Annotated in this window: 56 protein-coding genes, 3 tRNA genes and 1 riboswitch (1 of these 60 running past the window's edge); of the genes, 25 read left to right on the top strand and 34 right to left on the bottom strand. The window is 64.3% G+C overall.

What is annotated here, in order from left to right; translation table 11 throughout:
• Positions 1-76: 76 nt before the first annotated feature.
• The 5 genes from ACIGJC_RS11570 to ACIGJC_RS11550 all read right to left on the bottom strand — a co-directional run bounded on the left by ACIGJC_RS11570 (position 77) and on the right by ACIGJC_RS11550 (position 6,349).
• Positions 77-400 (bottom strand): rhodanese-like domain-containing protein, encoded by a 324-nt coding sequence (locus ACIGJC_RS11570; RefSeq protein WP_483708944.1) that lies wholly within the window; start codon positions 398-400, stop codon positions 77-79.
• A 13-nt stretch (positions 401-413) separates the two neighbouring features.
• The gene (locus tag ACIGJC_RS11565) at positions 414-1,067 is read right to left on the bottom strand and encodes a protein-L-isoaspartate O-methyltransferase family protein (RefSeq protein ID WP_483708943.1); all 654 of its coding nucleotides are present in this window, start codon (positions 1,065-1,067) and stop codon (positions 414-416) included.
• A gap of 117 nt (positions 1,068-1,184) precedes the next feature.
• Complete coding sequence (locus ACIGJC_RS11560) at positions 1,185-4,400, bottom strand: efflux RND transporter permease subunit (RefSeq protein ID WP_483708942.1); 3,216 nt, start codon at positions 4,398-4,400, stop codon at positions 1,185-1,187.
• A 12-nt stretch (positions 4,401-4,412) separates the two neighbouring features.
• On the bottom strand, positions 4,413-5,531 hold the full coding sequence (locus tag ACIGJC_RS11555) for an efflux RND transporter periplasmic adaptor subunit (protein WP_483708941.1): 1,119 nt from the start codon (positions 5,529-5,531) through the stop codon (positions 4,413-4,415).
• A complete protein-coding gene (locus tag ACIGJC_RS11550) occupies positions 5,528-6,349 on the bottom strand; it encodes a TetR/AcrR family transcriptional regulator (RefSeq protein WP_483708939.1) in 822 nt (273 codons plus the stop codon). Before ACIGJC_RS11550 ends, ACIGJC_RS11555 begins: the two co-directional genes overlap by 4 nt.
• Positions 6,350-6,631: 282 nt before the next feature.
• On the opposite strand from ACIGJC_RS11550, the gene ACIGJC_RS11545 reads away from it, so the two are divergent.
• Genes ACIGJC_RS11545 through ACIGJC_RS11535 form a run of 3 tightly spaced genes read left to right on the top strand, consistent with a single transcriptional unit; the run spans position 6,632 to position 8,477 of the window.
• The gene (locus ACIGJC_RS11545) at positions 6,632-6,919 is read left to right on the top strand and encodes a YkgJ family cysteine cluster protein (RefSeq protein ID WP_483708937.1); all 288 of its coding nucleotides are present in this window, start codon (positions 6,632-6,634) and stop codon (positions 6,917-6,919) included.
• 56 nt (positions 6,920-6,975) lie between these two features.
• Positions 6,976-7,536: a DUF1439 domain-containing protein gene (locus ACIGJC_RS11540; protein ID WP_483708936.1), complete on the top strand. Its 561-nt coding sequence runs from the start codon at positions 6,976-6,978 to the stop codon at positions 7,534-7,536.
• Positions 7,537-7,595: 59 nt separating this feature from the next.
• Positions 7,596-8,477, top strand: a complete 882-nt coding sequence (locus ACIGJC_RS11535; protein WP_483708934.1) for an undecaprenyl-diphosphate phosphatase — start codon at positions 7,596-7,598, stop codon at positions 8,475-8,477.
• Between the two features lie 79 nt (positions 8,478-8,556).
• On the opposite strand, the gene trmB is transcribed toward ACIGJC_RS11535, so the two are convergent.
• From trmB to ACIGJC_RS11515, 4 genes are all read right to left on the bottom strand, one after another.
• Positions 8,557-9,336: a tRNA (guanosine(46)-N7)-methyltransferase TrmB gene (trmB, locus tag ACIGJC_RS11530; RefSeq protein WP_483708932.1), complete on the bottom strand. Its 780-nt coding sequence runs from the start codon at positions 9,334-9,336 to the stop codon at positions 8,557-8,559.
• 198 nt (positions 9,337-9,534) lie between these two features.
• Positions 9,535-10,869 carry an O-antigen ligase family protein gene (locus tag ACIGJC_RS11525; RefSeq protein WP_483708930.1) on the bottom strand — a complete coding sequence of 445 codons (1,335 nt, stop codon included), beginning with the start codon at positions 10,867-10,869 and terminating at the stop codon, positions 9,535-9,537.
• 60 nt (positions 10,870-10,929) lie between these two features.
• Positions 10,930-11,919, bottom strand: a complete 990-nt coding sequence (locus ACIGJC_RS11520; protein WP_483708928.1) for a glycosyltransferase family 8 protein — start codon at positions 11,917-11,919, stop codon at positions 10,930-10,932.
• 176 nt (positions 11,920-12,095) lie between these two features.
• Positions 12,096-12,170, bottom strand: a tRNA-Gly gene (locus tag ACIGJC_RS11515).
• 178 nt (positions 12,171-12,348) lie between these two features.
• Between ACIGJC_RS11515 and ACIGJC_RS11510 the strand changes: the two genes are divergently transcribed.
• Positions 12,349-12,729, top strand: a complete 381-nt coding sequence (locus ACIGJC_RS11510; protein WP_483708927.1) for a DUF5594 family protein — start codon at positions 12,349-12,351, stop codon at positions 12,727-12,729.
• 8 nt (positions 12,730-12,737) lie between these two features.
• Here ACIGJC_RS11510 and ACIGJC_RS11505 read toward each other — a convergent pair whose 3' ends face one another.
• Both ACIGJC_RS11505 and ACIGJC_RS11500 read right to left on the bottom strand, forming a co-directional pair.
• The gene (locus ACIGJC_RS11505) at positions 12,738-13,634 is read right to left on the bottom strand and encodes an aldose epimerase family protein (protein WP_483708926.1); all 897 of its coding nucleotides are present in this window, start codon (positions 13,632-13,634) and stop codon (positions 12,738-12,740) included.
• A gap of 72 nt (positions 13,635-13,706) precedes the next feature.
• Positions 13,707-14,921, bottom strand: coding sequence for a polyhydroxyalkanoate depolymerase (locus ACIGJC_RS11500; RefSeq protein WP_483708924.1), 1,215 nt, complete (start codon positions 14,919-14,921; stop codon positions 13,707-13,709).
• 230 nt (positions 14,922-15,151) lie between these two features.
• Between ACIGJC_RS11500 and ACIGJC_RS11495 the strand changes: the two genes are divergently transcribed.
• The gene (locus ACIGJC_RS11495) at positions 15,152-15,805 is read left to right on the top strand and encodes a glutathione S-transferase family protein (RefSeq protein WP_483708923.1); all 654 of its coding nucleotides are present in this window, start codon (positions 15,152-15,154) and stop codon (positions 15,803-15,805) included.
• Positions 15,806-15,825: 20 nt separating this feature from the next.
• On the opposite strand, the gene ACIGJC_RS11490 is transcribed toward ACIGJC_RS11495, so the two are convergent.
• Together ACIGJC_RS11490 and ubiD are read right to left on the bottom strand one after the other, a co-directional pair.
• Positions 15,826-17,838, bottom strand: a complete 2,013-nt coding sequence (locus ACIGJC_RS11490) for an acetoacetate--CoA ligase (protein ID WP_483708921.1) — start codon at positions 17,836-17,838, stop codon at positions 15,826-15,828.
• 109 nt (positions 17,839-17,947) lie between these two features.
• A complete protein-coding gene (gene ubiD / locus ACIGJC_RS11485) occupies positions 17,948-19,477 on the bottom strand; it encodes a 4-hydroxy-3-polyprenylbenzoate decarboxylase (RefSeq protein WP_483708920.1) in 1,530 nt (509 codons plus the stop codon).
• 638 nt (positions 19,478-20,115) lie between these two features.
• On the opposite strand from ubiD, the gene ACIGJC_RS11480 reads away from it, so the two are divergent.
• Complete coding sequence (locus ACIGJC_RS11480; protein ID WP_483708918.1) at positions 20,116-21,174, top strand: transglycosylase SLT domain-containing protein; 1,059 nt, start codon at positions 20,116-20,118, stop codon at positions 21,172-21,174.
• 106 nt (positions 21,175-21,280) lie between these two features.
• Here the strand turns inward: ACIGJC_RS11480 and ACIGJC_RS11475 are convergent, their stop codons facing one another.
• The 5 genes from ACIGJC_RS11475 to ACIGJC_RS11455 form a co-directional block, all read right to left on the bottom strand.
• Positions 21,281-22,462 carry a pyridoxal phosphate-dependent aminotransferase gene (locus ACIGJC_RS11475; protein ID WP_483708916.1) on the bottom strand — a complete coding sequence of 394 codons (1,182 nt, stop codon included), beginning with the start codon at positions 22,460-22,462 and terminating at the stop codon, positions 21,281-21,283.
• 106 nt (positions 22,463-22,568) lie between these two features.
• Positions 22,569-23,072: a transcription antitermination factor NusB gene (gene nusB, locus ACIGJC_RS11470; RefSeq protein ID WP_483711527.1), complete on the bottom strand. Its 504-nt coding sequence runs from the start codon at positions 23,070-23,072 to the stop codon at positions 22,569-22,571.
• A complete protein-coding gene (gene ribH / locus ACIGJC_RS11465) occupies positions 23,065-23,571 on the bottom strand; it encodes a 6,7-dimethyl-8-ribityllumazine synthase (protein WP_483708915.1) in 507 nt (168 codons plus the stop codon). Before ribH ends, nusB begins: the two co-directional genes overlap by 8 nt.
• Positions 23,572-23,636: 65 nt before the next feature.
• Positions 23,637-24,746: a bifunctional 3,4-dihydroxy-2-butanone-4-phosphate synthase/GTP cyclohydrolase II gene (ribBA, locus tag ACIGJC_RS11460; protein ID WP_483708914.1), complete on the bottom strand. Its 1,110-nt coding sequence runs from the start codon at positions 24,744-24,746 to the stop codon at positions 23,637-23,639.
• A gap of 245 nt (positions 24,747-24,991) precedes the next feature.
• Positions 24,992-26,044: a methyl-accepting chemotaxis protein gene (locus ACIGJC_RS11455; RefSeq protein WP_483708913.1), complete on the bottom strand. Its 1,053-nt coding sequence runs from the start codon at positions 26,042-26,044 to the stop codon at positions 24,992-24,994.
• 278 nt (positions 26,045-26,322) lie between these two features.
• Here ACIGJC_RS11455 and ACIGJC_RS11450 point away from each other — a divergent pair, with 278 nt between their 5' ends.
• Positions 26,323-27,159: an alpha/beta fold hydrolase gene (locus tag ACIGJC_RS11450; protein WP_483708911.1), complete on the top strand. Its 837-nt coding sequence runs from the start codon at positions 26,323-26,325 to the stop codon at positions 27,157-27,159.
• Positions 27,160-27,200: 41 nt separating this feature from the next.
• On the opposite strand, the gene ACIGJC_RS11445 is transcribed toward ACIGJC_RS11450, so the two are convergent.
• The 8 genes from ACIGJC_RS11445 to ACIGJC_RS11410 form a co-directional block, all read right to left on the bottom strand.
• A complete protein-coding gene (locus ACIGJC_RS11445) occupies positions 27,201-27,821 on the bottom strand; it encodes a riboflavin synthase (protein ID WP_483708909.1) in 621 nt (206 codons plus the stop codon).
• 89 nt (positions 27,822-27,910) lie between these two features.
• Positions 27,911-29,026, bottom strand: a complete 1,116-nt coding sequence (gene ribD / locus ACIGJC_RS11440) for a bifunctional diaminohydroxyphosphoribosylaminopyrimidine deaminase/5-amino-6-(5-phosphoribosylamino)uracil reductase RibD (RefSeq protein ID WP_483708908.1) — start codon at positions 29,024-29,026, stop codon at positions 27,911-27,913.
• A 47-nt stretch (positions 29,027-29,073) separates the two neighbouring features.
• Entirely contained in the window at positions 29,074-29,628 is a 555-nt protein-coding gene (locus ACIGJC_RS11435; protein WP_483708907.1) for a GspH/FimT family pseudopilin, read from the bottom strand.
• Position 29,629: 1 nt separating this feature from the next.
• Complete coding sequence (locus ACIGJC_RS11430; protein WP_483708905.1) at positions 29,630-30,097, bottom strand: prepilin-type N-terminal cleavage/methylation domain-containing protein; 468 nt, start codon at positions 30,095-30,097, stop codon at positions 29,630-29,632.
• A complete protein-coding gene (locus tag ACIGJC_RS11425; protein WP_483708903.1) occupies positions 30,094-31,941 on the bottom strand; it encodes a pilus assembly protein in 1,848 nt (615 codons plus the stop codon). The genes ACIGJC_RS11430 and ACIGJC_RS11425 overlap by 4 nt, the downstream gene beginning before the upstream one ends.
• 11 nt (positions 31,942-31,952) lie before the next feature.
• On the bottom strand, positions 31,953-32,534 hold the full coding sequence (locus ACIGJC_RS11420; RefSeq protein WP_483708901.1) for a pilus assembly PilX family protein: 582 nt from the start codon (positions 32,532-32,534) through the stop codon (positions 31,953-31,955).
• Between the two features lie 8 nt (positions 32,535-32,542).
• On the bottom strand, positions 32,543-33,469 hold the full coding sequence (locus tag ACIGJC_RS11415; RefSeq protein ID WP_483708899.1) for a PilW family protein: 927 nt from the start codon (positions 33,467-33,469) through the stop codon (positions 32,543-32,545).
• Positions 33,466-33,837, bottom strand: coding sequence for a hypothetical protein (locus ACIGJC_RS11410; protein WP_483708898.1), 372 nt, complete (start codon positions 33,835-33,837; stop codon positions 33,466-33,468). Before ACIGJC_RS11410 ends, ACIGJC_RS11415 begins: the two co-directional genes overlap by 4 nt.
• A gap of 163 nt (positions 33,838-34,000) precedes the next feature.
• Between ACIGJC_RS11410 and ACIGJC_RS11405 the strand changes: the two genes are divergently transcribed.
• Positions 34,001-34,243, top strand: coding sequence for a hypothetical protein (locus ACIGJC_RS11405; protein ID WP_483708896.1), 243 nt, complete (start codon positions 34,001-34,003; stop codon positions 34,241-34,243).
• Positions 34,244-34,450: 207 nt separating this feature from the next.
• Positions 34,451-34,621: a hypothetical protein gene (locus ACIGJC_RS11400; protein WP_483708895.1), complete on the top strand. Its 171-nt coding sequence runs from the start codon at positions 34,451-34,453 to the stop codon at positions 34,619-34,621.
• A gap of 10 nt (positions 34,622-34,631) precedes the next feature.
• Here the strand turns inward: ACIGJC_RS11400 and nrdR are convergent, their stop codons facing one another.
• Both nrdR and glyA read right to left on the bottom strand, forming a co-directional pair.
• The gene (gene nrdR / locus ACIGJC_RS11395) at positions 34,632-35,096 is read right to left on the bottom strand and encodes a transcriptional regulator NrdR (protein WP_483708893.1); all 465 of its coding nucleotides are present in this window, start codon (positions 35,094-35,096) and stop codon (positions 34,632-34,634) included.
• A 141-nt stretch (positions 35,097-35,237) separates the two neighbouring features.
• Positions 35,238-36,485 carry a serine hydroxymethyltransferase gene (gene glyA, locus ACIGJC_RS11390; protein WP_483708891.1) on the bottom strand — a complete coding sequence of 416 codons (1,248 nt, stop codon included), beginning with the start codon at positions 36,483-36,485 and terminating at the stop codon, positions 35,238-35,240.
• A gap of 126 nt (positions 36,486-36,611) precedes the next feature.
• Positions 36,612-36,713: riboswitch (ZMP/ZTP riboswitch) on the bottom strand.
• Between the two features lie 155 nt (positions 36,714-36,868).
• On the opposite strand from glyA, the gene ybgC reads away from it, so the two are divergent.
• The 10 genes from ybgC (at position 36,869) to ACIGJC_RS11340 (ending at position 44,551) form a co-directional block, all read left to right on the top strand.
• A complete protein-coding gene (gene ybgC, locus ACIGJC_RS11385) occupies positions 36,869-37,273 on the top strand; it encodes a tol-pal system-associated acyl-CoA thioesterase (RefSeq protein ID WP_483708890.1) in 405 nt (134 codons plus the stop codon).
• The gene (gene tolQ, locus ACIGJC_RS11380) at positions 37,270-37,953 is read left to right on the top strand and encodes a protein TolQ (RefSeq protein WP_483708889.1); all 684 of its coding nucleotides are present in this window, start codon (positions 37,270-37,272) and stop codon (positions 37,951-37,953) included. Before ybgC ends, tolQ begins: the two co-directional genes overlap by 4 nt.
• Positions 37,954-37,979: 26 nt before the next feature.
• Positions 37,980-38,417 (top strand): protein TolR, encoded by a 438-nt coding sequence (gene tolR, locus ACIGJC_RS11375; protein WP_483708888.1) that lies wholly within the window; start codon positions 37,980-37,982, stop codon positions 38,415-38,417.
• Positions 38,418-38,436: 19 nt separating this feature from the next.
• Positions 38,437-39,573, top strand: a complete 1,137-nt coding sequence (tolA, locus tag ACIGJC_RS11370; protein ID WP_483708887.1) for a cell envelope integrity protein TolA — start codon at positions 38,437-38,439, stop codon at positions 39,571-39,573.
• A 199-nt stretch (positions 39,574-39,772) separates the two neighbouring features.
• Positions 39,773-41,137 (top strand): Tol-Pal system beta propeller repeat protein TolB, encoded by a 1,365-nt coding sequence (gene tolB, locus ACIGJC_RS11365; protein ID WP_483708886.1) that lies wholly within the window; start codon positions 39,773-39,775, stop codon positions 41,135-41,137.
• A 23-nt stretch (positions 41,138-41,160) separates the two neighbouring features.
• Positions 41,161-41,673, top strand: a complete 513-nt coding sequence (pal, locus tag ACIGJC_RS11360) for a peptidoglycan-associated lipoprotein Pal (RefSeq protein WP_483708885.1) — start codon at positions 41,161-41,163, stop codon at positions 41,671-41,673.
• Positions 41,674-41,696: 23 nt separating this feature from the next.
• Positions 41,697-42,455 carry a tol-pal system protein YbgF gene (ybgF, locus tag ACIGJC_RS11355; protein WP_483708883.1) on the top strand — a complete coding sequence of 253 codons (759 nt, stop codon included), beginning with the start codon at positions 41,697-41,699 and terminating at the stop codon, positions 42,453-42,455.
• A gap of 123 nt (positions 42,456-42,578) precedes the next feature.
• Complete coding sequence (queC, locus tag ACIGJC_RS11350; protein WP_483708882.1) at positions 42,579-43,259, top strand: 7-cyano-7-deazaguanine synthase QueC; 681 nt, start codon at positions 42,579-42,581, stop codon at positions 43,257-43,259.
• A 32-nt stretch (positions 43,260-43,291) separates the two neighbouring features.
• Complete coding sequence (locus ACIGJC_RS11345; RefSeq protein ID WP_483708881.1) at positions 43,292-44,413, top strand: YeeE/YedE family protein; 1,122 nt, start codon at positions 43,292-43,294, stop codon at positions 44,411-44,413.
• Positions 44,414-44,475: 62 nt separating this feature from the next.
• Positions 44,476-44,551: transfer RNA gene (locus ACIGJC_RS11340), tRNA-Lys, on the top strand.
• Positions 44,552-45,900: 1,349 nt separating this feature from the next.
• Here the strand turns inward: ACIGJC_RS11340 and ACIGJC_RS11335 are convergent.
• The gene (locus ACIGJC_RS11335) at positions 45,901-46,146 is read right to left on the bottom strand and encodes a helix-turn-helix domain-containing protein (RefSeq protein WP_483711526.1); all 246 of its coding nucleotides are present in this window, start codon (positions 46,144-46,146) and stop codon (positions 45,901-45,903) included.
• A 316-nt stretch (positions 46,147-46,462) separates the two neighbouring features.
• Here ACIGJC_RS11335 and ACIGJC_RS11330 point away from each other — a divergent pair, with 316 nt between their 5' ends.
• The 4 genes from ACIGJC_RS11330 (at position 46,463) to ACIGJC_RS11315 (ending at position 49,962) form a co-directional block, all read left to right on the top strand.
• On the top strand, positions 46,463-46,726 hold the full coding sequence (locus tag ACIGJC_RS11330; protein ID WP_483708880.1) for a hypothetical protein: 264 nt from the start codon (positions 46,463-46,465) through the stop codon (positions 46,724-46,726).
• 612 nt (positions 46,727-47,338) lie between these two features.
• Positions 47,339-47,665, top strand: a complete 327-nt coding sequence (locus ACIGJC_RS11325) for a hypothetical protein (protein ID WP_483708879.1) — start codon at positions 47,339-47,341, stop codon at positions 47,663-47,665.
• A gap of 225 nt (positions 47,666-47,890) precedes the next feature.
• On the top strand, positions 47,891-48,121 hold the full coding sequence (locus ACIGJC_RS11320) for a hypothetical protein (RefSeq protein WP_483708877.1): 231 nt from the start codon (positions 47,891-47,893) through the stop codon (positions 48,119-48,121).
• 560 nt (positions 48,122-48,681) lie between these two features.
• Complete coding sequence (locus ACIGJC_RS11315) at positions 48,682-49,962, top strand: glycine-rich domain-containing protein (protein WP_483708876.1); 1,281 nt, start codon at positions 48,682-48,684, stop codon at positions 49,960-49,962.
• Between the two features lie 199 nt (positions 49,963-50,161).
• Here ACIGJC_RS11315 and ACIGJC_RS11310 read toward each other — a convergent pair whose 3' ends face one another.
• The 5 genes from ACIGJC_RS11310 to ACIGJC_RS11290 form a co-directional block, all read right to left on the bottom strand.
• Positions 50,162-50,908 carry a hypothetical protein gene (locus ACIGJC_RS11310; RefSeq protein WP_483708874.1) on the bottom strand — a complete coding sequence of 249 codons (747 nt, stop codon included), beginning with the start codon at positions 50,906-50,908 and terminating at the stop codon, positions 50,162-50,164.
• A 229-nt stretch (positions 50,909-51,137) separates the two neighbouring features.
• Positions 51,138-51,545, bottom strand: coding sequence for a helix-turn-helix domain-containing protein (locus ACIGJC_RS11305; RefSeq protein WP_483708873.1), 408 nt, complete (start codon positions 51,543-51,545; stop codon positions 51,138-51,140).
• Positions 51,546-51,770 (bottom strand): DNA-binding protein, encoded by a 225-nt coding sequence (locus ACIGJC_RS11300; RefSeq protein ID WP_483708872.1) that lies wholly within the window; start codon positions 51,768-51,770, stop codon positions 51,546-51,548.
• A 179-nt stretch (positions 51,771-51,949) separates the two neighbouring features.
• Positions 51,950-52,435, bottom strand: coding sequence for a hypothetical protein (locus ACIGJC_RS11295; protein ID WP_483708870.1), 486 nt, complete (start codon positions 52,433-52,435; stop codon positions 51,950-51,952).
• A 105-nt stretch (positions 52,436-52,540) separates the two neighbouring features.
• Complete coding sequence (locus tag ACIGJC_RS11290; RefSeq protein WP_483708869.1) at positions 52,541-53,902, bottom strand: tyrosine-type recombinase/integrase; 1,362 nt, start codon at positions 53,900-53,902, stop codon at positions 52,541-52,543.
• Positions 53,903-54,063: 161 nt separating this feature from the next.
• Here ACIGJC_RS11290 and ACIGJC_RS11285 point away from each other — a divergent pair.
• Positions 54,064-54,133 (top strand) — tRNA-Ser (locus ACIGJC_RS11285).
• A 187-nt stretch (positions 54,134-54,320) separates the two neighbouring features.
• Positions 54,321-54,869 carry the start of an EAL domain-containing protein gene (locus ACIGJC_RS11280; RefSeq protein ID WP_483708868.1) on the top strand. Its footprint extends 2,286 nt past the window's final position, so the window shows 549 of its 2,835 coding nt (coding positions 1-549); it begins with the start codon at positions 54,321-54,323; its stop codon lies off the right edge, out of view.

Below are 54,869 nucleotides of genomic sequence, written 5' to 3'. Positions count from 1 at the left end.
GGCACAGGCGCGGCCAACGGTCGTTTTTTCTTCGGGTTTGACTTCGCGGGCCGGCCGGCAGGCCTGGGCCGGCCTCTCAGTACTTCGGCATGGCCGGGTCCACTTCGCTCGCCCAGGCATCGACGCCGCCTGTGAGGTTGTAGACCCTGGCATAGCCCTGCCGTTCGAGATACGCGGCGACCTGCATGCTGCGCATGCCGTGGTGGCAGATGCAGACGATGTCCGCGTCCTCGTCAAGTTCGGCGGCGCGCGCCGGAATGTCGCGCATGGGGATGTGGGTGATGCCGGGCATGGCGCAGGTCTGCACCTCCCACGGCTCGCGCACATCGAGCAGGACCGGCTTGGCGCGGCTGGCATCAGCCAGCCACTGGGCCAGTTCGGTAGCTTGGATAACCTGCATGGCGCCTGCTTCCTCAGAAACGGAACTGCGACGGCTGGGCCGCGCCGATCAGCGGCTTGACCGCGGTCTCGAACAGGTTGACCACCTGGTACTCGGTTTCCGACAGGCGCGTGACCAGGCGGGCTTCCATGACCGGCAGCGCGCCGACGAACGCGGCGATACGGCCGCCGATCTTGACCTGCGACAGGATCGACGCAGGAATGGCCGGCAGCGACCCGGAAATGCAGATCACGTCGTACGGCGCCGCGGCGGTCCAGCCATCGGCGGCATTGCCTTCGGCCACGTCGGCATTGGTAACGCCGGCATCGGCCAGGTTCTGGCGGGCCAGCGCCGCGAGTTCCGGCAGGATATCCACGGTCAGCACGTGGCGGGCGCGATTGGCCAGCAGCGCGGCCATGTAGCCGGAGCCGGCGCCGATTTCCAGGACGTTCTCATGCTTGCGCACGGCCAGTTCCTGCAGGATGCGGGCTTCCACGCGCGGGGGCAGCATGTTCTGGCCGCCCGGCAGCGGAATCTCCATGTCGACAAAGGCCAGGCCCTTGTAGGCCGCGGGAACGAATTCTTCGCGCTTGACCACCGCCAGCAGGTCAAGGATTTCCTGGTCCAGCACATCCCACGGGCGGATTTGCTGTTCGATCATGTTGAAGCGGGCTTTTTCGAGATCCATCTTGCCATTCCTTACCAATGCCAACCGCTATATGGGTGCTTGTGTCCGGGCCGCGCGGTGCCACGGCCGGGCAAACTTGTCAAACCCCGCATTTTAACCCTCCGTGCGCCGTCCGGCTCATTCAGCGCTCCGATGTTGTGCCCCGGCCCCAGCGCCGGCTGTGTCCGGTGAGCTGGCCTCCACGGCTGGCTGGCCCTGCCAGCGCCGCCGCAGCCACACCGCGAAATCATCGAGATACGTATAGATCACCGGCACCACCACCAGCGTCAGGATCGACGACGTGATGATGCCGCCGATCACGGTCTGGCCCATCGGCGCGCGCTGCTCGGCGCCTTCGCCCAGGCTGAAGGCGAGCGGCACCATGCCGAAGATCATGGCCAGCGTGGTCATCAGGATCGGGCGCAGCCGCACGCGCGCCGCTTCGATCAGCGCGGCCTCGCGCGAGAGCGGCGCCCGGCCATCGGCGCCGTCCACGTGGCCGTGCCGCGCCTGGTTGGCAAAGTCCACCAGCAGGATCGCGTTCTTGGTGACCAGCCCCATCAGCATGATGAAGCCGATGATCGAGAACATGTTCAGCGTCGAACGGAACAGCAGCAGCGCCGCGAACACGCCGATCAGCGTGAGCGGCAGCGACGTCATGATGGCGATCGGCTGGAAGAAGCTGGCGAACTGCGACGCCAGGATCATGTAGATGAAGATCACGGCCAGCGCGAGCGCGGAGACCGCGTAGCCGAACGATTCGTTCATCGACTTGGTCGAGCCGCCAAAGCGGTACTTGTAGCCGGCCGGCCAGGTCATGCCGTCGAGCGCGGCCTTGACGTCGCGCGCGACTTCGCCCGCCGAGCGTCCGGCGGTGTTGGCCGTCAGTTCGACTTCGCGGTTCAGGTCGCGGCGGCTGATCTGGTTGGCGCCCGTGGTCGGCACCAGGTCGGCCACCTGCCGCAGCGCCACCATCTTCGGCGTGCCGTCGGGGTTGGTCTGGTTGCTGGCGATCATCAGCGCATTGAGGTCGGCCATCCCGGTGCGCGCGTCGCGCGGCAGCCGCACGCGCACGTCGTAGTTCTGGTCATCCGGCGCGCGCCACGAGCTGATGGCATCGCCCGCCAGCAGCGGCCGCAACGCATTGCCGATCTGCGCGACGCCCACGCCCAGGTCCGACGCCAGTTCGCGGCGGATACGCACCTCGATGGTGGGCCGGTCATCCTTCATGCTCGAATCCAGGTCCGCCAGGCCGCGGATGGTCAGCATGCGGCGGCTGGCCTCCAGCGACAGCCGTCGCAGCTCGTTAAGGTCTTCGCCCTGGATCGACACCTGGATCGCCTTCTGCCCCCCGGCGCCATCGGGCATGCCCACCATGGTCAGCGTGATGCCGGCGATAGCGGTCAGGCGCTCGCGGATCTTCGGGTTGAGTTGCACGGTGGACAGCTTGCGCGCGCGGCGTTCCACCAGCCGCACGGACACCAACGCGTTGTTGCGCCCGGACGTGTTGCCTGAATTGATCGTCGCGTAGGTATAGGCGACTTCGGGGAAGGACTTGAGCGCGGCTTCCACCTGGCGCACCTTGGCCTCGGTGACCTCCATCGACGTGCCGACCGGCGTGGTGAAGCCAACCTGCGTTTCGCCAAGGTCGGCGGCGGGGACGAACTCGGTGCCGATCAGCGGCACCAGCGCAAAGCTCCCGAAGAAGGTGACGATGGCGATCAGCGTGGTGGCCAGCCGGTGCTTCAATGCCCAGCCCAGCATCGCGGCATAGCCGTGGCCAAGCGCATCCATGCGCGCCGAGAACCAGTCCAGCAAACGGCCCACGGTGCGTCCGTACCAGCTCTTCTTGTTGCCGGTGCCGTGCAGGTCGGGATCGTGCCAGACCGAGGACAGCATCGGGTCCAGCGTGAAGGAGACGAACATCGAGATCAGCACCGCCGCCACCACCGTAATGCCGAACTGGTGGAAGAAGCGCCCGATGATGCCGCCCATGAAGCCCACTGGCAGGAACACGGCGACGATCGAGAACGTGGTGGCCAGCACCGCGAGCCCGATCTCGGCGGTCCCGTCGAGCGCCGAGGTGCGGTGATCCTTGCCCATCAGGTTGTGGCGCACGATGTTTTCGCGCACCACGATGGCGTCGTCGATCAGCAGGCCCACGCACAGCGACAGCGCCATCAGCGTGATCACGTTGAGCGTGAAGCCGCACAGGTACATTACGCCGAAGGTGCCGATCAGCGCGATCGGAAGCGTCAGGCCCGTGATGACCGTGCTGCGCCACGAGCCCAGGAACAGGAACACGATCGCCACGGTCAGCAGCGCGCCTTCGAGCAGCGTGGAGCGTACTTCCTTCACGCTGCTGCGGATGCCGCGCGCCGTGTCGTTGACCACAGTCAGTTGCACGCCGGCAGGCACCAGCTTGCGCACTTCGTCGGCCATGCGCACCAGGCCGTCCACGGTATCGACGGTGTTCTGGCCCTGCGCCTTGACCACGGAAAGGAAGAGGGCGCGCTTGCCGTCGAGCAGCGCCAGGCTTTCCTGTTCTTCCTGGCCGTCGCGCACGTCGGCAATCTCGCCCAGTGTGACCGGCTGGCCCGCGCGGCGCGCGACGATGATCCTGCGGAAAGCGTCGGGCGTGGCCACTCGGCCCTTGATCTGCACCACGGTCTCGGTCGAGGACGAGCGCAGTTCGCCGGCGGGCAGCTCCTGGTTCTCGCTGCGGATCGCGTTCATGACCTGGTCGACGCCGATGCCCAGCGCTTCAAGCTGCGTCGGCCGAATGCGGATTTCCACCTCGCGTTTGGTGCCGCCGACGATATTGATGGTCCCCACGCCGCGCACGGTCTCCAGCCGCTTGCGCACGATCTGGTCGGCGATGGTGGTCAGCTCGCGCTGGCTGCGCTCGGCACCCGGCGCGTTCGAGACGGAGAGGTAGAAGATGGGTGCATCGGTGGGGTCATAGCGCAGCACGCGCGGGTCTTCGACTTCGTCGCGAAGCTGCTTGCGGATCAGCGCCAGCTTGTCGCGCACATCCTGCGCGGCCTGGCCGACATCGACGCTCAGGTCGAACTTGACGACGACGACCGAGGTGCCCTGGTACGAGTGCGAGAAAATCTCATCAATGCCGGAGATCGTGTTGACGATTTCCTCGACCTTGCGCGTGACGTCGGACTCGACCGACTCCGGTGCGGCGCCCGGGTATTCGGTCTGCACCACCACCACGGGAAAGGTGATATCGGGGAACTGGTCCACCGGCAGGCGCTGGTAAGAGAACAGGCCGACCACGATGAAGGCCAGCATCATCATGGTGGCCAGCACCGGGTTCTGGATCGACAGGCGGGTAAACCACATGGCGCGCGGTCCTCAGGCTTTCACGCGGCGCACCTGGCTGCCGCTGCGCAGCGTGCCCAGGTTGTTGCGCACGATCTCGGTGCCTGCGGCCAGCCCCGAGGTGATCTCGACCATGGCGCTGCCTTCGTCGCGCACGCCGGTCTGCACGGCACGCTCGGCCAGCAAGCCATTCTCGACCACGTAGACAAAGGCACGGTCGCCGTCGCTGCGCACGGCAGACGCCGGCACCGACACCACGCCGCTGCGCTCGCCGAGCACCAGCGCACCGCGCGCAAACATGCCGGCGCGCAGCTTGCCGTCGCCATTCTGCACGCGCACGTAGACCATGATGCTGCGCGTGCCCTGGCTCACGGCCGGGTTGATGCGCACCAGCGCGCCGGTGAATCGCCCGGCGCCTTCCACATTCAGCTGCACCGACTGGCCCACCGACGCGCGCGCCACGTCGGCCATCGGGATCGGCGCTTCCAGTTCCAGCACACGCAGGTCGACCACGTCGATCAGCCGCGTGTCGGGCGACACCTTTTCGCCGGGCTGCACGGCGCGCGCGGCGACCATGCCGTCGAGCGGGGCCTTGACCACGGTGTCGTTCAGCGCCTTCTGCGCGACGGCCAGGCCGCCTTGGGCGGCGTCCAGGTTGGCGCGCGCCACGTCAAGGTTGGACTGGTAGTTGTCGAACGCGGTCTTCGAGATAAAGCCCTTGCCGACCAGTTCGCGGTTGCGCTCCCACGTCTGGCGCGAGTTCTCGAACTGTCCGCGCGCCGCCAGCATTTGGCCCCGGGCTTGGGCGACCTTGGCCTCGTACTCGGTCGGATCGATGCGTACGATGACCTGGCCCGCGCGCACGGCCTCGCCTTCGCGCACGAGTACCTGCAATACCTCGCCCGACACCTTGGCCTTGACCGAGGCCTGGTTCAGCGCGCGCAGGCTGCCGGACAGCGGCAGCGCAAGCTGCAGGTCGCGTGTGCCCGCCTGCACCAGGTCGGACTGAAGGAATTCCACCACGGAAGGCGCCGCGGCCTGCGCCGACGCCTGAGCCTGGCGCGCGCTGCCGGCCTTGCGCACCGCGGCGGTGGCGCTGAGTACGGCGATCGCGCCCAGCACGGCAATCAGGATCTTCTTGTTTCGCTTCATGTCTTGTCTTGTTGTGCGGCGGCCGCGGCTGCTATCGCCTCCGGCTCGTCGGTGCGTTGCGCCAGCCGCTGTGCTTGCATCTCGTCGCGGATCTTTTCCCAGACGTAGGGCCCGGACTTCGGCGGCAACGGGCGGTCGCGCGTTTCGCCGGTCGTCAGGCCGAACAGCAGCATTTCGAGCAGGTTGTCGATGTACGCGTCCGGATCGATTTCCTTGTGCCCGTAAAGGCCGAACGAGCGCTGCCAGAGCATCAGGAAGACCAGCGGCGCACAGACCAGCGTGGTGGCCGGATTGGGGGGCAGGGCACGGAACTCGCCGCGCTCCGCGCCACGCGCCAGCACGCGCGCGAACAATTCATCGCCGGGCACCATCACCTCTTCCTGGTAGAAGCGCGCGATGTCGGGGAAGTTGCCGGACTCCGCCATGACCAGCTTGGTCAGCCCCGCCACCGGCGTGGCGCCGATCAGCCCCCACCAGCCGCGCAGCAGCTCGCGCAGCAACTCCGGCGTCGGGCCCTCGAAGCGGTCGACCAGCTCCGTGCCGCGTGCCAGCGCGGGCACCAGGTTTTCGCGGACCACGGTCTTGAACAACTCTTCCTTGTTGGCGAAGTAGAGGTACACCGTCCCCTTCGAGACCCCGGCGGCCGCAGCCACGTCTTCCAGGCGCGTGGCGGCATAGCCGCGCTCCACGAACAAGCCAAGCGCGGCCGCGACCAGTTCCTGCGGGCGGGCGGCCTTGCGCCGGCTCCAGCGTGGAGTTTCGGCGTCTTTGCGGTGGGCGGAGTGATCGACCACGGAGGTTTTGCCGGGTATTGCCATGTCTGGTGAGAAGCGGAGGGGGCGGGATATTAATAACTTTTCGGTCAGTAATGTAGGGCTGGCATGGGGGGCGGTCAACCCGGGTTCGCCCTGCCTATGGAGCATGGCGCGGCAATCCTGCAACAAGTGATGCTTGATGCCGTCGATGGGGGGCTGTGCCGGACCGGCGAGCGCCGGCGCGTAATCGGGCACAATGGCGCCTTTGCCGCGCCTTTGCCGCGCCTTTGCCGCGCCTTTGCCGCGCCTTTGCCGCGCCTGGACGCGGCTTGCTGAACCATTCCCATGAGTTGCCAGTCTCACATTTCCTGCCGTGACGGTTGCGGCGCCTGCTGCATCGCGCCGTCGATCGCGTCACCGCTTCCCGGCATGCCCAACGGCAAGCCGGCCGGAGTTCGCTGCGCGCAGTTGCTGCCGGATGCGAGGTGCGCGGTCTTCGGCCGGCTCGAGCGGCCGGCCTTTTGCGGCGGGCTGCAACCCTCCGCCGAAATGTGCGGCGATTCCCGCGAATCCGCGCTGCGCTGGCTGACGGAACTCGAGATCCTGACCGCGCCTGCCCGCGGCGGCGCGTGAACACAGCCTGCGCGGGCTGCCCGCCGGTCGGCGCAAACCACTCCATCGGAGGCAATATGATCGGGATTTCACGGCGGCGCTGGACAGGCGCCATCGCCGCTGCCGTGGCGACTGTCTGGCTGGGCGCCTGCGGTTCGTTCGGCAACGAATACACCTTCTCGCAGAGCCAGTTGCAATCGGCGCTGGACCACAAGTTTCCGTTCAGCAAGCGCTACCTGGAGCTATTCGATATTCAGTTGTCGAACCCGCGCCTGACGCTCGATCCGGTACGCAATCGTGTCAACCTGCAGTTCGATGCCACCGTTGACAACAAGTTGTTCTTCCGCCAGGCGCTGGCGGGCCGGTTCGCGCTGGATAGCGGGCTGCGTTACGACGCGCCGAGCCATTCAATCGTGCTGCAGGATCCGGAAGTCCAGCAGTTCGACGTGCAGGGACTGCCTGGCCAGTTTTCGCGCCAGGTGAACGCGCTCGGTGGAATCGTGGCTGAGCAGTTCCTGCAGGGCTACGCGCTGTACACCTTCCGGCCGGACCAGTTGCGCCTTGTGGGACGAGAAGTCGAGCCCGGTACAATCACGGTCTTGTCGGACGGCATCAACGTCAAGATCAATCGCCCCTGAGCCTAGAGAGGCATTGCCCGGCCAAGCTCGGGCATGTCCCCGCCTAAACGACCTCATCCATGGATATCGTACTTGCCCTGAAAGCCGTGATACTCGGCATCGTCGAAGGACTGACCGAGTTTCTGCCTATTTCGAGCACTGGCCACCTGATCCTGGCTGGCCAGCTGCTCGACTTCAATGATGAAAAGGGCAAGATCTTCGAGATCGTCATCCAGTTCGGCGCCATCCTGGCGGTCTGCTGGGAGTTTCGCCGGCGCATCGGTAACGTATTGGCCGGTCTGACGACGGACCCGAAGGCACAGCGTTTCGCCATCAACGTCATCGTCGCGACGGTGCCGGCTATCGTGCTGGCGCTGGTGTTCGGCAAATGGATCAAGGCCCATCTGTTCAACCCGATCACGGTGGCGTTGGCCTTCATCGTCGGCGGCGTGGTGATCCTGCTGGCCGAATGGCGCGAGGGCCGCCGTGCCGTGGTGAGCAGTCCGCGCGGCAATGCATTGCTGCAAGCCGCCAAGGCCGGTGCGCCGCGCATCGAATCGGTCGATGACCTGAACTGGCGTGATGCCCTGAAGGTCGGTCTTGCCCAGTGTTTTGCGCTGGTGCCGGGCACGTCGCGCTCGGGCGCGACCATCATCGGCGGCATGCTGTTTGGCCTGTCGCGTCAGGTGGCGACCGAGTTCTCGTTCTTCCTTGCCATCCCCGTCATCTTCGGGGCGACGGTGTACGAGCTGTACAAGGCCCGCGCGTTGCTGTCTGCTGACGACCTCGGCATCTTCGGTATCGGTTTCGTCTTCGCCTTCCTGTCCGCATTCCTGTGCGTGCGCTGGCTTCTGCGCTTCGTTGCCACGCACGACTTCAAGCCGTTTGCCTGGTACCGGATTGCGTTCGGCATCATCGTGCTGGCGACGGCGTACACTGGGCTCATTTCCTGGCACGCCTGATACGGTGGAGGCAGGAAACAAAAAGGCGTGGCAATTTGGCCACGCCTTTTTGTTTGTGCCGATCGAGTCGTCGAGTCGTTCAGCCGCGCTTGCGGAACACGACATCCCAGACGCCATGCCCGAGCCGCACGCCGCGGCGCTCGAACTTGGTGATGGGCCGGTATTCCGGCCGCTCCGAAAAGCCATCGGCCGCCGAGGAGGTGTTCTCCAGGGTCGGCTCGCCAGCCAGCACTTCCACCATCTGGTGTGCGTACTCTTCCCAGTCGGTTGCGCAGTGGATGTAGCCTCCCGGCTTCAGACGCCCGGCCAGCAGTTTCACCAGCGGCGGCTGCACCAGCCGGCGCTTGTTGTGGCGCTTCTTGTGCCACGGGTCGGGGAAGTAGATATGCACGCCATCGAGGCAATTCTCGGTGAGCATGTGCGCGATGACTTCCACGGCATCGTGCTGGATGATCCGGATGTTCTCGATTGCGCGTTCGCCGGCGAGCTTGAGCAGGGCACCCACGCCCGGTTCATGCACTTCGCAGCCCAGGAAGTTGTCCTGCGCGCGCAACTGGGCAATATGCGCGGTGGTTTCGCCCATGCCGAAGCCGATTTCCAGAATGGCCGGGGCCTGGCGGCCGAATGTGGCTTCCCAGTCCAGCGGTTCAGGGGCGTACGGCACGAGCAGGCGCGGGCCGACTTCATCAATGGCGCGCTGTTGGCCGGTGGAGGTGCGGCCGGCGCGCCGGACGAAGGAGCGGATGCGGCGGGGGTGGGCTACGCCTTCGGGGTCGGTGGGGGATGACGCTTCAACGTTCTCACCACTCGGAACATCTTTAGTCGGGAAAGCTTCGGTACTGGGGTCTTGGGCAGGCATGGCAACGTGAAAGCCGGGAGGGCCGCTCCGGGTCTTGCGGCCGGCGGTTCAGGCAATTTACGGCAAGGGATGCACCGCGATGGCCATCAGGCGGCAGGCCAGTCGCGGCGGGCAATTTGTTCGAATCTGATGCAGTCCGCTTTGCGGTGCGGTGCGGTGCTGCTACGGAGAGGCGGAATTTTACCTGATCGGTGGCCTCTACCCAGCAGCGCCTTGCGGCGCCGGTAGGGTGGCCTTCTTCTTGTCGATGAAGCTCAGGAATGTGGCAATGCTTACGGCATAGAAGGGAAAGACTTCCCACCAAAGAAACACCACATCGGTCAGGCCGAGCACAAAAATGCCGCCACATAAGGAGGCGCCCATGCAAGCCGCAGCGCGGACTTCCCTGTCACGATGCCGGAGATCTCGTACGAAATAGTAGGCAGGCACCAGGTATAAGGCCAGCAACGCGGCAATGCCAAACAAGCCCAGTCTGGCGGCATTGAACAGGAATTCGTTGTGCGAATGGGCAAAAACGGTGGCGGCCGGCGTAATGATCTTTCGATTTGCCAGATCTGCGAGGGCTTCGCGATACTTGTCGACGCCTACACCGAAAACGGGATGCTCCCGGAAGATGACGACGGATCCCTGCCATAGCTGAAAGCGGAAGCCAATGGAGGTCTCGACATTGGTGCCGGTCACGTACTGCTCGATATCATTTCGCGCATCGACAACGCGATCCTTGACCAGTTTGGCCTGGCTCATGGCGACCACCAGTACAAGCGCAACCACGATTGTCATGGCCAGCTTGCGGCCCTTCGGCAGAACTCCACTGGAGAACAGCGCGATTCCACCAAACAGCGGTATGGTTATCCATGCCCCGCGTGATTGGGAAATGTAGCAGCCATAAAGTATTGCCGTTGCTGCCAAAACTTTAATGACGATTTCAGTCTTGCTTTGCTGCGAGTTCCAGCCAAGCGAAAACAAGCCGTACGTTCCCAGCACCATCGCCATTTCAATAAAAATGGTAATGGGTATAAAGTCTGTCAGATACCTTTCCTGCCCCCCATGGCTAAGTACCTGGATTTTTATGGTGGACAGGACCGCGCCCGCGACAAACGCCCATTGCAAATGGCGCAAATAGCGCAGTGGCACGTGGGAGACAGTCCAGAGCACCAGCGCAAACAGGGCCAGTCGCGACGGCGCATCGATGCTACGGATCGAGAATTGTTGCCTCGATATTTCATTCGCCATGACTGCCATCATCGGTGCCGCCATGGCGATTGCAAGTGGCCAGTAACGCTTTATCTGCGCCAGGAATAGTCGGCTCTGCGATTTCCAGCGGTAAATCAATACAGCGAGACCCAGCACAATAAGCAGGCCATACAGCACGCCGGCGGCCCGATCAACGATCAGTGAGAGGATGTAGAAAGCAGCAAGGACAACTGCAGCAAGCCGCGTCATGACACGGATTACCGCGTCTTGCCGGTCCATTGAAGCGACGCTGGACATTGAAGCGATTGAAGTGAGGCTTTGATCAAGTCGTTGAGTCATTCTCTTCTTGGTCTGCACTGACTTGCGTAAAACTGAAGTTCCCCGTTGAAGATCGAAATCTTATGAGGACTTCAGTCTCTGCATCAGCCGCGATTTCAGGTAGCGGCAGTGCCAGTAGACCCCTTGGGCAATTCGGTGTTGTGTGATCAGGAATTTTGAAAACAGTTTCAGTTCTCGTGCCGTTCGCGGCCCGTCCAACGGTGACTCCGCCCATGGCGAACGCGACTGGATCTCCGTGAACAGTTCCCGGATGTCATGCAGGCACCAGCTGTGCCACGGCTTTACCGGTCCGGTAAAGTGCATGAAAACGTAAGGGTGGGAGACCTCCAGCCGGGTTTCGCCGCGCGTCAGGTAGTCCACGAGGTGATATCGATAGTTCCACTTCGTATCAACGTATCTAACCCGGCCATCTAGCGCGATGTTGAGGGCATCCTGGTCCGCAAATCGCATGTCCAGTGTTGACAGGGCTTTCAACGCGACCTGCTGGACGTCGGCAGCCATCCAGTTCCGCACATCGATGTACATGACACCTGCATTGAAGTAATGGCCGTGTTTCAGCCCCAATGCTGGAATCTGCGTGGTGACAGTAGTGTCCTTCTCATCGGCGACCGCCGCGGCGATGCAGTCCCCCAGATCGATGGCAAGCAGGTCGGACAGATCGCCGAAGCAAAGCAGGTCGGCATCCAGATACAACACCTGTTCCGCGATACCGCTCAGCGTCGATGGAATCAGCAAGCGGATAAAGGTGCCCAGCGAATGCTTGCTGAAACAGGGAAACTGGCGGAATTCGTCGAGGGCGGCCGTATCGAGCAGATGGAGTTGAACCGCCACGCCATACTGTTTCGCCAGTTTTTCAAGCTTCTCCTGATTGTCTGTTGTGATGGAGAAGGCAAAAACATGGAAAACGAAATCCAGCCCCGGATTGTTTTCGACAACGGATGTGATGGCTACGCCCATGCCGCGGTAGTAGCCCGCATCGACACCGAATGCCACATGGACCGGTTTCTTGCTGGCGTGCGGCACAGATACATCTCGCTGTTCAGATGGCACTTATCGTCCTCGGATAACGGGCTGACCGTGTGGGCATGGATAACCCCGGCGAAAAACCAAGGGTTGCGAATGCGGCAACGATCACTCCCGGTGATGGAGCTGGCCGCAAAGCGGACTATCTTTCTGCTGCCGATCGGCCGACCTGGGGCCGGCGGCACACGCCAAGAGCTTGGCAGTGGAGCGGGCGATGGGAATCGAACCCACGTCTTTAGCTTGGGAAGCTAAGGTAATAGCCATTATACGACGCCCGCCTTGGCATGCCTCTGGCATGACTCGGGGCCGGATTCTAGCATGGTTTGCCATCGCTCCGCCGGAAATGCCAGACGTTTCAGCGGGACCGTTGCCGCGTGGGGTGGCCGCACCTTATGCTTGCCTGCGGCGGTGACTGCTGTCCAGATCCCGCCGCCGCTCAACATACAAGGGCTGACCGTGACCACTGACTTCCTCGCGCGTTTCGAAGCAGACTGCATCCCGCGCATCGTCGATGCGATCGTACGCCTGTACCCGCATCGATTGCAGGTCGAAGTCCTGCCGGGCACATTGGCCGGATGGCCTGCCCGTGTGCGTATTCGCGGCCACGGCGCACTGGAGTTGCAGCGTTTCCCCCATTCACTGGATGTCACCCTGGCGTGGGATGGCCTGGAGGTCGAGGCGCTGTTTGCGGACGGCGGGCCACAGCGCTTTGCGGGGTACCTGGCGGCCTTGCCGGCCAAGCTCAAGGCCTGGCAGGACCCCCGCCAGCTCGACTGGAGTTCGCTGTCGCAGGCCGACCCGTCGGTCCTGATCGGCGGCCTGGACTTCGAGGACTGAGGGGCGATCTAGCCCACGCGTAGTTGGCAAATGGCGGTGTCCTCCTGGCCAGGCTCCAGCCAGCGCAGGCCCTGGCCGTTGTGGATGGCGTCAGGCAGGCCGAGCCACGGCTCGACACAATAGAAGTCCGACTCGTCACTTTCCGACCATGTGGTCACCGCATGCCATGCGATGCTGCCTGGCACGTCGAGATCAATTTCCAGCCTTCTGTCCGGCATGGCCAGCGTGACAGGCCCACTGACTTGCAGCACATGGAAAGTGTCTTGCAGCCGGTCATCGTCCAGCGCATAGGCGGGCTCACCCGTCACCGCCGCCGTCAGTCGACCGTCCGGCTCCTGTCGTCGCCGCGCGGTGGGCGGCAGTCGCAGGCGACTCTGGGGCCGCTGCGCGGCGGGCAGTCGAAAATAGAAATGGTGGCCCGCATAGTAGGGCAGTCGCGTGTCGCCCCTGTTTTCCGTGCGCAGCGCCACTTGCAGTCCACGGTCGATCAGGCGGTAGCGCGCCTCGAAGCGGAACGCATGGGGATAGCCGGTCCAGGTACGGTCCGATGCTTCCAGAACCAAGGCGATGCTGCCGTCCCCACTGTTGGCGACGGTAAAGGGCAGGTCGCGCGCAAAGCCATGCTGCGGCAACGCGTGAACAGTGCCATCCGCGTCGCGCCAATGGCCGGCCTGCCCGTCGACAAAGTGTCGTCCAATAAACGGAAACAACAGCGGATTTCCGCCGCGGATCTTCGCTGCGCGGCTCCAGTCGGCCTGGTCTGGCCAGTACAAGATGTCCTCCCCGCACAACACCCAGCGCACCAGCCGTCCGCCATGCCGCGGCGCGAGCAACAGGTAGTTTTCATCTTGCCCGATGCGGACCAGGTCCTGGTCCTGAAAGCGTTCGATGGGTAGCGAGGCCATGCTCTTGTCCGATGTTGGACTGCGCATTGTATGCGCCGAGGCTGCCCGCCGTGCTGCGCGCCCCTATCCGCTTCAATCCCGCATATAGATCGTGTCGCGGACCAGCGGATAGACCTGGGTCTCCCACCGCCTGCCATTGAATACGCCATAGTGCCCCACGCCGGTTTGCACATGGTGCATGCGCAGGGTCGGGCGCAGGCTGCTACATAGGTCCTGGGCGGCCATGGTCTGGCCGATGGCGCAGATGTCGTCGCGCTCGCCTTCCACGGTCAGCAGTGCCGTGCGGCGGATGGCGCGCGTGGATACGAGGCGTCCGCCCACTTCCAGCAGTCCCTGCGCCAACAGGAAACGCTGGAATACCAGACTGACAGTCTCAAGGTAGAACTCCGCCGTGAGGTCCATGGTGGCGAAGTACTCAACGTAGAAGTCCTGGATAGCGTCAGCCTTTTCATGTTCGCCGCGCGAGCGCAGCGCGTGCATCTCGCGCAGCGCCTGATCGTGCCGTTCCAGGTTCATGCTCATGAAGGCCAGCAGTTGGACAAAGCCCGGGTAGACGCGGCGCAGTGCGCCGGCAAAGCGCAGCGGGACGAAGCCGATCAGCCTGCTCTCGAACCACTCGATCGGGCGGGCCATGGCCAGTTCGTTGACCTTGGTCGGATTGACGCGCGCGTCGATCGGACCCGCCATGAGCGTGAGGCTGGGCGGCTGGTCCGGGTCGTCGTCCTCGGCCATCAGCGCGGCAGCGGCCAGCGCGGCGACGGTTGGCTGGCAGACGGCGACCAGGTGCGTGTGTCCGCCAAGTGTGTGCATGAAGGCAATCAGGTGCCCGACGAACTCGTCGAAGCCAAAGCGGCCGGCAAGCAGCGGGATATCGCGCGGATTGTGCCAGTCGGTAATGTAGACGTCATGGTCGGCCAGCATAGTCTGCGCGGTGCCGCGCAGCAGGGTGGCAAAGTGGCCGGACATCGGCGCAACCAGCAGCACGCGGGGCTGCCCACCGATGCCGTGGCGGCGGAAATGCAGCAGCGAACAAAATGGCGTACGCGCGACGACTTCCTCGGAAACCTGCACGGGCACGCCATTGACGACTACGCTGTCAATACCGAAGTCGGGACGGTGGTGGGTCAGCCGTGCCAGCGCCAGGATCTCGCAGGCTGCCCATAGCGAACGCATGGAATCGGTACCGGCGGCACTCGGGTTGGTGGCAAGGATGGATGCGGTGAGACCGGCCAGCGTACAGCCTGGGTGCATCATGTCCGCGTAGGTCTGGTACGCCTGGTACAGCATGGCTCGCCTCCCGTGAATCCGTGGCCCCGCTATGCGCAATATATATGCCATCCGCATCAATGGTGGCACAAGCTTTGCACGCCGCTTGGCCAGGTTGACCCGAATGGAATGCTGGTGGCGTGGCAGGCGCATAGGCTTCACGCTGGTGCTGGTCCGCTGCACTGCATGGGTGCGTAGAGCCGGATGGCCGGTATCGTGCTGATCGCCGCGACGGGCGACAAGGAGGCGAGATGGGCAAGACCACACTCACCATCAGCAGCAAGACCTACTCTTCATGGTCGCTGCGCGGATGGCTGCTGGCGCGCTTTGCAGGCCTGGAGTTCGAGGAGGTGCTGGTGACGCCGGACGACCCGGCCGTGCGCGCGGAGATCCTGCTCCTCTCGCCATCGATCCTGGTGCCGTGCCTGCGCCATCAGGGCGTGACCGTTTGGGACACGCTGGCGATTGCCGAGTACCTTAACGAGATCTCTCCCAAGGCGGGGCTGCTGCCAGACGACCGCACCGCACGCGCACATTGCCGCGCGATCTGCGGCGAGATGCATTCAGGTTTTGCCGCCATGCGCGCGGCATTGCCAATGAACCTCAAGGGGCAGTTCCCCGGCCTGAAAGTCTGGTCGCGCGCGCAGGCCGATATCGACCGCATCACCGCAATCTGGACCGAATGCCTGGAGCGGTATGGCGGCCCTTACCTGTTCGGCACCCGCACGATGGCTGACGCCATGTATGCGCCGGTGGTGACGCGCTTCGTCACGTATGGGGTCATGCTGGACCCGGTGCCCGTTGAGTACTGCAAGCAGATCCTGGCCATGCCGGAACTCCAGGAATGGATTGCCGCAGCCCGCGAGGAGCCCGACGAAATCAGCGAACTCGATGTCGAGTTCTGAGTTCGGCGGGCTCGTGCGGGTCAGGCGGCGGCCTCCGCCTGCCGCGCCGCCAGGTATCGCGCGGCGTAGCCGAAGTACCAGTCCAGGCTGTCCGGGTTGGCCATGGCGTCGCGGTTCGCGATGCTGTCCGGCGCATGTCCAAGCAACAGCTTCTTGATCGGCACTTCCATCTTCTTGCCGGACAGCGTGCGCGGCACGGCTGGCGCCTGGAGAATCTCATTGGGGACGTGGCGGGACGACAGCGCGTCCCGGATGCGGCCGCGCAGCGTTTCGCGCAGCGCATCGTCCAGCACAACCCCGTCGCGCAGAACCACAAACAGTGGCATGTACGACTCCCGCCCCAGGTACTCCAGGTCGACCACCATGCTGTCCAGCACCTCGGGCAGTTCTTCCACCACGCGGTACAACTCGCTGGTGCCCATGCGGATGCCGTGCCGGTTGATGGTGGCGTCCGAGCGGCCGTAGATGATGGCGCCGCCGCGCGCCGTGATTTTGATCCAGTCGCCGTGCCGCCAGACACCGGGATAGGTGTCGAAGTAGCTGTCGCGGTAGCGCTTGCCATCGGCATCGCCCCACAGGAACAGCGGCATCGACGGCATGGGCTCGGTACAGACCAGCTCGCCGACCTGGTCGATCAGCGCCTTGCCGCTGTCGTCGAAGGCTTCCACCCTGGCGCCGAGGCAGCGGCACTGCATCTCGCCCGAAACCACCGGCAGCAACGGGCAGCCAGCGACGAAGGAACCGGCGAAATCGGTGCCGCCCGACATCGGTGCCAGCCAGATATCGCTGCGCACGTGGCAGTAGATCCAGTCATAGGCTTCCACCGGCAGCGGCGAGCCGGTCGAGCCCAGTCCGCGCAGCCGCGACACATCGGCGATGCGCGCCGGCTCGACACCGGCCTTCATGCAGTTGGTGAAGAAGGCGGCGCCGGCGCCGAAGACGGTGACGCGCGCGTCGTCCACGAAGCGCCACAGCACGCCCGCATCGGGCCACGCCGGATTACCGTCATAGAGCGCGATGGTGGTGCCCAGCAGCAGCCCGGCGACCTGCGCATTCCACATGATCCAGCCACTGCTGCTGTACCAGTGGAAGACGTCGTCGGGGCCGAGGTTGTTATGGAACGCCATCAGCTTGAGCTGCTCGATGACAATGCCGCCGTGGCCATGCACGATCGGCTTGGGCATGCCGGTGGTGCCCGACGAATAGACGATCCACAACGGATGGTCGAACGGCACGGACTCGATGGCCAGCGGGACGCCATGGGACAGCACGTCGTGCCAGGCATGGGCGCTTACACCGTCGCGCGCCCGGACCGGGTTGCCCGTGTGCGGGACGATGACCACGTCTGTGAGCGACGGGAGGGCGGCAACGAGGTCCGCCACGACCGGCGCGCGGTCATAGTGCTTGCCGCCATAGCCGTAGCCATCCACCGCGATCAGCACCTTCGGTTCGATCTGGCGGAAACGGTCGATTACGGCGACCTGGCCCATGTCCGGCGCGCAGCCCGACCATATCGCGCCTAGACTCGCCGTGGCAAGGAAGGCAATGATCGTCGCGGGAATATTCGGCAGGTAGCCCGCCACGCGGTCGCCACGGCCGACGCCCATCTCGCGCAGTGCATGTGCGAGCGACGCGACTTGTGCTTCAAGCACATCCCAGCTCACGTCTTCAAGCGGACGATTCTCGCCCGCGTGGCGGATGGCGGCACGCTGGCGGGCCGGTCCGCTGCCCGCGTGGCGGAACACCTGCTGCACGTAGTTCAGGCTGGCGCCTTCGAACCAGCGGGCGCCGGGCATGACGCGCCGGTCCAGCACGCGCTGCGCGGGCGTGTCGAAGCGCACGTCGAAGTACGCGCGCACCGCTTCCCAGAAGGTTTCGATCTCGGTGACCGACCACTGCCAGAGGCTGGCGTAGTCATCGAACGCGAGTCCTCGCCCACGCTGCAGCCAGCGCATGAACTGCGCGAGCTGGCTGCCGTCGCGGAATGCGGCGGGCGGCGTCCACATCAATTTCCCTTCTGCGAGGGTGGTCATGTCTCCTCCTGGCACCGTCTGTCGCGGGCATCGGATGGTGAGGTCGATCGGGGCGGGTGCATCCCGCGCCTCCCCGAGGTTCAGCCTGACAGGATACTCGCGCCCGGCGTCATGCGCCGGCAGGGCGGTCGAAGAGGGTGGCCATCATGCCGTCCACCCTGGCCTTGACGGCCGGGTCCATGCTGATCGTGCGGCCCCATTCGCGCGTGGTTTCCCCCGGCCACTTGTCGGTGGCGTCGATGCCCATCTTGGAGCCCAGCCCGGACACCGGCGACGCAAAGTCCAGGTAATCGATCGGCGTGTTCTCCACCATGACCGTGTCGCGCGCCGGATCGACCCGCGTGGTGATGGCCCAGATCACCTCCTTCCAGTCGCGCACGTCGATGTCGTCGTCGACGACCACGATGAACTTGGTGTACATGAACTGCCGCAGGAAGCTCCACACGCCGAACATCACGCGCTTGGCGTGGCCGGCGTACTGCTTCTTCATGCGCACCAGTGCCATGCGGTAGCTGCAGCCTTCGGGCGGGAGGTAGAAGTCGGTGATTTCCGGGAACTGCTTTTGCAGCAGGGGCACGAACACCTCGTTGAGCGCCACGCCGAGCACCGCCGGTTCGTCTGGCGGCTTGCCGGTGTAGGTCGAGTGGTAGATCGGATCGCGCCGCATCGTGATGCGATCGATGGTGAAGACCGGGAACCAGTCCTGCTCGTTGTAATAGCCGGTGTGGTCGCCATACGGTCCTTCGAGGGCGTGCTGATAACCCGACGGATGCGCCGGATCTGGCTGGATATGGCCTTCCAGCACGATCTCGGCCGAAGCCGGCACGCTCAGTTCGGACAGCGTCGGCGTCAGGCATCCGGCCAGCGCCGTGCGGCTGCCGCGCAGCAGGCCGGCAAACTGGTATTCGGATAGCGTGTCCGGTACCGGCGTGACCGCGCCGAGGATCGTGGCCGGATCGGCGCCGAGCGCCACGGCGATCGGGAACGGCTTGCCGGGATTGGCCAGCGCGTGCTCGCGGAAATCGAGCGCGCCGCCCCGGTGGGCCAGCCAGCGCATGATGACCTGGTTGCGGCTGATTACCTGCTGGCGGTAGATGCCCAGGTTCTGCCGCTTCTTGTGCGGCCCCTTGGTGACCACCAGCCCCCACGTGATCAGCGGCGCGGCATCGCCCGGCCAGCAGGTCTGGATCGGCAGGCGCGCCAGGTCCACGTCATTGCCCTCCCAGACGATCTCCTGGCACGCGGGGCTGCCGACGCGCTTGGGCGCCATGTCCCAGACGGATTTGGCCAGCGTGAAGAGCTTGCCAGCCTCGCGCAGTCCGCGCGGCGGCTCTGGCTCCTTCAGGGCCGACAGCACCCGGCCGATGTCGCGCAGGTCTTCCAGTGATTCCGCGCCCATGCCCAGTGCCACCCGTCGCGTCGTCCCGAACAGATTGGCGAGCACCGGAACGCTATAGATACCGTCCTGGCCGCCCGCGCCTGCCGGGCGCTCGAACAGGACGGCCGGCCCGCCGGCACGCAGCAGGCGGTCGCAGATCTCCGTCATCTCCAGGTCGGGAGACACCGGCGTGCCGACGCGCCGCAGTTCCCCTTGTTGCTCAAGCTGGTTGATGAAATCGCGCAAGTCTTTGTATTGCATAGTGAATTCTGGTCCTGATGCGGCGTCGCCGCGGCGCCGGTGGCGGCATGCGATGTGTGCCACGATACACACGCACGGGCATCACGGCAAAAAAAACGATTGTTTGCGTCAACGCAAATTGTAAGTTTTTTGCCTGCGCAAGCGTCGTCAGAATCGGGGCAGGCCTAGGCGTGGCCTACGAATCCCGGCATTCGGGTGGCGTATGCGCGGCCTCGCATGGCTTGTTACTAATAACTGAAAGTATGGTTATAAACAATCATTATGCTTGACTGGTTATAAAACGGTTCCTACAATCGCGTCTGCTCGATGGAATGTTGTGTTGCAACATGGAATCTGCCCTTGTGTCAAGGGGCGCACATAAAAATTTGTGAGCAAAAGATTCCTCCATCCAGACCGGTTGCGCGGGCCCGCGAGGCCTGACCGGTCGCCCTCTGGCGGCTCGCCGGAGCGTTTGAGTTGTCCGTGGCAGGGCGTGCTCCCCCAAGAGCGTGCCCTGTTTCTAGTTGGGCGCATGGGGAGCGCCCACCAACAGGTGCTGGTTGCCACTGCTAGGCAGCGCAGCATCCTTACTTGAGTACGTTGAGATCGGGTGCGTGCCGCTGTCTGGCGCGCGCAGCGGGCAACGGATGGAGGTAAGCATGAGCGGTTGGAAAACCCTTCATCTTCCCGGCATCGGGCGGGCATTGCAGGTCCGCCTCCGAACGCCGGTACCCGGAGTGAATCGGGCATTTCAGTTCCGATTTGCGCATCCGGTCGCGGGCCGCGCCTTGCGCGGGGGCCGCACAACTTTGAAGTACGCCCTGAACTGTCTGGGCGTGGTATCGGTCGTTTCGGCCGTCTCGCTGTCGCTGAGCCAGGAATGGCGCACCACGCTGGCGGCCATGCTGGCCGGCGACGAAGCGCCGGCCGTGCTGGTGGGTGCCGCGGCTCCCGCGCCTGTGCCGGTCATCGCCAGCACTGCCGTGCCTTCGAGTTCGGCGGACGTGGCGGCGGCCAAGCTCGGTCGCGGCCGCGTTGGCCTGCCGAGCGTCTCGGGCGTGGATGAATGGAGCGTGGCGTCCGCCGCCAAGGTGCCATCCGTGGCCCACCTGGCGGCCCAGATCCCGGTGACCCGCGTGGCGCTCGACGCCCGCAGCACCAGCGCGCTCGGCACCGCGCGCGAACAGGCGGCCGTGGCCGACTACATCGCGCGCAAGTACCGCGTGGCGGCGCAGGCCACCGCGCAACTGGTCAAGGCCGCCTACATGACCGGCCGCGAGGTCGGCATCGACCCGCTGCTGATCCTGGGCGTGATCGCGATCGAGTCCAGCTTCAACCCGTATGCCGAAAGCGGCGTCGGCGCGCAGGGCCTGATGCAGGTCATGACCAAGGTGCACCAGGACAAGTACGAAGCCGTCGGTGGCGTGGCCGCCGCACTGAATCCGTACGCCAATATCAAGATCGGCGCGCTGGTGCTGAAGGACTGCATCGCCCGTGCCGGTTCGATCGAAGGCGGCCTGAAGTACTACGTGGGCTCCACTACCAATACCGACGGCGGCTACGGTGCCAAGGTGCTGGCCGAGCGCGCGCGCCTGCGCCAGCTGCTGGGTGTGCGCGTGGCTGACACGCAGGCCGAGAAGGCTGGCGACGGCAAGGCGGAGCACCGCCCGAACGGCGATAAGCTTGAGGCGGCGAGCAATACGCAGCAGAGCGCCTGAGGCGTCGTTTGCCCTTCACATGAAAAAGCACCCCGCGGGGTGCTTTTTCTTTTGCCGGCGTCGTCGGAGCGGCGCCGCTGATCCGAGGGATCAGCGGGTCAGCGGATCAGCGGAACAGCTTCTGCAGCCTTGCCATGGCTTCCTCGATGTTCCGGCGCGAGGTTGCGTACGAGATCCGGATGTAGTCGCGCGCTGTATGGGGCCCGAAATCCTGGCCCGGCACCAGGACCACGCCGGCGTCATGGAGCATCGCCTGCGTCAGCTTGTCGGCATCGCCGGCGGCCGCATGGTTGACGCCACGGCAATCCGCATAGACATAGAACGCGCCGTCGGGCATGACCGGCACGTGCAGGCCGAGCGATTCCAGCGCCGGCACGATCAGGTCGCGGCGGCGGCGGAATTCGGCCTTGCGCTCGTCATAGATCGCCATGGCCTCGGGCGTGAAGCAGGCCAGCGCGGCATGCTGGGCCACGGCCGAAGCGCAGATGAACAGGTTCTGCGCCACCTTCTCGAAGTCGGCCACGAGCGCGTCCGGCACCACCAGCCAGCCCAGGCGCCAGCCGGTCATGTTGAAGTACTTCGAGAAGCTGTTGACCGTCACCACGTTGTCGTCGAGGCTCAGTGCCGATACCGGCGGCGCGTCATAGGACAGGCCCTGGTAGATCTCGTCGAGGATGGCAAAGCCCTGGCGCGCGCGCACCGCCTGCAGGATGCGCGACAGTTCGTCGGGCAGGATCGAGGTGCCGGTCGGGTTTGACGGCGACGCCAGCAGCACGCCGCGCGTGCGCTCGTTCCAATGCGCTTCGACTTGCGCGGCCGTCAGCTGGAAGCGCTCGGCCGGGCCGCTCGGGATCATGCGCGCGGCGCCATCGAACGCCGCGACGAAATGCCGGTTGCAGGGGTAGCTCGGGTCCGGCATCAGCACCTCGGCGCCGATTTCCACCAGCACCGCGCAGGCCAGCAACAGCGCGCCCGACGCCCCGGCCGTGACGATCACGCGCCGTGCGGGGATGTCCAGGCCGTACATCGTCTTGTAATAGCCGGCGATCGCCTCGCGCAGCGCATGGATGCCCAGCGCGCCGGTGTATTGCGTGACGCCGCGCCGCATGGCGGCTTCCGCGGCGCGCACGACCGGCTCGGCGGCGGTGAAGTCGGGCTCGCCGATCCCCATGTGGATGATATGGCGGCCGGCACGTTCGAGCTCATTGGCCTGCTTGGCCAGCTCCATGACGTGGAAGGCCTCGATATTGGCAAGGCGGGAGGCGGTGGCGAGGCGCTGCAGGTCCATGGCGGTTTCGGCGGAGCCCTTTTCGGGCAGGCAGTGGTTGGAAGCAAAAACACCCGCGTGAGCGGGTGTCGTTTCGAAGCAGGGCAGGGCCCGCGGGCCCGATGCTTCAGCGGCGCGCGGCGACCTCGGTCGAACGCACCTGGGCGGCGAGCTTGTCCAGTACGCCGTTCACGTACTTGTAGCCCTCGACACCGCCAAAGGTCTTGGTCAGTTCAACGGCTTCGTTGATGACGACCTTGTAGGGGATGTCGATGCAATGCACGAGTTCATAGCTGCCGACCAGCAGGGCAGCGCGCTCCACCGGCGACAGTTCATCGACCGTACGGTCCAGGAACGGCTCGAACGCGGCGGTCAGGCGGGCTTCTTCGCGCACGGCGCCGTTCAGCAGCGCGTCGAAGTGCTCGCGGTCTGCCTTGTTGAAGCCCTGCGCATCATGCAAGTGGGCCTGGATCGCGCCGATGTCGTTGCGGTTCAGCAGCCATTGGTAGAGGCCCTGCAGGGCCAACTCGCGCGAACGGCGGCGCGCGCTCTTGGGCGGTGCCTTGGCTTCGGTGCGGGCGGCGGGCTTGGCGCCAGCTGCCGGCTTGCCGGTTTCGGGCGTGTCACTCATCATCGTCCTCGTCTGCATCGCCGCCTTCGTTTTCGCGCAGCGAATCGAGGGCGACCACCAGGTTGGCCATTTCCACGGCGGTGCGGGCGCAGTCACGGCCCTTCTCGCGCGTGCGGGCATGGGCCTGCTCGTCCGTGTCGACGGTCAGGATGCCGTTGGCGACCGGCACGTTGAAGTCCAGGCCGACGCGAGTGATACCGGCGCCCGACTCGTTCGAGACCAGCTCGAAATGGTAGGTTTCGCCACGCACCACGGCGCCCAGCGCGACCAGTGCGTCGAACTGGCCGCTTTCGGCCATCTTCTGCAGAGCCAGCGGTACTTCCAGCGCGCCCGGCACGGTCACCACCAGGGTGTCTTCGCCTTCGACGCCGAGCTTTTCCAACTCGGCCACGCAGGCTTCGAGCAGTTCGGCGCAGACCGGCTCGTTGAAGCGGGCCTGCACGATGCCGATACGCAGGCCTTCACCGTCGAGGTTGCTGGGGTAGAAGCCGTGATCCATTGTTCAGTTCTCCAGAGTTCGGGGTTGGCGGCCACGGCCAGGCGCGGCTGCCAGGGTATTCAGTCTCAGTCGGCCAGCCCGTTCATGGGCTGGTAGCCGGTCACTTCCAGGTCGTAGCCGGTCATGCTGGGCATGCGCTGCCGGGCCGCCAGCACGCGCATCTTGCCCACGCCCACATCTTTCAGGATCTGTGCGCCCATGCCGTAGGTGCGCAGGTCCGGCTTGCGGCGCGGACGGTTTTGCGGTTCGTCCAGCGCGGTGAACTGGGTGAACAGCTGTTCGGCCGAGTCGCCGCAGTTGAGCAGCACCATCACGCCGCTTTCGGCCTGGGCGATTGCCTCGAGGGCGGCCGGCATGCTCCACGAGTGGGTGGTGCGGGACACTTCCAGCAGGTCGAGCACGGACAGCGGCTCGTGCACACGCACCAGGGTTTCCTGCGTCGGCGTCGGCGTGCCCTTGACCAGCGCCAGGTGGGCGTTCCCGGTGGGCTTGTCGCGGTAGACGATGCTGTGGAAGGTACCGTAAGGCGTTTCCATCGACCGCTCGCCCACGCGCTCGACGATGCTTTCGGTGCGGCTGCGGTAGTGGATCAGGTCGGCGATGGTGCCGATCTTCAGGTCGTGTTCCTGCGCGAATTCGATCAGGTCCGGCAGGCGTGCCATGGTGCCGTCGTCCTTCATGATCTCGCAGATCACGGCGGCGGGCGTCAGGCCGGCCAGGGCGCCAAGGTCGCAACCGGCTTCGGTGTGGCCGGCGCGGATCAGCACGCCGCCGGGCTGGGCGGTCAGCGGGAAGATGTGTCCCGGCTGCACCAGGTCGGACGGCTTGGCGTCGCGCGCGACGGCGGCTTCGACGGTGCGGGAGCGGTCCGCCGCGGAAATGCCGGTGGTCACGCCTTCGGCGGCCTCGATCGATACCGTGAAATTGGTGCCGTGCTGGGTACCGTTGCGGCTGACCATCGGCTGCAGGTTCAGCTGGCGGCAGCGTTCGGCGGTCAGCGTCAGGCAGATCAGGCCGCGACCGTGTTTGGCCATGAAATTGATGGCCTCGGGTGTGACGAAATCGGCAGCCAGGACCAGATCGCCTTCATTCTCGCGGTCTTCTTCATCCACGAGGATGACCATGCGGCCGGCACGGATGTCGGCAATGATGTCTTCGGTACGGGCGATTGTCATGGCTGCTGGGCGGCAAAAAGGGGCGGAAAAGCGGCCAGCCGGCGGGCGGGCGGCTCAAACATGCGCGGACTGCTGCGAGGTGTGCGCCAGGCCGGCCATGGGGCGACAGCCAGGGGCTCGCATCGTCAAACCGGATATTGTACGCCAAGGCAGGCAATGCGGGAGCGTGCCCGTACCCAGGGGGCGGACAGCCGGGTGCCGGCGCGGCGCCTGAGGCACCGCGGCCGCGGATTGGCGCCTGCGCTTCAGTGGCGGGCAGGCTGCCCGTCGTCGTGGACGATCACGCCATACCACCCCATGCCCGGGTAGGTCTCGTAGCCCGGCGTACGGGCGAAAGCGATCAGCCGGCCGGCCTTGTCCGTATAGAAGCCGGACGGTGCGTTGCCATCCTGCAGCGGGAACACTTCATCGAGCACGCCGGCACCGTCCGAGGCGGCGATAACACGGCGCCCGGAATCCAGCAGCAGGCAACGGGTGCCACGCCATTCGTCCTGCGACAGCCGCACGTTTTTCACCACCGCGGCGGCCTGTGGCGCCCAGTCGAAGAAGATGGCCAGCACGCCGATCGGCTCGCCATCGGCCTTGCCGTCGGCGCGGATGGCGGTGGCATAGGTGGCCACTTCGGACTGGTTCAGGAAGCGCGACACGGCAACATCGTGCGCGATATAGTCCTGGCCCGACGCGGTGCCCATGGCGCGGCGGAACCAGTCCACCCCCGACACCATGCGCCCGGCCACGCCGCCGTAGGTGCCCGGGCGGCCGTTGGCCAGCACGCGGCCTTGTGCATCGATGACCCACAGGTCCAGGTAAACCGTGTAGCTGTCCAGGATAATGCCGAGCCGCTTGCTGGCCCAGGCGCAGGCCGCCACATCTGCCTGCGCGGCTGCGGCGACGATGGCCGCATCGGTGGCCCACCAGCGCACGTCGCACGAGCGCTCGTACAGGTTGCGGTCGATCAGTTCGATCATGTTCAGCGCCATGTCGGCGAGGCGCTGGCCCTGGTGATCGCGCATCTGCCGGATCATGGCATCGCCGAGCTGCGTGAGTTCGGCGATCGAGCCAGCAAGTTCGCTGTTGAGTTCCCCGGTGATGGCCGAGATGCGCTCGGACACCTGCTTGACCTGACTTGCCACCACACTGAAGCCGCGTCCGGCATCACCGGCACGCGCAGCCTCGATCAACGCATTCAGGGCGAGGAATTTCGTCTCGCGGTTGATCTCCGCAATGCCCGAGATCTTGTGGTCCGCTACGCGGCCGACATGGTGGGACAGTTCAACGATGCGGTTCGCGCTTGCCAATTCTTCTTCCTCCGGTTCATTGTTTTCGCGGGTGCCGGGGATAGGGGCCGTGCGCCCGGACTTGCATCCCGGTCTTAGCAAGGTTTGTGCCAATAATCGTGCACTTTCTGGTGCATGGAGGCTGGCGCTATGCGTTATAGGGTGCGTGGCGGGCTATAGTCTGTCTGTCTGTCTGTCTGTCTGTCTGTCTGTCTGTCTGTCTGTCGGCCGCGCCATCTGCTGCAAGCGCCGCGTGCCGACGCCACTCCAACAAGCAAGAAGAAGGGCGGAGAATGACAATGAAAGCACTCGTGGCAGCCCTGATCCTTGGTGCGGGAATTCCAGCCGGCGCGCAGGACGCCGTCGGGCTGGAGGAATCCGTCTCGACCGTGGCCCTGCAAGGTGGCTCAGAACTGAGCGTGGTGGTCAGCCAGCAACCCGGCAGCAAGCCGGCGGTGGCCGCACTGTTGTTCCCCGGCTATCCGGGCGTGCTGCGAGTCCAGAGCGATGCCGGCAAGCCGACCTATCAGCTGCGTGGAAATTTCCTTGTGCGTGCCCGCCGGCACCTGGTCAGCGACAGGATACTGACCGTCATGGTGGACTGCCCGAAGGCGCGCTGGGAGAACTGTGACGATGCTTACCGGATCTCTGACCAGTACGCGCAAGACATTGGCGCGGTGATCGACAAGGTCAAGGCCGACTACGGCGTGAGCAAGATCTACGTGGTCGGCACCAGCTATGGCACCGTGTCGAGCGCTTTCCTTGCGCTCAGGCTGGGCGGGCGCATTGATGGCGCCGTGCACACGGCCACCTTCACCGATCCGCGCATCGGCCGCCTGGCGCACGGCATGCCGATGCGCGACTTCAACTGGAGTGCTGTGACGGTGGACCAGCTCTTTGTCCATCACAAGGACGACCCGTGTCCGCTGACGCAGTACCGCAGCATTGTTGCGCGCAAAGGCAACGCGCCGCTCGTGACCGTGCAGGGCAGCAAGGGCGCGCGCGGCGAGCCGTGCGAAGCGTTCTCGGCACACGGCTTCGTCGGGCGCGAGCGGCCGGTGATGCTGGCGATTTCCGACTGGATCCTCGAGCGGAAGGTGCAAGAAGCGGTCGGCGCTGAGAACAGTGAGGATTAGATGCCGGAAAAAGGGGCGCTGAGCGCCCCCCGCCAGCAACCTTACTGTTCCGACGCCGATGCCGACAGCATCCGCTCCACATACCGCGCGATCAAATCGATCTCGAGGTTCACGCGGCTGCCCGGCTTGAGTTCCTGCAAGGTGGTGACTTCCACCGTGTGCGGAATCAGGTTGATCGAGAACACGCAGCCATCGGCCTCGTCGTTGACGCGATTGACGGTCAGCGACACGCCGTTGACCACGACAGAGCCCTTGTACGCCAGGTAGCGGCCCAGTTCCCGCGGGGCGCGCACGCGCAGTTCATGCGATTCGCCGACCGGGGCAAAGTGCACGACTTCGCCGAGGCCGTCGACGTGGCCCGAGACCAGGTGGCCGCCGAGCCGGTCCGCGAGTCGCAGCGCCTTTTCCAGGTTGACGCGGCCGGTGCGTTCCAGGCCGACGGTCTTGTCCAGCGACTCGCGCGAGACGTCCACGTCGAAGCTGTCGGCAGTCATGGCGATCACCGTCATGCATGCGCCCTGGATGGCGATGCTGTCGCCAATGACCACATCCGTGAGGTCCAGCCCGCCGGCGGCTACGTGCAGGCGCACGCCGGCATCGCCAGCGCCGAGCGGGGTGATGGTCTCGATGCGGCCGACGGCCGCCACAATGCCAGTAAACATGATGCGTTCTCGAAAGTTCGGGGTTTGGTATCCGGCGCGGCAGCTGCGCCGTCGGCAAATGTCAGGTTGTCAGGCGAAGTCAGGCGAAGTCAGGCGTCGTTGCGGCGCGCGATCAGGCGCAGGTCCTCGCCGATCTGGCGCACGTCGTGCCAGCGGAACGTCGCGGCATCCTGCAGCCGGGGCAGTGGCGGCAGGTTGAACATGCCCTGGGCGTCGCCGAGTAGCTTGGGCGCCAGGTAGATCAGCAATTCGTCGGCGCAATGCTCGCGGATCAGCGAGCCATTGAGTTTGAAGCCAGCTTCGACATGCAGTTCGTTGATGTCGCGCCGGCCCAGTTCTTCGATCATCTTGCGCAATTCAACCTTGCCGTGCGGATTCGGCAGTACCACCACCTCGGCGCCGCGGGCCTCGAGCGCCTGGCGTCGTTCGCGGTCGTCCACTGCGCAGAACACCAGCACCGGCTTGGCAAAGTCGCCGCTGTCCGGCGTCAGGATGCGCGCGTCAAGCGGCACTTCCAGGCGCGAGTCCACCAGCACGCGCTGTGGCTGGCGCGGCGTCGGGATGGCGCGCACGGTCATCTGCGGATTGTCGTCGCGTACCGTGCCGATGCCGGTCATGATGGCGCAAGCGCGCGCGCGCCAGGCGTGGCCGTCGTCCCGCGCAGCCTGCCCCGTGATCCACTGGCTGGTGCCGTCATGCAGGGCCGTGCCGCCGTCCATCGATGCCGCCACCTTGACCCGCACCCACGGCAGGCCGCGCGTCATGCGCGACACGAAGCCGATATTCAGGTCGCGCGCCTCCTTTTCCAGCAGTCCGCACCGCACGTCGATGCCGGCATCGCGCAGTCGTTGCAGGCCGCGGCCCGATACGGAGGGGTTGGGGTCTTCCATCGCCGCCACCACGCGCGCAATGCCGGCCCGCACCAGCGCGTCGGCGCAAGGGGGCGTGCGGCCGAAATGGCTGCACGGCTCCAGCGTCACGTAGGCGGTCGCGCCGGCCGGGTCGATGCCGCGCGTCTGCGCGTCTTTCAGCGCCTGGATCTCGGCATGGTCCTGGCCTGCTGGCTGGGTAAAGCCCTGCCCGATGATCTGTCCGTTCTTGCTCAGCACACAGCCGACGCGTGGATTTGGGGTGGTGGTGAACATGCCTCTCGCGGCGAGCGCGAGCGCTTGCTGCATGGCGGCGTGGTCGGAATCGGAAAACATTTGGCCGGTGACTCTTGTTCGCTGGGCGTTTGGTGTGCGTGCCGCTGTCAGGGCGGGGCGGGTTCGCCCGATGCCTCGCAGTCCTTGTCATGCCCAGGCGTGCAAAGGCGGATGCGTCCTTGCGCTCCCATGCGAACCTGGCGCTGCTCGCCGCGGCAGCTGAGCGTGAAAGTGGCGGCCTGAAAACCGCCCTGCTCAGACCGAGAGTATCCCACAGCTGCGAATCGCAGGACGTTGCTGGCGCGCGTGGTCTGGCGCAGGGCGATGGACAGGCACGGCGCATCGAGCTGGACGACCGACAGGACGGCCTCCTGCCCCGATCGTCGGAGCTCGCTTGTGGTCGTCAGCTGCCACCCGGGGTCCAGCGCGAGGTGACCGTCGAGCGGCTGCAAGGCGACTTCCACCCGTCTAGCCATGGCCGCGCTGCGCGCCAGGGCGAGCGACGCGGCCAGCCGGTCGGCGGCAATCGTCACCTGCTGGCGGGCCATCAGGACGGCGGCGGCGTGATAAGTGAATGCCCCCACCGCCGCAATGACTGCCAGGCAAACCAGCAGTTCAGCAAGGATGATGCCTTTTTGACGGAAAAGTGCTGATTCGAGCATATCAACAGTCCGATCCCGATTGGGCGGCTTGCGTCGTGTCCTCCGGTAGGTTCAGTCGCTGACCTGTGCTGCGCAGGATGAGCACGCCGCAGCGATGGTCCGGCACCACCGGCGTCGCCCGGATTTCGACGCAGGCATCCAGGCTGGCTTGCGGGCAGGCTGCAGCCGTGAGGAGGTGGCGGGGACGGGGGCCGGGCGGCACTGGCCGGGGCCAGTTCCCGGCGGCGATGTCACTCCCCGGCTGCCGGGCGAATGTCGTGGCCGCCATCGCGTGCTGCTCAAGCTCCAGCATCGCCGCGACCAGTTCCGCGCGCGCCTGCGCGCGCCAGCCGCGAGCAAGGTACTGGTCCCATGTCGGTACGGCAATGGCTGCAAGGATCGCCACGATGGCGAGCGTGATCAATAGCTCGACAAGGCTGAAAGCCCGTTGCGCCGAGGTTTTGTGCTCCGGGGCAAGTGCGGGCTTCATGGAGCCTCCTGCTGAATGGGCGCCATGATCTCCCGCCAGCTGATGCGGCCCGTTCGGCGCGTTGCGACGGTTGTGGACAGCGGCCGGGCGGAAGACCGGTCCACCGACCACAGCGTGACGGTGTGAGCTTGCGCGCCACTGGTGCCAGCGGACTGGCGCGGGCCCGGTCGAGGGGTACTCGTCAGGACGAAGTCGCCTTCAGGGGCGCTGGCCTGTCCGGTCACGTATGCCTGCAGAGGCCCGCCTTCCCGGGTACGGCCCGCGGATTCGCCTGTCGACGCCAGCACAAGGTAGGCCCGCTGAAGACCGTCGGCGGCACGGGTCGTGAAGTGGAGATAGCCGGGAAACACGTCACTCAGCACCTCAAGCTTTTCCCCGGCATTCGGCAGCGTCAGCTGCCAGCCGGCCTGGCCGCTCGTGCCGGCCTGGCTTTGGGACGCGCGCAGCAGGAATCCTCCGTTCGCGGGCTCGGCCACGATGCGGGTCGGGATTCCGCCCGGTCGGGCCGGGATGGCCACGATGTCGCTGCCCTGGCCATATACGATAAGCCCAGACGTGGACCCGCCCAGCAGCAACGGAGGCTCCGCGTGGTCCGTCCTGATCGTCACCGGCAGCCTGTGCCGGCAACTCGGGGTTCCCGGCCTGGGACGTCGCGTGGCATCGGCCAACGGGAAGTGCCAGAGCTGGCCACTGTCGTCGGTGGCATAGATGGCCAGCGTCCCGCCGGTCATGTCGCTCAGGACGCTGACGCCCGCAAGTGCCGACGTCACGGGTGCGCCGGTGCAATCGCGTTCGGGCAGCGGCCAGGTCAGCGCGGAATCCCCGGCGGCCCGTTCCAGCGGTATGAGGGCCAGGCCCGGACGGGATGCCGGGCTGTCGGCGCGCGCTTCGACGGTCGTGACGGCGAACCACCGGAGCCCTTCGTCCCCGGCAAAGGCCGCGGCGCGAACGGGCCCACGGGCGGAAAGCGGCAAGGCAGCCGTTGCCGTCATTTCCCACAGAAGAGCGATTGGCGCGAGGTCCGTTGGCGCGGTGATATCCAGCGCGAATATGCCGGGCGCGCTATCGCTATCACCTTGGGTGGTGACCGGGATGGCGCACAGCAGTACGGTGCGCCATTCCCGATGGATCATGACGTCGGCGGCCTCCGGGCGTGGGCAGGGTACGGGTGCGAGCGCAGCCTTCGGGTCGGCCAGGGCGACCGCCTGCGACAGCAAGGTCCGCGGCAGGTAGGCGACAAATTCCTCGCCGTCGATGGCATTGAATCCATGCAGCCACGCGTCCGTGGTGCCAAGCCAGACCATGTGTGGCCGCGTGCGATATCGCTCCCGGAACGCGGCATGGCCGGCCTTGCCGGGTTGCCATGCCGGCGGGGGAACTACGAGAACGCGTGCACCGCGGGCGTTGGCCATGCGGGTCTCGCGCGGACGCAAGGCGGCGTTGGTGCGCTCGCCGCGCAGCCACGCCAGCTTGTCCTGTCCGGATACGCCGTTTCCCGAGTCCGGTGCCGCCGCTGGCTGGCTTGCCACATCGAGTGCGGACCACTGCAGCGGTACCAGGCGTTCCGAATCCGGGCCGGTTGGGGCGATTGAGGTGTAAAGACGCCGGGAAGCCACCGGGTTCGCGTCGAGCAATGCGCCGGCCTCCCAGAGCGCGAGGGGTGCCGTATCTGTGGCCGACTGCTCGGGGCTCCATCCGATCGCGTACAGGCGGCCGGTCCAGGGGAAATTGCCGCCCTGGGGCAGATATGCCAGTGGGAGGTTGCCGGCGGGGACGTCCACAGTCGTGCCGGCCCATGCTGCCCAGGACAGCGGCAGGATCCAGGCCAGGACGAAGGTGATCATGCTTTGCGGGCTCATGGTTGGATCACGCTCTGGACCACGGCCGTCGTATCCCGGCTCCGGCCAAAGCCGATTGCCGTGATGCGGAAGCGCGGGGCGGCCGGCGGCAGGCCATATCCGCGGGAGGCTGCTATGTCGCCGATCATCTCGGCGACATAGCGCGGCGCGACGGATGTACCGGCAATGCCCTCCGGCAACCTTGGCATGGCATTGCCGGTGAACGTGCCGAACGGCACGCCGACATCATCAATGGGCCCCGTGCCCGACAGCCACGCTTGCCATACGGGCATGTTATCGGGGGCCGGAACGCAGACCCCGGCCTGCCTGCCTGTGCCGCAAGTCCCGCTTGCCGGAAGCGGATCGAGTCGGCCGGACGGGCCGCTGCCCGCGGCTGCAGTCAACAGGTCCGCCTCGCCATCCAGCAGCGCCACTTCGGCAGCCCGGAAGGCGATTTCGCGATCGAGCTGCAAGGTGGCGAGCTGGCGGGTGGAGAGCAGGAACTGCAGCACGGCGGCGGTGGTGAAAACCGCGAGCAGCAGGAGCGTCGCGGCGAACAGCAGCGTCGCGCCGCCATGCGTCCTGCGGATGCGGGCCATGGGCGGGGCTAGCACAATGTCTCCTGGCAGAGCGGGATGTTTCGCAAGCGGATTGTCGTGGCGAAGATCCGCCACGTGTGCCGGCTATCTGCAGGGAGCCTGTCGACAAGGTCGGCCATGGCATTGTCGACGCGAGCAGCAGTAGTCTGCATGCCGGCCGGTGTGGCGCCGCGCCGTGTCAACCGGAAGGCCAGCGCTACCTGCACTGCCACCACACGGTGCCATGCGTCTTCACCCATGGCGTTGACCTGGTCCGCACGCAGGAACGTGTCGGGTTGCCTGCCGTCGCGCTTGTCCATGCCGTAACGAATCTGCATCGACTCCACGCCTCGCACCATCGCGCCGGATGTCCAGCCGCTGCCGTCGATGCGCCCGTTGCGGCGCGCCGGGTAACGGCATAGCAATTGGGGCTCGCCGTCGCTGGCGGTGGCCGCGTAGACGAGATTCGCCGCAACGTAGTTCGCATCGGCGGAAGCGTCCAGGTTCCGTGCGGCAACGGCATGGCCGCTGCAGTCGATCATCGTCTGGTCGGGCATCGTGGCTTCGCGCGCGTGGCTGCTGCCGCTGAAGCGGACCAGCAGCGCGTCACTGCCTGCAATACCGGGTTTGGCGCAGCCTGGTATGGCTGCTATCGATGGCTGGCCGCAATCGTCCGCACCGCTGATTGCGGGCTGGGCCGGCGCCTTGGCTGCCGGATCGGGACGCCAGCCGCCTTGTCGGATCAGCAGGGAAAGAATACTCAGTGCGCGCTGTCCGCGTTCCTCCAGCAGGACCCGCTCCGCGGTGGCGAGATAGGCTGCGCGGCATAGCAGGAACGCAGTGCCGGCAACGGCTGTGACCACCAGCCCGAGCGCCAGGCCGACCATCATCTCCGTCAGCGTGAAGCCATTCGCTGGCAGATTGCGGAAATGGCCACGTGCAAGGCGGGATCTCATGGCTGCATCCACAGAGCGATGCCGCGCAACGTGGCCGCCGCACCCGGCTCTCCAGTCCCCAGTCTGGCAATAGCCAGCTTGCCGCCAACCGGGCAAGCGGGTTGCCCCGTGTCTTGAAGCAGGGAACAGCCTTCGGCCGAGACCGGATCGGACCGGTTCATGGGCGCAACGCCCAGCTCCTCGATCTCCGTGAATTCTCCGGCGGCTCGCATTGCATGCGCGAGTTGCTCATGGCCGCGCAGCCGCGCCAGTGCTGCGGTCCCCCCGCTGGCCAGGGGGATCAGGCCGACGCTGACGATCAGCAGGGCGCAGAGCGACTCGGCCAGGGCATGGCCGTAAAAATGGACAGAACGAAAGCAAGGCTGCATGGCAGGCGGAGATGGTGGCGGTGAGGCCATCAACGTAACGTGCTACAGGTCGCCGATCCGTGGGCAAACGTAGCGAGACTGGCAAATTTGGTTGCGCGACGAAGGCGTTGCATGAAATGGGCAGCGGGCAGCGGCAACGCGCTCGGCAGTCCGGAATTGGTGTATGGCACCAATCTCACCATCCAGGCGGCTTACGCGGCGCGTCGCGACGCTGTACACGCTCACCGGCAATATGGTGGACTACACCAGGCAGAAGGGTTGGCGTATCGACCTGCTGACGCAGGGCGAGCGCGTGGTCGTGAAGCCGAAGGTGGATGCGGAGCACCCGGTGATCACGAGGCTGACGCCGTCCACGGACGAGTGCCCGGCAGGATCAGTTCCAACCTGCTGGACTTTTCCGCACTGAATGGCTCGGCATTGAGCTACTCGGTGCCCGGCGTCAACAGCGACGGCAAGATCGATGCCTCGGACAAGGTGACTGGCACCAACGACAAGGTTCTTGTCGTATCGGGCGTGTCCCGCCAAGGCAATTTCGGCTCGACCATCTTCCCGGGCGTTGGTGGTGGTGGAGGGGGAGGCAACCACCTGAAGGTTGCCAGCGCGACGACCCGCGATGTCATCAGCGATTGCCAACTCGCTGACTGCAAATGGCTATGTCCTGCAAGCCGTTCCCGTGGATGCCGCAGATGCCTGCGGCACCTGCACGCTGGACCAGGCCGGCACGCGCCTGAATACCGTCGGCGCGAACCCGGCGGCGTATCTGCAGAACCGCCGGGAACGCTGAGCGTGTGGCGCTAGCGCTTGCTGTTTCCTGCCGTTACCTCGGCCAGCACATCGGAAAACTCGGCGACGTCCTCGAAACTCCGGTACACCGAAGCAAAGCGTATATAGGCGATCTTGTCGAGCTTGCGCAGTTCGCGCATGACGAGTTCACCGACCTGGCTGCTCGGAATTTCCTTCTCGCCGAGCGCCAGCAGCTTTTCTTCAATGCGGGTGATGGCTTCGTCGATGGCTTCGGCGGAGACCGGGCGCTTGCGCAGCGCCAGGCGCATCGAATCCTTCAGCTTGGCGCGGCTGTAGTCCACGCGCGAGCCGTTCTTCTTGACGATGGCCGGGAAGAACAGTTCGATCCGTTCGTAGGTGGTGAAGCGGCGGTCGCAGGCTTCGCAGCGTCGGCGCCGGCGCACGGCGTCGCCGTCTTCCGACATGCGCGTGTCGAGCACCTGGGTATTGGAATGTCCGCAAAAGGGGCATTTCATGCCTGACCACCTTCAGAGTAAAGCCCCGTCGCCTTGGTATCTTGTCCTTCTGCGGCAACCGGGCGGGTTGGCGAGGCCCGCAAGCGGCACGATGGCGCGCCCGCGGGGCTGCCGGCCGCCCTCGCGGGCGGCCTTGCGTCATCAGCCGTAGACCGGGAAACGCTTGGTCAGTGCCGACACCTGCTCGCGCACGCTGGCGATGTTGCCGGCGTCGTGCGGGTTGTCCAGCACGTCGGCGATCAGGTTGCCGACAATGCGCGCTTCTTCTTCCTTGAAGCCGCGCGTGGTCATGGCCGGCGAGCCAACGCGGATACCCGAGGTCACGAACGGCTTTTCCGGATCGTTCGGGATGGCGTTCTTGTTCACGGTCAGGTGCGCTTCGCCCAGGATGCGCTCGGCTTCCTTGCCGGTGATGTTCTTGGCGCGCAGGTCGACCAGCATCACGTGGCTTTCGGTACGGCCCGAGACAATGCGCAGGCCGCGCGCGATCAGCGTTTCGGCCAGCACGGCGGCGTTCTTGACCACCTGTTCCTGGTAAGCCTTGAATTCCGGCGTCAGCGCTTCCTTGAACGCCACGGCCTTGCCGGCGATCACGTGCATCAGCGGACCGCCCTGGATGCCCGGGAAGATCGACGAGTTGATGGCCTTCTCATGCTCGGCCTTCATCAGGATCACACCGCCGCGCGGGCCGCGCAGGCTCTTGTGCGTGGTGGTGGTGACGAAGTCGGCGTGCGGCACCGGGTTCGGGTAGACGCCCGCGGCGATCAGGCCGGCGTAGTGGGCCATGTCGACCATGAAATAGGCACCGATCGCCTTGGCGACCTTGCTAATGCGCTCGAAGTCGATGCGCAGCGCGAAAGCGGAGGCGCCGGCGATGATCAGCTTCGGCTTCTTTTCGTGGGCGAGCTTTTCCAGCGCGTCGTAGTCGATGTCTTCCTGTGCGTTCAGGCCGTAGCTGACCACGTTGAACCACTTGCCGCTCATGTTCAGGGCCATGCCGTGGGTCAGGTGGCCGCCTTCGGCCAGGCTCATGCCCATGATGGTGTCGCCCGGCTTCAGCACGGCGAAGTACACGCCCTGGTTGGCCTGCGAACCCGAATTCGGCTGCACGTTGGCGGCTTCGGCGCCGAACAGTTCCTTCACGCGGTCGATGGCGAGCTGTTCGACGATGTCGACGTACTCGCAGCCACCGTAGTAACGCTTGCCGGGATAGCCCTCGGCGTACTTGTTGGTCAGTTGCGAGCCCTGCGCGGCCATCACGGCCGGCGAGGTGTAGTTTTCTGAGGCGATCAGCTCGATGTGGTCTTCCTGGCGCTGGTTTTCCTTCTGGATAGCGGCAAAGACCTCGGGGTCGATCTGGTCGATCGTATAGCGGCTGCGTTCGAACATGGCGAAACTCGTCTGAAAAAAGGGAATCCGATTACTGCATCGGGGTAGGGCGCGCGGGGAAAGCGATTGGCGGCCGGCACCGGCGGAACCCAACGAACCGTCGGCGCAGGGCGCACCCTGCTTCCCATTCGCTGCCCAGGCGAGCGGCAGGCGCTTGAAACTTCACGCCAGAGAACTTGCGCTTCCTCGTGGTAGTACCCACTGACATCGCCAGTCGCGCAAGATGGAATGGTTGGGCGCAGTGTAGCGTGAGGCGGGGATTTGCCGCAAGCCGCGCCCCATGGCCCGTAACGCCGCGCCCGGCGCGGCCCGCAACTTGCTGTTGCAAACTCGTCCTGCGGGTTAACACCGAAGCTGTCTCGCTGTCCGTTACAATCCCGGCCATGACAAACTTTGCCTGGACCCTGCGGGTGTACTGGGAAGACACCGACGCCGGCGGCGTAGTGTTCTACGCCAACTATCTCAAGTTCTTCGAGCGCGCCCGGACCGAGTGGTTGCGCTCGCTTGGCATCGAACAGCAGGCGCTGGCCGATGAGGCCGGCGTGGTCTTTATCGTCCGCAGCACGGCAGTGGACTACAATGCGCCCGCCCGGCTCGACGACCAGCTTGAGATCCGCACGCGCATTGAACGTGTAGGGCCGGCCTCGGTGCAGTTCGCGCAAGAGGCCTGGCGCGCCGAGACTTTGCTCGCCAGCGGCCAGATTCGCGTTGGCTGTGTCGATCGAAGCACTTTCCGTCCGTCTCCCATTCCCGCCCCTGTCCTGGCAACCATCAAGACCGCCCGATGAATCCCGTGACCGTCACGCAAGACCTGTCGATCATTACGCTGGTGCTGCACGCCAGCCTGCTCGCCCAGGCCGTCATGGCGCTGCTGCTCGTCATGTCGCTGTTCTCTTGGACATATATCTTCCGCAAGCACCTGGCGCTGCGCTCGGCGCGCACGCAGACGGAAGGTTTCGAGCGCGACTTCTGGGCCGGCGGCGACCTGCAGGCGCTCTATAACAGTGCGGCGAACAACCGGCACAACACCGGCGCGCTCGAGCGGATCTTCGAATCGGGCATGGGCGAGTTCCTCAAGGCACGCGAGCGCGGTAATGAAGCGAGCGCGCTGCTCGACGCCGCCCGCCGCGCCATGCGCGCGGCCTATCAGCGCGAAATGGACGTACTGGAATCGCACCTGCCGTTCCTGGCCTCGGTCGGCTCGGTCAGCCCCTACATCGGCCTGTTCGGTACCGTGTGGGGGATCATGAACGCGTTCCGCGGCCTGTCGAATGTGCAGCAGGCGACGCTGGCATCGGTGGCGCCCGGCATTGCCGAAGCGCTGGTGGCCACCGCCATCGGCCTGTTCGCGGCGATTCCGGCCGTGATTGCCTACAACCGGTACGCCACCGAGATCGATCGGCTGGCGATCCGGTTCGAAAGCTTCATGGAAGAATTCCTGAACATCCTGCAGCGGCAGACCCGCTGACCGACTGAACGACCAGGAGCCCAGCAATGGCAGCCATTCAGCGCCGCGGCGGATCCCGCCGCCGGGCCAGCGCCGAGATCAACGTCGTACCGTATATCGACGTGATGCTCGTGCTGCTGGTCATCTTCATGGTGGCGGCACCGATCGTCAGCCCCGCCGTCGTCGACCTGCCCACCGTGGCCAACGCCACGCCGCAACAGAAGGCGCCGCCGATTGTCGTGACCGTGCACGAGGACGGTGCGCTGACGGCGAGCGGAAAAGACAACGCCGGCAATTCGTTCGAGCGCAAGCTCGACAAGAACGGCTTGCTCGATTTCGTCCACCAGCGCCAGAACGAGAACCCGGACCAGCCGGTGGTGATCGCCGCGGACCGCTCGGTCAAGTACGAGTCCGTACTCGATGTCATGTCCGTGCTCAAGGCCGACGGCATCAAGCGTGTCGGCCTGATGGTGAAGTCCAAGTAGAACGCGCCCGCTGCGTGAAATGCCTGTCCGAATGCCGCGCCCCATGACGACCGCTGCCGCCATTCCTTACCAGCCGGTGAAGGAGCGCGGAACCCTGCGTTCCTTCCTGCTCGCGCTCTTCATGCACCTGCTGCTCGGCATCGTGCTGTACTACGGCGTGCATTGGCAGAGCAGCACCCCGGTCGGCTCCGAAGCGGAGCTCTGGGACGAGATTCCCGCCACCCCCGCACCGCCGCCCGCGCCACCGGCACCACCTGAGCCGGTGGTCCAGCCGCGCCCGGTGCCGCCGGCGCCCGAAGTGAAGAGCAAGGTCGAGGAAGACGCCGATATCGCGCTCGAACGCCAGAAGCGCCGCGCCGCCGAGCAGGCCGCGCGCGAAGAGACTGCGCGCAAGGACGCCGCCCGCAAGGAAGCCGAGCGCAAAGAGGCGGAGCGCAAGGAAGCCGAGCGCCAGGAGGCGCAACGCAAGGACGACGCCAGGAAAAAGGCCGCCCAGCAGGAGCAGCAGCACCGCGAGCAAGCCGAGCGCGAACGTGAACGCGAGCGCAAGGAAGCCGATGCCAAGGCCAGGGCGAAGGCCGATGCCGAGGCGAAGGCCAAGGCCGACGCGCAAGCCAAGGCGAAGGCTGAGGCGGATGCCCGGGCCAAGGCCGAAGCTAAAGCCGAAGCCAAGGCGAAGGCGGAAGCGGATGCCAAGGCGAAAGCCGAATCGCAAGCGAAGGCCAAGGCGGACGCCGATGCCAAGGCCAAGCGCGAAGCCGCGGCCAACGCGCAACGCAAGGGCGAACTGGCGCGTCTGCAGGCCATGGCCGGTGGCGGCGCCGGTGGCCAGGGCGGTGGCGGCGTGGGCAGTTCTGCCGGTGCGGGCGCCGGCGGCGGTGGCAAGGCCTCGCCGGGCTATGCCGATCGGGTGCGCCGCAAGGTCAAGCCAAACATCGTGTTCACCGAAGACGTGCCGGGCAACCCGACCGCCGTGGTATCCGTGCAACTGGCGCCGGACGGATCGCTGATGTCGGCGCGGCTGAGCAAGTCCAGCGGCAATTCGGCCTGGGACAACGCCGTGCTGCGCGCCGTCGAGCGCTCGGACCCGCTGCCGCGCGACGAGAACGGCAAGGCGCCTGCGAGCTTCACCATCACTTTCCGTCCTAAGGATTAAGTGACGCAGGCACCATGACTTGCAACATAATGCAACCTTCATTAACCGGTGCCAGTCCCACCGCTACCATGACAGGTTGCCTGAGGCGGCCGGCAGCGTGCCATGCGCGCGCGGAACGGATATGCGCCATGCGCATCGACGCCTGTTCTGCTGTCTGCCTGCCGTGCCCGACGAAACCTGAAATCGACTGAGGAGCAGCATGCGAAAGCTTTGGGCCCCCAACTGGCTGTCCGCGAAGCGGCACCAAGCAAACCAGGCCGCAAACCGGGCGGCGAACCGGCTCATCGGCCGCCATGCGCTGATGGTCTGGCTGGCCGCCGCGCTGGCCATGTCCGCCGGTGCCGCACAAGCACAACTGAACGTAGAGATCTCCGGGGTCGGCTCGAGCCAGTTCCCGGTCGCCACGGCTAATTTCCAGGGCGAGGCGCAGGCCCCGCAGAACCTGACCGCGATCATCCGCAGTGACCTGTCGCGCAGCGGCCGTTTCCGCAACGTCGACCCCGGCGGCGCCACGGTGGCCGAGTCGGCCAACGTCGATCTCGGCAGCTGGAAGAGCCGCGGCGCCGATGCCTTCGTCGCCGGCAGCGTGACCCCGTCCGGAAACGGACAGTACGAAGTGCGCTTCCGCCTGTACGACACCGTCAAGGGCCAGAGCCTGGGCGGCCTGGCGTTCAACGTCAACCAGGGCCAGCTACGCGTGACGGCCCACAAGATCGCCGACTACATCTACGAGAAGCTGCTGGGCGAGCGCGGCGTGTTTGCCACGCGCCTGTCCTACGTGTCGCGCGTCGGCGGCCGCTACCAACTGCTGATCTCGGACTCGGATGGCCAGAATTCGCAGGTCGCGCTGACCAGCAACGAGCCGATCATCTCGCCGTCGTGGTCGCCGGATGGCCGTCGCGTGGCTTACGTCTCGTTCGAGAGGAAGAAGCCGGTGGTGTACGTGCACGATCTGTCCACCGGCAAGCGCACCATGGTGTCCGACCAGAAGGGGAACAATAGCGCGCCGTCGTGGTCGCCGGACGGTCAGCGCCTGGCCGTGGCCTTGTCGAAGGACGGCAACACCCAGATCTACATGATCAATGCGGACGGCTCCGGCCTGCGCCGCCTGACCCGCAGCAGCGCGATCGATACCGAGCCGCAGTTTGCGCCGGACGGCAAGAGCATCTATTTCACCAGCGACCGCGGCGGTGCTCCGCAGATCTATCGCATGCCGGCGGGTGGCGAAGAGGCGGGCGGCGCGCAACGCGTGACCTTCAAGGGCAGCTACAACGTCAGTCCGCGGATTTCGTCGGACGGCAAGTACCTGGCGTACATCACGCGCTCGGGTGGCTTCAAGCTGCAACTGCAGGACCTGACCAACGGCGACGTCACCTCGCTGACCGATACGTCGAATGACGAGGCGCCAAGCTTTGCCGCCAATGGCAAGTACATCCTTTACGCCACGCGCGTGGGCGGCCGCTCGGTGCTGGCTGCGGTATCCACTGACGGGCGTACCCGGCAGGTTCTGTCTCTCCAGTCCGGCGATGTCCGCGAGCCGTCCTGGGGTCCTTTCATGCAATAACGCAATCACAGGAGTCTCTCGCCATGTCCCAACTGATGACCAAAACCCTTGCCGTTGCCGCCCTGCTGGCCCTGGGTGCCTGCAGCTCCGGCGTGAAGCTGGACGATGCCGCCAATGCCGGCGCCAACAAGGGTGGCACCGGTGCCGATGCCCGCACCGTCCAGCCCGTTGACGTTTCGCGCGATCCGCTGAACGATCCGAATAGCCCGCTGGCCAAGCGCAGCGTGTACTTCGATTTCGACAGCTACAGCGTCAAGCAGGACTACCAGGGCATGCTGGGCGATCACGCCAAGTACCTGAGCGCCAACAAGGGCCGCAAGATCCTGATCCAGGGCAACACTGACGAGCGCGGCACCAGCGAGTACAACCTGGCGCTGGGCCAGAAGCGTGCCGAGGCCGTGCGCCGTTCGCTGGCGACCATGGGCGTGCCCGACAACCAGATGGAAGCCGTGAGCCTGGGCAAGGAAAAGCCGAAGGCAACCGGCCACGACGAGGCTGCCTGGGCTGAGAACCGCCGCGCCGACATCAACTACTGATCTGATCCGCGTACAGGCCATCCATGAAAGCACGCGTTTCCACCCTGTTGTGGCTCGCCGCCGTTTCGGGCGCGGCCATGCTGCCCCTTGCGCAGGCCCGTGCCGGCGTGTTCGATGATGACGAGGCGCGCAAGGCGGTCCTCACCCTGCGTGACCAGTTCAACGGTTTCCAGGCGACCGCCACGCAGCGCATCGAGCAGAACAGCCGCACGACGATCGACATCCAGAACCAGCTGGAAGGCCTTCGCCAGGAGGTGGCTCGGCTGCGCGGCCAGAACGAGGTGCTGCAGAACACGGTGGATTCGCTGCAGAAGCAGCAGAAGGACTACTACGCGGACCTGGATGCGCGCCTGAAGAAGTTCGAGCCGCAGCAGGTCACCGTCGATGGCCGCGAAGGCACGGTGCAGCCGAACGAGAAGCCCGAGTACGACGCTGCGCTCAAGCAGTTCCAGGCCGGCGACTTCAAGAGCGCTGGCAATTCCTTTGCCTCGTTCGTGAAGAAGTATCCGCAAAGCCCGTACCTGCCGCTGGCGCAATACTGGCTTGGCAACTCGCTCTATGCGCAGCGCGACTACAAGGGCTCCACCGCGGTGCTGCAGAACATGCTGCAGGCGAACCCGACGCACCCGAAGGCGCCCGATGCCATGATCGCCATCGCCAACAACCAGCTCGAATCCGGCCAGAAGGCTGCGGCCAGGAAGACGCTGGAACAGGTGGTGTCGAAGTATCCTGGTACCGAAGGAGCGCAGGCCGCCACCAACCGGCTGAAGACGCTGAAGTAAGCCGGCCGCAACCGGACTGAGATTGCAGGGCCCGCGGAATGCGGGCCCTTTTCGCTAGTCGCGCTAAAATACGCGATTCGCCTGCAATTTCCTTGCGCCGCGTGTGCGGCGCCACTGCCACTCATGACCAAACGCGCCATTGTCCTGCTTTCGGGCGGGCTTGATTCCGCCACCGTTCTCGCCATGGCCAAGGCCCAGGGTTTCGAGACCTATGCGCTGTCGATGCGCTATGGCCAGCGCCATTCGTCCGAACTTGAGGCCGCCCAGCGCGTGGCGAGCACGCTTGGCGCCGTCCGCCATGAAATTGTCGACCTGGACCTGCGCCGCTTCGGCGGTTCCGCGCTGACCGACGACAAGTTCGACGTGCCGACTGACGGGGAGTCGTCCGGTATCCCGATCACTTACGTGCCGGCGCGCAACACCATCATGCTTTCTCTGGCGCTTGGCTGGGCCGAAGCCGTCGGCGGACGCGACCTGTTCTTCGGTGCCAATGCGGTCGACTATTCGGGCTACCCCGATTGCCGGCCCGAGTATGTCGCGGCCTACGAGACGCTGGCCAACCTCGCCACCAAGGCGGGCGTGGAGGGCGATCGGTTCCGCGTGCATGCGCCGATCATCGACATGACCAAGGCCGAGATCATCCAGGCTGGCATTCGCCTGGGCGTGGACTACAGCCTGACGGTGTCGTGCTACCAGGCCGACGACAAAGGCCGTGCCTGCGGCGTCTGCGATTCCTGCCGCATCCGCCGCGCCGGCTTCGAGGCGGCCGGCGTTGCCGACCCGACCCGCTACCAGAACGCCTGAGCGCGCCCCCGCCTCCCATTACCGCCCCCGACATGCCAGAGATCGATATCGCCGCGCTTTCGCGCACCGTGCTGCTGAGCACGTTTGCCCTGACCTTCCTGTTCGGCGCCATCCTGCAGCGCACGCATTTCTGCACGATGGGTGCGGTCTCGGACATCGTCAACATGGGCGACTGGAGCCGCATGCGCATGTGGGGGCTTGCTGTCGGCGTGGCGATGATCGGCACCGGCGTGCTGGCCTCGGCCGGGTTGATCGATCCGACCAAGACCATCTATACGGCCAGCAAGCTCAGCTGGCTGTCGGCGCTGGCCGGCGGGCTGATGTTTGGCTTCGGCATGGTGCTGGCCTCGGGCTGCGGCAGCAAGACGCTGGTGCGCATCGGCGCGGGCAACCTGAAGTCGCTGGTGGTGTTCGTCTTCCTGGGGCTGTCGGCCTACATGACGCTGCGCGGCCTGTTCGGCGTGGTGCGCGTCAATACCGTCGATGCCGTCTCGATCACGCTGCCGGCCACGCAGGACCTGCCGTCGCTGCTGTCGCAGGGTACCGGTGCGGCCCGCGGCGCGTTGCAGCTCGGCCTCGGCCTGCTGCTCGGCGGGGCGCTCGTGGTGTGGGCGCTAGCCGCGCGCGGCTTCCGTACGTTCGACAACCTGCTCGGCGGCATCGCGGTGGGCCTGATCATCGTTGGCATGTGGTACGTCTCTGGCCATCTCGGCTACGTGGCGGAAGATCCCAATACGCTGGAGGAATTGTTTGTCGCCACCAACAGCGGCCGCATGGAAAGCCTGAGTTTCGTGGCGCCGTATGCCTACACGCTCGACTGGCTGATGATGTTCAGCGACAAGAGCAAGGTGCTGACCGTCGGCATCGTCAGCGTCTTCGGCGTGATCGCCGGTGCGGCGGTGTACGCGCTGGCCACGCGCACCTTCCGCTGGGAGGGGTTTGGCAACGCGGAAGACGTCGCCAACCACATGATCGGCGGCATCCTGATGGGCGCCGGCGGCGTGACCGCGCTCGGCTGCACGGTGGGGCAGGGGCTGTCGGGGGTTTCGACGCTGGCGATCGGCTCGTTCATCGCGCTGGGCGGCATCGTGGCGGGCGCGGTGCTGGCGTTCCGCTACCAGATATGGCGCCTTGAGCGCATGGCATTTGCCTGAGATGGCGCCTTACGCTTGACACAACGGGAAGCGTCTCACTATAATCGCGGTTCTGTTTTTTCGGGTCGTTAGCTCAGTCGGTAGAGCAGCGGACTTTTAATCCGTTGGTCGCGTGTTCGAGTCACGCACGACCCACCAGCATCTAAAAGGGTTTGCAGGTTAGCGCTTGCAAACCCTTTTTCCTTTTTGGCTTTCATGTAACCGCCTTGTAAGCGGATTGCAGCAATGCGAGCCCCTCCCTCTCTCGCGGCTTCGCACAAATTTTTCTTGACCTGCTTCCCAACATGCCGGCCCGGAAGCGTCGCATACCCATGGGATGGGTGGTGCCAAGTGCGCTTACAATGCGTGCCGGGGCGAACACCTTAGAGCTTGGGGAAAAACCGTCATGTCCTCAATTAGCACTGCGCGAGTACTTGCTGCGGCCTTACTTGGCTTAGGGCCCGCCATGGCGGCCTACGCTGGGGACCTTCTGTCAGTGGAGGGCGACGCTCGCGCGATGCTAGCGAAAACAATCGTCGGGGTCGGCAGGGCTGAAAAATTGGATGGTCAGGATTCCAGCAATGGCACCGTAGTCAAATTCGGCCCCTCTTGCGTGCGGACGATGGGACAGCTATTCCAGTCCTCATATGGGCTCAGTGAGTCTGTCGCAGCCCTTATTCTTGCGGACGAAAAGAGCAATCTCTGGGTCGCAACGTTTAGCACGTCGGGCTCGACACTTACGGCGCAGGTGCAGCCAGCAACGAAGGTGCCATGTGAGGCGAGGAAGCGCGATACCGCGAACCTCGCGAACGAACTACTGGACAGGAATCGGCGCTTCTGGGACCAAATGGACGCCGACCGGAAGGCAATGGAGGAAGAGCTCCGCAAGCTCCAAAGGCAGGGGCAGGCGGCCAACTAGCCTGCCATTCGGACTACCCCGCGAATGGCGGTACTTGGCATTGAAGTTGGTAGCGCGGAGGGTGCGCCGACTCATCTTGCGCTGTCGCGGTGGAGGGTGACGCTGTCTCCTCGGTCGCCTTCATCGCGGGCCAGACCTTAGCCAAGACTAACTCCGCGCGCGCGTCCTGGTGGTGAATTGCCACCCGTGCGCTTGCGCGAGACGTGCACCCCTCCGTCCAGTAGTCAGGGTGCTTCTTCGCCTCGCCCTGCAGTAGCCGCTCAATCGTCCTGCTGCCGCACTCCTGGGGCTGGCGCGCTGCCGCCAGGATTGCCGCCAATTCGGCAAATCCAAGCGGAAAGGCGCTTGAGCCCAGCCGCGCGCATCTTCGCCTCTTACTTGGCCAGCCGTTTGGCGTTCTTCGATGCCATCGCCACGCCTCCCGTTAAAGTGGGTCGTCGAACCCCGGAGCCGTGTCGCCTGGATTGGACAATCTGGTGCTTGCGCTTGACGTGTAGGCCGTCAGCACGGCATGGACCACCATGTTCTGAGCCAGGTGGGAACTCCGCCTTAGCTTAGTGTGGACGCAGGAAGTCTTTAAGGGCGGCGACTATACGCCTGACTGAGTAAGCAGTTCACCTGCAGAAGTGCTTAGCACAGTGGCGATTCTGACCAGATTCAGCACTGTCAAATTGTGTTCGCCTCGCTCAATTCCGCCAATGTACGAGCGGTCCATATCTGTGGCGAGTGCCAGCTCTTCCTGCGAAAGACCTTGGACCTTCCGAATGGCGCGTACCGTCTTGCCAATAGATGCAAGTGCGGGATTGCCAGCATGTTTCGGTGAAGGTCTCGCCATGAGCCAATGGTCGGCATTTGACGGACCTGATACCACGGGATAGGATACCCAAATCAATTCCAATCCATTCCAATCCCTATAGCGCAACCTAGATATTTGGCATTTCCGCACGTGTGCTTTTGCTTGGCGTAGTCGTCTGTAGTCTGATTGCGGTTCGCGAACGGAGTCCGAAGGGGGGGGGCGACTGACTTGCTTTCCGACTCAGTAACCAGCGCACCTTTCACGCTGTGCTGCCGGCCGCGTGGGGGCGCTACTGCCGGTAATCCGGTAGCACGCAACAACATCGAAAAGTAATTAACTTCTCAGGGAGAGGTGCATGAAACGTGCGCTGTATTTGCTTGCGCTGCCGCTGGCGCTGACTGGCTGCGCGGCAGTGGTCGAACCCATCGCCGGGCCGAATGGGAAACAGGGGTATTCCATTTCCTGTGATGGGTCGGCGGATAGCTGGTCGAAGTGTTACAACGCCGCGGCGAAAGCGTGCGGCGGCAATTACGACATCGTCAATTCCAGTGGCAACAGCACGCCGACAGGCGTTGGACCGCTCGTTACTCGCAGCCTGATTGTCAGTTGCAAGGGGTAATTCTCAGTTGGGGCCGGTCGAGGTGGTCGCCAAAGCCGCAGCGCCAGCACGCGATTACCCGTTTCCTTGTTTGGAAGTTCGGCGCTTCACCTACTCGGCTCAGCGTTGGGCCGCTGCCGACACCATGAAAGATGTAGTCATCTTTCGCACCCATTGCCCCTCTTCGAAATGACCATGAGGCAAAACGTTCTGCTCCTATGCACTGCATGCCTGTTGCATCTACCTGCGATGTCCGCTGACATGCGAGCAGTGAGGGGGGGCGATGCAACAGCTGCAATATATGTTGGTGGCTCGATTCGCCCGGGCGATGCGACTCAGTTCGCCGCGAAACTCCGCTCCTTGGGTATTTCACCTTTGCCTGTGTCGTCCGCACCATCCTATCCGCGTGCCATGGTTGTCATTAATTCTCCTGGTGGTGGTGTTAGGGATGCAATGGAGATTGGACGTGCTATCCGAGCAAATCAGCTTCAGGTCGTGGTTCGGCCCGACGGGGAATGTCTAAGTTCGTGTGTCTATGTCCTTGCTGCTGGCATGATTAGGCTCCCGCTGGGTAACGTCGGCATCCATCGTCCTTACTTTGCCGATATCCCAAATCGGGGGGTGGACGTAGGCTTGCGCGAAACGCTTGCAGCCTCGAAGGAATATTTCGCAGAGATGAACATTCCGCCATCTCTGGCAGATGAAATGTTCTCCATTCCCCCCGCCGACATTCGAATGCTGGGCGATGCGAAACTCTCCTTCTACCGCCTTAATCAAAACGATATGGCCTATGAGGAGGAGAATGCGATAAGGTACGCAAGGGCGCTAGGAATAAGTCGAGCGGAATACGGTCGCCGAAGGAAGCAGTTTGAAGAGCGCTTAAAGGCCTGCGACCGAGCACCTGACCTCATCCTCTGCGCAGATGACCTCTTGGAGAAGTCAGGTCTACGTCTGCCTTAGAGTATCGTCCATATACCAGACTGCCCATTGGCGAACGCTGGCAAGATTCGAGCTCACATGTCAATTGACACAGGCACGAGCCCATTGCGTGACCAATCCGCCATGCTTTCGATTTCCCTGCCATAGCGAGAAGGGGCCGGGTTGTGCCGAAGCGCGCAACATTACAGCACCATCAGTAGCGATTACATTTGAATCTCGGCGCATCACCCATATTGGGGGGAAGCAATGCTCGGACTGCAATACGTGGGGCTCGCCCTGAATCATTGGAGGAAGTGGCGCCCGAAGGAATACAAAGAGATGCGACTGGACGGCACGCTGAACGAGCGGGCGCAGACGGCCAGCAAGGAAGCGGCCCGGCAGGTGGCGAGCCTGATGGAAGCGGGGTATCAGAAGCACGAGGCGGAGGAGGTCGTGCTTCCCGAACTGATTCTGCTGCCGCCGGAAAAAGCGCGGTAATGACACCCGACAAGCCCAAGCAGTCGCCTAAAAGGATAACTTTATCCATACAAAAGTTAACAAGGCGGCACTTTGATGCTGCCTGCGTCTGAGCCAATTGGTCGCGATGCTCAAGGGAATGTCGCGGCCCCCGCGCTGTCCTTATCCTTCGATTTCAGGCCCACGGTATCACTCCGGCAGTAATACCGCCTCTAGCTGATGTCAGCGGAAAACCAGAGTGGTCCCGACCCAATGCGGCTTTGAGAGATTAGCCGAGCAAAAAGTGTGCGTGATGGGTCGAAACTGCCTACCGAACTTAGGTCCGCAATGGTGGCAGCAGGAGCCCCTTCCCGAACTTTCCAAAAACTGGGCTCTTCGGGCCGGTCCAACTTTCCCGAAATTTCCCGCCGCCCTTTTATAAGGGGGACGGGGGTCTTCGGGAAGGACGTCGGGAAGGGGGCAGAACTCATTTGCGCCACAGCCAGCCCTCTCAACAATCGCTCGGCAATTTGAAGCCGGAAAGTGAACTAGTATCGTCCCGTGCGTCAGGTTTGAGACGTCAACGAGTATGGGAAAGAAGGATGACAAACCGTTGGGACGAGACGTGGCACCGGCTTCGTGAATGGACGAACGGGCAAGCTCCATCGGAGCGCCTTGCTGCGCAAATTTTAATCAGCGAAGGTTTTTCTGACATCGACCCCAGTCACCCATTGGGCGGCAAGGATGGCGGTCGGGATGGCGCATGCACGCGGGACGGCAAGCCTTGGATCATGGCAGTTTACTTCCCTCGCGGCCAGCAGGCTATCAAGCACTTTCGAAAGAAGCTAAAGGGCGATCTGGCGAAGGTCTCCGGTCAGGCCGTAGGCGTCGCATTTGTGACAAACCAAGAGCTGACGCTTTCCGAGAGACAGCGATTCATCGAAGAGGCTCATCCCCTAGGCCTAGAAATATTCCACCTCGAAAGAATTACGGCGATTTTGGACAAGCCGAGCATGGAGGCTGTAAGGAAGCAGTTTCTGGACATCGATGCCGATTCGCAAATCGTAAATTACCTCGGCGGACATGGCGGCAGCGCGCCTGGCGCGGGAGGCGGAGGCGGGGGCGCGGTAGGGGAAAACGCGCAAGGTGGCGATGGTGGCCCCGGAGGGAAAACCATACACCTTCACGGATTGGACGCAACTGCACCGGGCGCCGGAGGTGGGGGTGCTGGAGCTACTGGCCCGGGTTCGAAAGGGGGGGGCGGTGGCGGGGGTGGTGAGCACGTAATCGCCACCAATGTGCGCCTGACACCCGGCCAAACGATCTCGATCAAGATTGGTAGGGGCGGCAGACCAAACCCTACTGGGGGCGACGGCGAGGACGGCGAAGATACCGAGTTTGGCGACCTTATACGGGCTAAGGGTGGAAAAGGCGGCAAAGCGGGATTCAGCACATTCCAAGAGCGGGAAGTGACTGAGGCAGATCGAGCCAACGGCCTTCGCGTTAGCTCATTGATTGCCGCAGAAGTCGTTCAGGTGCGAGACGGCCTCGGCAACTTACTTGCCGCCGGCGTCGAACACTTTTCGTTTCAAGAGCTTCCTAACCAGTGGACCTTTCCGCTATTCGGGACGCTATCGATAGGCAACGCTGCAGCAAATACGAAGTTCAAGTTCGCGGCGACAATATTTGGACCCGATGGCGGGGTGGTTTCGGAGCAAACATTCACGGTTTTTAGCGGTAATTCGCGCGCAGTTTCACGCCCCACGTTCGGCCTTGTCATCAATTTTCCAATTGACCGTGAAGGAGTCTGGACCGTTTCGATTCAGTCCGGCGGCTTCGAGTTCGAACGCTTGCCAATCGAGATTCGGCTCGCGAAAACTTGAAGATACAAAATCGCTTGGGTTCCTTGACTGATGGCGGTCATCCGTTGGCCCGCGTGCCCGTTGGAGAGAATAACTTGCACGCGGTTGGGAAGGTGCGCCAATCAGTCAATGACAACTGGCAGCTGCGGCCAAAGCTGGCGGTCTGATGTACGGCATTGGTACTCTTGCGCATGCGCAGGCATTAAAGCGTACCTCAGTCCTAAGGCTGGATAGTGGGCCAGTCGCCCCCCTTCACCCCACTGCGCCCCTTTTTCCCGACAACACGGGAACGGTTCTCAGCGGGGGGCAACTGGCAACATTCATTGTTTCCGTGTGGCGGAACGGACGAACTACCAGAAATGGTCGTTTTCGTTCCGTGCGGTGGAACGGCGTGCACATCGTCTGTTCCGTGCGGCGGAACGATTCCATTCCGTGGCGAGGAACGGTCGTCGTGTTTTTGCTCGTTCCGGGTTGCGGAACGGGAATCCTGATTTTTCAGGGGCGGTAAGGGTTCCATCGTTGGCAAGTCACCTGGGTAGTAGGCACTGGGTTTGCGAGCGATGGTCGGCACAGGGTCCATCTGTTTCCATTGCCCCGGGTGGAAGGTCCCTCGCTTGATGTCCAGGCCGGTGTAGTCCGCGATGACAAGCCATGTCAGGGCAAACCAGTCCGGCCCAATACCCATCCCGCCCAGCTTCGTCTTGGCGATTAGGCCTCGCTCCAACAACTCACCCTTGGCCTTTTGGATCTGGTCTGCGGACTTCCAGCCGCGAGTCTTGAGCCATGACACGGAAAGCTGGAGGTGGCCATTGTTTCGGCCGTTATGCTGGCGCAGCAGCTCGAGCAGCATGGCCTTTGCCCGGTCAGACGCACCGGTGAAGGCGATGCTATCGAGCATGGAGTGCGGAATCGGCGTGTAAGACCCGGAGACCGCTTCCAGCGGCTTCCTCTTTCGCGTGTTGGTCATGCGGGATGCCTTTGTTTGCGCTAGGTGTGCGCATCTCAATCTGATGTAGCCGGGAGCTTTTGGATGCGCCCGTCGTTGCCCGAGGACTAATTCTTGGCAACAGATGAATCGCAGATGCAGTCAAACCCGAGGTTCCGCCTATGTCCGGCTTGTTCCAGTAAGGTGCGGGCAAGTCGGGGCACTCGGGTCTGGCTGGCGGTCCAATCCTTGGGGGCGGGGACCGGCGCGACTAGACGTGAATCGTGCGGTCAGATTTGCGCTGCTCGCGGCGCTCTATGGCGGATGCATTAACCTCATCGACCCAGGCGCGCGCGCCAGCTGCAAACGCGGCCTCGCGTGCTTGCGCGGACAGCCAGTACTCGGTAACCCGGGCGGTGCGGCCGTCCCTGGTGTGCTTCTCGATGTCGCGGCGGTCAATGCGCCAGCCGTATTCCGACTCAAGGGCATGCACCACGGCTGCAAGGCGCGTCGTGTGCTGCCCAAATACCGCATCCATGCCGGTGAGGCGGTGGCCTTCAATCAGGGCGGCAAGCACTTCAGCTAGGACCGTGTTGGTGCGCGCCGGCATCTCGCATGCCTTAGAATTGCGCTGTTCGTTCGCGCTCGTCTCTGTCTCTTGGGGGCGGGCGTTTTCCATTTACCGGCCCTTACCGTTAATCAGATTGGCGAGGTCTATGACTCGCCATGCAAGGCGGCCATTGATGCGGATGGGGCGGATAGGACCGTTTTCCAGGCAGGCCCATTTGCGAAGTGTCTGAGGCCGGCGATTGATGAGGGGTGCGGCCTCGTTGGTGGTGATGGCATCGCGTGCGCCGGCGACCGTGGCGAGGCCGGGCGGAATGGTTTGAGCAAAGCTAGTCATGGTCAGCTTCCAATGCCGGGCTCGGCGGGGCATCCAACGTTGATAGCGTGCCGATATTCACTATCTCGGCCTTCTGCGTTCCGCGTCGCTCGGCTTTATTCTTCGGCGATGACTAGTATTGCTGCCACGGCTGAGCCCGCGAATATCCTGTGGCTAGCTAGCGGCTAGCTTATAGCTGGCTAGCGGCCATGTGGGTCGGGGGTGTTATTTAGGTATTTAATCGCTGTCCCGAGGGACACCCCCAGCGCGGCGCATTCTTGTTCTGCGCACTTAGCCCGAGATTTGTAGTCGCCGCCGGCCCAAATTTCGCGAAGTCTCTCTTTCTTCTCCCAGTTGCCGCCCCGCTGACCGTGGCGGATCTCAGCGCCTTTCTTGCCATTGGCGGATAGTTTCTGACGGCGCAGATCCAGCATCAACTTCTCAGCCATGCTGGCTTCCTGCCCCCGTTCCAAGCCCAAGAGCACGAGCAAGGTAAATGCGTCATCGATAGGTTCTCTCAGTAACTCATCCTTTATCGCGCTGAAGTTCTCGCGCAGCATCTTGGAAAGTGCTTCCGCTCGAGCGCTTCCGCCGAACGGGCCTATCCCGATTTCAGCGGCGAGCTGTGCGACTGTCATGGGTTTGGGCGCTTGTTTGTCGCCCGCCTTCCGAACTTCCTTGGACATTGCGCTCCTTCTCGCGCAAACCCTCATGAGGGAGCCCCTGCCGGGCCGGTGAAGGTGTCCGGCTTTTCCGCCCATCGGCGTAGGCAGGGGGCAAAACTGTTCGGGTTAGGCCGCGGTAATCACCTTCAGGCCCGGCTTGGCCTGCCTGGCGTCAAACTTTATCCCGGCCTGCTCCAGCAGCCATGCCTCGATTCTGATGTGCCAGGCACGAAGCAGGTCGAGCGGACGGCGGCGGTAGTGCTTCTCGGCCAGGGCGGAGGGCTTGTGTCCCATGATTTGGGCAGAAATGCCCGATGGCATCTCCACCCACTCGCACAACGTACCGAAGGACCGGCGCAGACCATGCAGGCTCACGTGGGGCAATCCGGCAATCGCTAGGGCCTTAGCGTGGGCATTGCGGGGCTCGGCAAGCCTGCCATTGGCCGACGTGGGGCTGCTGAATACCCAAGGCGACGGCTCCCATTTCTCCCCCCGTGCTTCCATTTCCTTCAGTTTATGCACGTTGGGCGGTGTGTCATTGCGACGCTTTAGGTTCAACAACAAGGAGGCAAGGTAGGGCGGCAGGGGAATGGCGCGTTCGCCCTCCACTTTGTCCCGGATGGTCAGACTTCCCCACTGGAAATCGACGTCATCCCACCGCAGCGCGCCCAATTCTTCCCGGCGCGCGCCAGTGATAAGCAGCCCTTGGAGGTATGCCGCGATAACTGGGTTTGAGATACCGCGCACGGCAGCGAACCACGCGGGCAACTGCTCACGTTGTAGGCAATCGTCCTTGGTCTTGGCCTTGGGCACATGCTCGCGGGATATGCGGCTGGAGAATGCGTCGAGCGATACCAAGCCTTTGTAAGCGGCCTGGTCCTCGCACCAGCGGGTAAAGGCACGTAGCAAGCGGAAGGAAAGGGCGGCACTTGTCGGGCGGCTCTCAGCCTCTTTGTCCAGCCAAGCGGCTACCCGTTCGCGGGTCAGGTCGGAAAGGCGGTCATCCAGTAGTGCGGCGAGCGGCGCAGCAATCGTCTTGCCACGCTTCCAGTCCCGGTCGCCACGGTCGGCAAGGCGCAGATGGTCCTGATAGTGCCGTTCGGACCATTTGCTACGGCGGGCGGCAAGGTAGGCGGTCCAAGCATTCCCAAGGGTTACATCCTTTCTACGGGCTGCGGCTTGCTTGGCTTCATGGGCGGCGCGCGTCTCCGCCATGACCTCGCGTGGGTCTTTGCCGTCATCAATCAGTGTTTGTAGGCTGCGAGCTTTCTCCTGGGCTTTATCAATGGTCCAGCTTCGGGGGTCACCAATGGTCAGGCGGACCGTCTGCCCGTGAATCTTGCCTTGGAAGATGTACGCCTTGGCGCCATTGGCGGTCACGCGCAGACCCAGCCCCGGCGATGCCGCGTCCCACAGGAAGGTTTGCGCCTTGCCGTCAGGGCAGGTGTGCTCCTGAATCCGCCGTGCCGTGAAATTGACCTTTGCCATCGCTGCCACCCTTTGGGACCGGGTTACATGACTTTGTGTAACCGCCGTGTAACCGCATCATATGGCAAACAATCAACATGGGTCAATGCAATAATCCGAACAACATCGCCGTATTACATTGTAATTTCTAGGATTTGTGGGTTACATGAACGTGGGTCAACGGGTCGGAATGGCGTCTAGTTCGGACTTTTAATCCGTTGGTCGCGTGTTCGAGTCACGCACGACCCACCAGCATTTCGAAGGGCCTGTGGCGCAAGTCACGGGCCCTTTTTGTTTTTTTTCGCGCGGGCTGCCGCTGCAACGGTCCGTATTAACCACTTCGAGTTAGAGACATCACCGGGGCTGCAACGGACAATGAATCCGCTCCCGGTACTGCTGGCGCCGCCACGCCGGCAGCGCTCCAACCGTCGGAAGTCCTATGCGGCAAGCAGGCAGGTCTTTGCCGGGCGATGTGCATGCACTGCGCGTTATCTGGCCATTCGTTCCCGTGGTCGTTGCGCTGGCGCTGTTCACCATCGCCAGCGTCGACGTCCTGTCGGCCGTGCGTGCGTTTGTCGCGGGCGAGAGCGCATGGTCCAAGGGCCAGAAAAACGCAGTCATGCACCTGCTGCGTTATGGCGAAGACCGCAACGATGCCGATTTCCTGGCCTACCTGGCGGATATTGCGGTGCCGATGGGCGACCACCGCGCCCGTATCGAACTCGACCGCGAGACGCCGGATGACGAGCGCGCGCGAGCGGGCTTCCTCGCCGGCGCTATCCATCCCGATGACATCGCGGGGATCATCCGTCTCTACCGCAACTTTCGCCACGTCGAAGAGGTCGATGCCGCGATCCGGATCTGGGCGGAGGGGGATCGCGAGATCGCCGCGCTCCATGAGCAGGCGATGGTGCTGCGGCAACTGGCCGTCCAACCGGGCTGCGGCGTGGCGTGTACAGAGCCGGTGCTGCAGGGCATTCTCGCCATC

Source organism: Cupriavidus sp. C3SS-1 (genome assembly GCF_057073755.1).
The sequence above is the reverse complement of the archived record's forward strand: the minus strand, read 5'-3'. Positions and strand labels throughout refer to the sequence as shown.

Bases quoted from the DNA above. Each gene is read 5' to 3' on its own strand.
- ACIGJC_RS11330 (WP_483708880.1), top strand. From the start codon at position 46,463: ATGAAACGTGCGCTGTATTTGCTTGCGCTGCCGCTGGCGCTGACTGGC.
- ACIGJC_RS11445 (WP_483708909.1), bottom strand. From the start codon at position 27,821: ATGTTTACTGGCATTGTGGCGGCCGTCGGCCGCATCGAGACCATCACC.
- ACIGJC_RS11295 (WP_483708870.1), bottom strand. From the start codon at position 52,435: ATGTCCAAGGAAGTTCGGAAGGCGGGCGACAAACAAGCGCCCAAACCC.
- ACIGJC_RS11525 (WP_483708930.1), bottom strand. From the start codon at position 10,869: ATGACTCAACGACTTGATCAAAGCCTCACTTCAATCGCTTCAATGTCC.
- ACIGJC_RS11405 (WP_483708896.1), top strand. From the start codon at position 34,001: ATGGCACCAATCTCACCATCCAGGCGGCTTACGCGGCGCGTCGCGACG.
- ACIGJC_RS11345 (WP_483708881.1), top strand. From the start codon at position 43,292: ATGCCAGAGATCGATATCGCCGCGCTTTCGCGCACCGTGCTGCTGAGC.
- ACIGJC_RS11490 (WP_483708921.1), bottom strand. From the start codon at position 17,838: ATGACCACCCTCGCAGAAGGGAAATTGATGTGGACGCCGCCCGCCGCA.
- pal (WP_483708885.1), top strand. From the start codon at position 41,161: ATGTCCCAACTGATGACCAAAACCCTTGCCGTTGCCGCCCTGCTGGCC.
- tolB (WP_483708886.1), top strand. From the start codon at position 39,773: ATGCGAAAGCTTTGGGCCCCCAACTGGCTGTCCGCGAAGCGGCACCAA.
- nusB (WP_483711527.1), bottom strand. From the start codon at position 23,072: ATGAGTGACACGCCCGAAACCGGCAAGCCGGCAGCTGGCGCCAAGCCC.
- ubiD (WP_483708920.1), bottom strand. From the start codon at position 19,477: ATGCAATACAAAGACTTGCGCGATTTCATCAACCAGCTTGAGCAACAA.
- ACIGJC_RS11435 (WP_483708907.1), bottom strand. From the start codon at position 29,628: ATGCTCGAATCAGCACTTTTCCGTCAAAAAGGCATCATCCTTGCTGAA.
- tolQ (WP_483708889.1), top strand. From the start codon at position 37,270: ATGAATCCCGTGACCGTCACGCAAGACCTGTCGATCATTACGCTGGTG.
- ACIGJC_RS11310 (WP_483708874.1), bottom strand. From the start codon at position 50,908: ATGACCAACACGCGAAAGAGGAAGCCGCTGGAAGCGGTCTCCGGGTCT.
- ACIGJC_RS11555 (WP_483708941.1), bottom strand. From the start codon at position 5,531: ATGAAGCGAAACAAGAAGATCCTGATTGCCGTGCTGGGCGCGATCGCC.
- ACIGJC_RS11415 (WP_483708899.1), bottom strand. From the start codon at position 33,469: ATGAGATCCCGCCTTGCACGTGGCCATTTCCGCAATCTGCCAGCGAAT.
- ACIGJC_RS11300 (WP_483708872.1), bottom strand. From the start codon at position 51,770: ATGACTAGCTTTGCTCAAACCATTCCGCCCGGCCTCGCCACGGTCGCC.
- ACIGJC_RS11305 (WP_483708873.1), bottom strand. From the start codon at position 51,545: ATGGAAAACGCCCGCCCCCAAGAGACAGAGACGAGCGCGAACGAACAG.
- ACIGJC_RS11290 (WP_483708869.1), bottom strand. From the start codon at position 53,902: ATGGCAAAGGTCAATTTCACGGCACGGCGGATTCAGGAGCACACCTGC.
- tolR (WP_483708888.1), top strand. From the start codon at position 37,980: ATGGCAGCCATTCAGCGCCGCGGCGGATCCCGCCGCCGGGCCAGCGCC.
- ACIGJC_RS11560 (WP_483708942.1), bottom strand. From the start codon at position 4,400: ATGTGGTTTACCCGCCTGTCGATCCAGAACCCGGTGCTGGCCACCATG.
- nrdR (WP_483708893.1), bottom strand. From the start codon at position 35,096: ATGAAATGCCCCTTTTGCGGACATTCCAATACCCAGGTGCTCGACACG.
- ACIGJC_RS11480 (WP_483708918.1), top strand. From the start codon at position 20,116: ATGAGCGGTTGGAAAACCCTTCATCTTCCCGGCATCGGGCGGGCATTG.
- ACIGJC_RS11320 (WP_483708877.1), top strand. From the start codon at position 47,891: ATGCTCGGACTGCAATACGTGGGGCTCGCCCTGAATCATTGGAGGAAG.
- ACIGJC_RS11425 (WP_483708903.1), bottom strand. From the start codon at position 31,941: ATGATCACCTTCGTCCTGGCCTGGATCCTGCCGCTGTCCTGGGCAGCA.
- ACIGJC_RS11550 (WP_483708939.1), bottom strand. From the start codon at position 6,349: ATGGCAATACCCGGCAAAACCTCCGTGGTCGATCACTCCGCCCACCGC.
- ACIGJC_RS11315 (WP_483708876.1), top strand. From the start codon at position 48,682: ATGACAAACCGTTGGGACGAGACGTGGCACCGGCTTCGTGAATGGACG.
- ACIGJC_RS11450 (WP_483708911.1), top strand. From the start codon at position 26,323: ATGAAAGCACTCGTGGCAGCCCTGATCCTTGGTGCGGGAATTCCAGCC.
- ribBA (WP_483708914.1), bottom strand. From the start codon at position 24,746: ATGACAATCGCCCGTACCGAAGACATCATTGCCGACATCCGTGCCGGC.
- ACIGJC_RS11400 (WP_483708895.1), top strand. From the start codon at position 34,451: ATGTCATCAGCGATTGCCAACTCGCTGACTGCAAATGGCTATGTCCTG.
- ribD (WP_483708908.1), bottom strand. From the start codon at position 29,026: ATGTTTTCCGATTCCGACCACGCCGCCATGCAGCAAGCGCTCGCGCTC.
- ACIGJC_RS11535 (WP_483708934.1), top strand. From the start codon at position 7,596: ATGGATATCGTACTTGCCCTGAAAGCCGTGATACTCGGCATCGTCGAA.
- ACIGJC_RS11505 (WP_483708926.1), bottom strand. From the start codon at position 13,634: ATGGCCTCGCTACCCATCGAACGCTTTCAGGACCAGGACCTGGTCCGC.
- ACIGJC_RS11410 (WP_483708898.1), bottom strand. From the start codon at position 33,837: ATGCAGCCTTGCTTTCGTTCTGTCCATTTTTACGGCCATGCCCTGGCC.
- ACIGJC_RS11475 (WP_483708916.1), bottom strand. From the start codon at position 22,462: ATGGACCTGCAGCGCCTCGCCACCGCCTCCCGCCTTGCCAATATCGAG.
- ACIGJC_RS11565 (WP_483708943.1), bottom strand. From the start codon at position 1,067: ATGGATCTCGAAAAAGCCCGCTTCAACATGATCGAACAGCAAATCCGC.
- glyA (WP_483708891.1), bottom strand. From the start codon at position 36,485: ATGTTCGAACGCAGCCGCTATACGATCGACCAGATCGACCCCGAGGTC.
- ybgC (WP_483708890.1), top strand. From the start codon at position 36,869: ATGACAAACTTTGCCTGGACCCTGCGGGTGTACTGGGAAGACACCGAC.
- ybgF (WP_483708883.1), top strand. From the start codon at position 41,697: ATGAAAGCACGCGTTTCCACCCTGTTGTGGCTCGCCGCCGTTTCGGGC.
- ribH (WP_483708915.1), bottom strand. From the start codon at position 23,571: ATGGATCACGGCTTCTACCCCAGCAACCTCGACGGTGAAGGCCTGCGT.
- ACIGJC_RS11495 (WP_483708923.1), top strand. From the start codon at position 15,152: ATGGGCAAGACCACACTCACCATCAGCAGCAAGACCTACTCTTCATGG.
- tolA (WP_483708887.1), top strand. From the start codon at position 38,437: ATGCCTGTCCGAATGCCGCGCCCCATGACGACCGCTGCCGCCATTCCT.
- ACIGJC_RS11420 (WP_483708901.1), bottom strand. From the start codon at position 32,534: ATGGCCCGCATCCGCAGGACGCATGGCGGCGCGACGCTGCTGTTCGCC.
- ACIGJC_RS11540 (WP_483708936.1), top strand. From the start codon at position 6,976: ATGATCGGGATTTCACGGCGGCGCTGGACAGGCGCCATCGCCGCTGCC.
- ACIGJC_RS11500 (WP_483708924.1), bottom strand. From the start codon at position 14,921: ATGCTGTACCAGGCGTACCAGACCTACGCGGACATGATGCACCCAGGC.
- ACIGJC_RS11570 (WP_483708944.1), bottom strand. From the start codon at position 400: ATGCAGGTTATCCAAGCTACCGAACTGGCCCAGTGGCTGGCTGATGCC.
- ACIGJC_RS11430 (WP_483708905.1), bottom strand. From the start codon at position 30,097: ATGAAGCCCGCACTTGCCCCGGAGCACAAAACCTCGGCGCAACGGGCT.
- queC (WP_483708882.1), top strand. From the start codon at position 42,579: ATGACCAAACGCGCCATTGTCCTGCTTTCGGGCGGGCTTGATTCCGCC.
- ACIGJC_RS11335 (WP_483711526.1), bottom strand. From the start codon at position 46,146: ATGGCGAGACCTTCACCGAAACATGCTGGCAATCCCGCACTTGCATCT.
- trmB (WP_483708932.1), bottom strand. From the start codon at position 9,336: ATGCCTGCCCAAGACCCCAGTACCGAAGCTTTCCCGACTAAAGATGTT.
- ACIGJC_RS11545 (WP_483708937.1), top strand. From the start codon at position 6,632: ATGAGTTGCCAGTCTCACATTTCCTGCCGTGACGGTTGCGGCGCCTGC.